At 72.2% G+C, this 54,967-nt stretch carries 58 protein-coding genes (2 of these 58 only partly in view); 31 read left to right on the top strand and 27 right to left on the bottom strand.

Annotated features, from left to right (window positions below; genetic code table 11):
- Positions 1-477: the end of an aminotransferase class I/II-fold pyridoxal phosphate-dependent enzyme gene (locus CG723_RS35395; protein ID WP_100597624.1), read on the top strand. The gene continues 855 nt to the left of window position 1, outside the view; the window shows 477 of its 1,332 coding nt (coding positions 856-1,332); its start codon lies off the left edge, out of view; it ends in the stop codon at positions 475-477.
- Here the strand turns inward: CG723_RS35395 and CG723_RS35390 are convergent.
- Complete coding sequence (locus CG723_RS35390) at positions 468-1,493, bottom strand: DMT family transporter (protein ID WP_100597623.1); 1,026 nt, start codon at positions 1,491-1,493, stop codon at positions 468-470. The genes CG723_RS35395 and CG723_RS35390 overlap by 10 nt on opposite strands.
- A 75-nt stretch (positions 1,494-1,568) precedes the next feature.
- Here CG723_RS35390 and CG723_RS35385 point away from each other — a divergent pair, with 75 nt between their 5' ends.
- Positions 1,569-2,525 carry a LysR family transcriptional regulator gene (locus CG723_RS35385; protein ID WP_100597622.1) on the top strand — a complete coding sequence of 319 codons (957 nt, stop codon included), beginning with the start codon at positions 1,569-1,571 and terminating at the stop codon, positions 2,523-2,525.
- Here CG723_RS35385 and CG723_RS35380 read toward each other — a convergent pair.
- Positions 2,522-2,989, bottom strand: coding sequence for a pyridoxamine 5'-phosphate oxidase family protein (locus CG723_RS35380; RefSeq protein WP_100597621.1), 468 nt, complete (start codon positions 2,987-2,989; stop codon positions 2,522-2,524). The two genes, CG723_RS35385 and CG723_RS35380, sit on opposite strands and share 4 nt — an antisense overlap.
- Positions 2,990-3,113: 124 nt before the next feature.
- On the opposite strand from CG723_RS35380, the gene CG723_RS35375 reads away from it, so the two are divergent.
- Entirely contained in the window at positions 3,114-3,758 is a 645-nt protein-coding gene (locus tag CG723_RS35375; protein ID WP_199842017.1) for a cysteine hydrolase, read from the top strand.
- A 9-nt stretch (positions 3,759-3,767) separates the two neighbouring features.
- On the opposite strand, the gene CG723_RS35370 is transcribed toward CG723_RS35375, so the two are convergent.
- On the bottom strand, positions 3,768-4,226 hold the full coding sequence (locus CG723_RS35370) for a Rieske (2Fe-2S) protein (protein WP_100597619.1): 459 nt from the start codon (positions 4,224-4,226) through the stop codon (positions 3,768-3,770).
- A 118-nt stretch (positions 4,227-4,344) separates the two neighbouring features.
- Here CG723_RS35370 and CG723_RS35365 point away from each other — a divergent pair, with 118 nt between their 5' ends.
- The 7 genes from CG723_RS35365 (at position 4,345) to CG723_RS35335 (ending at position 10,499) form a co-directional block, all read left to right on the top strand.
- Positions 4,345-5,172, top strand: coding sequence for a HipA family kinase (locus CG723_RS35365; protein WP_100597618.1), 828 nt, complete (start codon positions 4,345-4,347; stop codon positions 5,170-5,172).
- Positions 5,169-5,558 (top strand): DUF3037 domain-containing protein, encoded by a 390-nt coding sequence (locus CG723_RS35360; protein WP_100597617.1) that lies wholly within the window; start codon positions 5,169-5,171, stop codon positions 5,556-5,558. The genes CG723_RS35365 and CG723_RS35360 overlap by 4 nt, the downstream gene beginning before the upstream one ends.
- Positions 5,559-5,717: 159 nt before the next feature.
- Positions 5,718-6,479 carry a 3-oxoacyl-ACP reductase FabG gene (gene fabG, locus CG723_RS35355; RefSeq protein WP_100597616.1) on the top strand — a complete coding sequence of 254 codons (762 nt, stop codon included), beginning with the start codon at positions 5,718-5,720 and terminating at the stop codon, positions 6,477-6,479.
- 17 nt (positions 6,480-6,496) lie between these two features.
- Complete coding sequence (locus CG723_RS35350; protein ID WP_100597615.1) at positions 6,497-7,264, top strand: SDR family oxidoreductase; 768 nt, start codon at positions 6,497-6,499, stop codon at positions 7,262-7,264.
- Positions 7,265-7,504: 240 nt separating this feature from the next.
- Positions 7,505-9,010, top strand: coding sequence for an ABC transporter substrate-binding protein (locus CG723_RS35345; protein ID WP_100597614.1), 1,506 nt, complete (start codon positions 7,505-7,507; stop codon positions 9,008-9,010).
- Positions 9,011-9,115: 105 nt separating this feature from the next.
- The gene (gene ung / locus CG723_RS35340) at positions 9,116-9,799 is read left to right on the top strand and encodes a uracil-DNA glycosylase (protein ID WP_100597613.1); all 684 of its coding nucleotides are present in this window, start codon (positions 9,116-9,118) and stop codon (positions 9,797-9,799) included.
- A gap of 148 nt (positions 9,800-9,947) precedes the next feature.
- Positions 9,948-10,499, top strand: a complete 552-nt coding sequence (locus CG723_RS35335; protein WP_100597612.1) for a tetratricopeptide repeat protein — start codon at positions 9,948-9,950, stop codon at positions 10,497-10,499.
- 89 nt (positions 10,500-10,588) lie between these two features.
- Here the strand turns inward: CG723_RS35335 and CG723_RS35330 are convergent, their stop codons facing one another.
- Both CG723_RS35330 and CG723_RS35325 read right to left on the bottom strand, forming a co-directional pair.
- On the bottom strand, positions 10,589-10,954 hold the full coding sequence (locus CG723_RS35330) for a hypothetical protein (protein WP_324906168.1): 366 nt from the start codon (positions 10,952-10,954) through the stop codon (positions 10,589-10,591).
- Positions 10,955-11,132: 178 nt separating this feature from the next.
- Entirely contained in the window at positions 11,133-11,747 is a 615-nt protein-coding gene (locus CG723_RS35325) for a TetR/AcrR family transcriptional regulator (RefSeq protein WP_100597610.1), read from the bottom strand.
- A 155-nt stretch (positions 11,748-11,902) separates the two neighbouring features.
- Between CG723_RS35325 and CG723_RS35320 the strand changes: the two genes are divergently transcribed.
- Positions 11,903-13,165 carry an FAD-dependent monooxygenase gene (locus CG723_RS35320; RefSeq protein WP_442802618.1) on the top strand — a complete coding sequence of 421 codons (1,263 nt, stop codon included), beginning with the start codon at positions 11,903-11,905 and terminating at the stop codon, positions 13,163-13,165.
- Between the two features lie 38 nt (positions 13,166-13,203).
- Positions 13,204-14,109 (top strand): Gfo/Idh/MocA family protein, encoded by a 906-nt coding sequence (locus tag CG723_RS35315; RefSeq protein WP_100597609.1) that lies wholly within the window; start codon positions 13,204-13,206, stop codon positions 14,107-14,109.
- Here CG723_RS35315 and lnt read toward each other — a convergent pair.
- Together lnt and CG723_RS35305 are read right to left on the bottom strand one after the other, a co-directional pair.
- Positions 14,033-15,727, bottom strand: a complete 1,695-nt coding sequence (gene lnt, locus CG723_RS35310; protein WP_100597608.1) for an apolipoprotein N-acyltransferase — start codon at positions 15,725-15,727, stop codon at positions 14,033-14,035. The genes CG723_RS35315 and lnt overlap by 77 nt on opposite strands.
- Positions 15,728-15,820: 93 nt before the next feature.
- Positions 15,821-16,321: a nuclear transport factor 2 family protein gene (locus tag CG723_RS35305; protein WP_100597607.1), complete on the bottom strand. Its 501-nt coding sequence runs from the start codon at positions 16,319-16,321 to the stop codon at positions 15,821-15,823.
- 84 nt (positions 16,322-16,405) lie between these two features.
- Here CG723_RS35305 and CG723_RS35300 point away from each other — a divergent pair, with 84 nt between their 5' ends.
- A complete protein-coding gene (locus CG723_RS35300; RefSeq protein ID WP_100597606.1) occupies positions 16,406-17,044 on the top strand; it encodes a maleylpyruvate isomerase N-terminal domain-containing protein in 639 nt (212 codons plus the stop codon).
- A gap of 45 nt (positions 17,045-17,089) precedes the next feature.
- On the opposite strand, the gene CG723_RS47115 is transcribed toward CG723_RS35300, so the two are convergent.
- Entirely contained in the window at positions 17,090-17,266 is a 177-nt protein-coding gene (locus CG723_RS47115) for a hypothetical protein (RefSeq protein WP_199842015.1), read from the bottom strand.
- 487 nt (positions 17,267-17,753) lie between these two features.
- Here CG723_RS47115 and CG723_RS35295 point away from each other — a divergent pair, with 487 nt between their 5' ends.
- A complete protein-coding gene (locus CG723_RS35295; RefSeq protein WP_100597605.1) occupies positions 17,754-19,379 on the top strand; it encodes a TROVE domain-containing protein in 1,626 nt (541 codons plus the stop codon).
- Between the two features lie 44 nt (positions 19,380-19,423).
- On the opposite strand, the gene CG723_RS35290 is transcribed toward CG723_RS35295, so the two are convergent.
- Both CG723_RS35290 and CG723_RS35285 read right to left on the bottom strand, forming a co-directional pair.
- Positions 19,424-20,299: an undecaprenyl-diphosphate phosphatase gene (locus tag CG723_RS35290; protein ID WP_100597604.1), complete on the bottom strand. Its 876-nt coding sequence runs from the start codon at positions 20,297-20,299 to the stop codon at positions 19,424-19,426.
- 190 nt (positions 20,300-20,489) lie between these two features.
- Positions 20,490-20,960, bottom strand: coding sequence for a winged helix-turn-helix transcriptional regulator (locus CG723_RS35285; RefSeq protein WP_100597603.1), 471 nt, complete (start codon positions 20,958-20,960; stop codon positions 20,490-20,492).
- Between the two features lie 126 nt (positions 20,961-21,086).
- On the opposite strand from CG723_RS35285, the gene CG723_RS35280 reads away from it, so the two are divergent.
- Positions 21,087-22,256: a thiolase family protein gene (locus CG723_RS35280; protein ID WP_100597602.1), complete on the top strand. Its 1,170-nt coding sequence runs from the start codon at positions 21,087-21,089 to the stop codon at positions 22,254-22,256.
- A gap of 49 nt (positions 22,257-22,305) precedes the next feature.
- Here the strand turns inward: CG723_RS35280 and CG723_RS35275 are convergent, their stop codons facing one another.
- Complete coding sequence (locus tag CG723_RS35275) at positions 22,306-23,031, bottom strand: TVP38/TMEM64 family protein (RefSeq protein WP_100597601.1); 726 nt, start codon at positions 23,029-23,031, stop codon at positions 22,306-22,308.
- 50 nt (positions 23,032-23,081) lie between these two features.
- Between CG723_RS35275 and CG723_RS35270 the strand changes: the two genes are divergently transcribed.
- The 4 genes from CG723_RS35270 to CG723_RS35255 all read left to right on the top strand — a co-directional run bounded on the left by CG723_RS35270 (position 23,082) and on the right by CG723_RS35255 (position 27,224).
- Positions 23,082-23,786 carry a DNA alkylation repair protein gene (locus tag CG723_RS35270; RefSeq protein ID WP_100597600.1) on the top strand — a complete coding sequence of 235 codons (705 nt, stop codon included), beginning with the start codon at positions 23,082-23,084 and terminating at the stop codon, positions 23,784-23,786.
- A gap of 315 nt (positions 23,787-24,101) precedes the next feature.
- Entirely contained in the window at positions 24,102-25,280 is a 1,179-nt protein-coding gene (gene tuf / locus CG723_RS35265; RefSeq protein ID WP_100597599.1) for an elongation factor Tu, read from the top strand.
- 88 nt (positions 25,281-25,368) lie between these two features.
- Positions 25,369-26,208: a patatin-like phospholipase family protein gene (locus CG723_RS35260; protein ID WP_100597598.1), complete on the top strand. Its 840-nt coding sequence runs from the start codon at positions 25,369-25,371 to the stop codon at positions 26,206-26,208.
- A 170-nt stretch (positions 26,209-26,378) separates the two neighbouring features.
- Positions 26,379-27,224: a spermidine synthase gene (locus CG723_RS35255; protein WP_100597597.1), complete on the top strand. Its 846-nt coding sequence runs from the start codon at positions 26,379-26,381 to the stop codon at positions 27,222-27,224.
- Here the strand turns inward: CG723_RS35255 and CG723_RS35250 are convergent.
- Positions 27,186-28,493: an MFS transporter gene (locus tag CG723_RS35250; RefSeq protein ID WP_100597596.1), complete on the bottom strand. Its 1,308-nt coding sequence runs from the start codon at positions 28,491-28,493 to the stop codon at positions 27,186-27,188. The two genes, CG723_RS35255 and CG723_RS35250, sit on opposite strands and share 39 nt — an antisense overlap.
- Before the next feature lie 169 nt (positions 28,494-28,662).
- Here CG723_RS35250 and CG723_RS35245 point away from each other — a divergent pair, with 169 nt between their 5' ends.
- A complete protein-coding gene (locus CG723_RS35245) occupies positions 28,663-28,992 on the top strand; it encodes a hypothetical protein (RefSeq protein ID WP_100597595.1) in 330 nt (109 codons plus the stop codon).
- A gap of 70 nt (positions 28,993-29,062) precedes the next feature.
- Here the strand turns inward: CG723_RS35245 and CG723_RS35240 are convergent, their stop codons facing one another.
- On the bottom strand, positions 29,063-30,100 hold the full coding sequence (locus tag CG723_RS35240) for a hypothetical protein (RefSeq protein WP_100597594.1): 1,038 nt from the start codon (positions 30,098-30,100) through the stop codon (positions 29,063-29,065).
- Between the two features lie 95 nt (positions 30,101-30,195).
- The gene (locus tag CG723_RS35235) at positions 30,196-31,152 is read right to left on the bottom strand and encodes a hypothetical protein (RefSeq protein WP_100597593.1); all 957 of its coding nucleotides are present in this window, start codon (positions 31,150-31,152) and stop codon (positions 30,196-30,198) included.
- 72 nt (positions 31,153-31,224) lie between these two features.
- Between CG723_RS35235 and CG723_RS35230 the strand changes: the two genes are divergently transcribed.
- Positions 31,225-31,677 (top strand): DUF4442 domain-containing protein, encoded by a 453-nt coding sequence (locus tag CG723_RS35230; RefSeq protein WP_199842014.1) that lies wholly within the window; start codon positions 31,225-31,227, stop codon positions 31,675-31,677.
- Between the two features lie 101 nt (positions 31,678-31,778).
- Positions 31,779-32,414, top strand: a complete 636-nt coding sequence (locus CG723_RS35225; RefSeq protein ID WP_100597591.1) for a DedA family protein — start codon at positions 31,779-31,781, stop codon at positions 32,412-32,414.
- Between the two features lie 9 nt (positions 32,415-32,423).
- Here the strand turns inward: CG723_RS35225 and CG723_RS35220 are convergent, their stop codons facing one another.
- Positions 32,424-32,957 carry a gamma carbonic anhydrase family protein gene (locus CG723_RS35220; RefSeq protein WP_100597590.1) on the bottom strand — a complete coding sequence of 178 codons (534 nt, stop codon included), beginning with the start codon at positions 32,955-32,957 and terminating at the stop codon, positions 32,424-32,426.
- A gap of 144 nt (positions 32,958-33,101) precedes the next feature.
- Here CG723_RS35220 and CG723_RS35215 point away from each other — a divergent pair, with 144 nt between their 5' ends.
- On the top strand, positions 33,102-33,869 hold the full coding sequence (locus tag CG723_RS35215) for an acyltransferase (RefSeq protein WP_100597589.1): 768 nt from the start codon (positions 33,102-33,104) through the stop codon (positions 33,867-33,869).
- A 22-nt stretch (positions 33,870-33,891) separates the two neighbouring features.
- Here CG723_RS35215 and CG723_RS35210 read toward each other — a convergent pair whose 3' ends face one another.
- Complete coding sequence (locus CG723_RS35210) at positions 33,892-34,758, bottom strand: DMT family transporter (RefSeq protein WP_100597588.1); 867 nt, start codon at positions 34,756-34,758, stop codon at positions 33,892-33,894.
- Positions 34,759-34,861: 103 nt separating this feature from the next.
- On the opposite strand from CG723_RS35210, the gene CG723_RS35205 reads away from it, so the two are divergent.
- From CG723_RS35205 to CG723_RS35195, 3 genes are all read left to right on the top strand, one after another.
- Entirely contained in the window at positions 34,862-35,434 is a 573-nt protein-coding gene (locus tag CG723_RS35205) for a helix-turn-helix domain-containing protein (RefSeq protein ID WP_100597587.1), read from the top strand.
- A 43-nt stretch (positions 35,435-35,477) separates the two neighbouring features.
- Positions 35,478-36,035, top strand: coding sequence for a YbaK/EbsC family protein (locus tag CG723_RS35200; protein ID WP_100597586.1), 558 nt, complete (start codon positions 35,478-35,480; stop codon positions 36,033-36,035).
- A 97-nt stretch (positions 36,036-36,132) separates the two neighbouring features.
- On the top strand, positions 36,133-36,990 hold the full coding sequence (locus CG723_RS35195; RefSeq protein ID WP_100597585.1) for a hypothetical protein: 858 nt from the start codon (positions 36,133-36,135) through the stop codon (positions 36,988-36,990).
- A gap of 27 nt (positions 36,991-37,017) precedes the next feature.
- On the opposite strand, the gene CG723_RS35190 is transcribed toward CG723_RS35195, so the two are convergent.
- From CG723_RS35190 to CG723_RS35175, 4 genes are all read right to left on the bottom strand, one after another.
- Entirely contained in the window at positions 37,018-37,425 is a 408-nt protein-coding gene (locus CG723_RS35190; RefSeq protein WP_100597584.1) for a CoA-binding protein, read from the bottom strand.
- Between the two features lie 76 nt (positions 37,426-37,501).
- Positions 37,502-38,434, bottom strand: coding sequence for a M56 family metallopeptidase (locus CG723_RS35185; RefSeq protein ID WP_100597583.1), 933 nt, complete (start codon positions 38,432-38,434; stop codon positions 37,502-37,504).
- Positions 38,435-38,442: 8 nt separating this feature from the next.
- Entirely contained in the window at positions 38,443-38,865 is a 423-nt protein-coding gene (locus tag CG723_RS35180; RefSeq protein ID WP_100597582.1) for a BlaI/MecI/CopY family transcriptional regulator, read from the bottom strand.
- A 66-nt stretch (positions 38,866-38,931) separates the two neighbouring features.
- On the bottom strand, positions 38,932-40,908 hold the full coding sequence (locus tag CG723_RS35175) for an APC family permease (protein ID WP_199842013.1): 1,977 nt from the start codon (positions 40,906-40,908) through the stop codon (positions 38,932-38,934).
- 171 nt (positions 40,909-41,079) lie between these two features.
- Here CG723_RS35175 and CG723_RS35170 point away from each other — a divergent pair, with 171 nt between their 5' ends.
- From CG723_RS35170 to CG723_RS35160, 3 genes are all read left to right on the top strand, one after another.
- Positions 41,080-41,706 (top strand): YigZ family protein, encoded by a 627-nt coding sequence (locus CG723_RS35170; protein WP_100597581.1) that lies wholly within the window; start codon positions 41,080-41,082, stop codon positions 41,704-41,706.
- 96 nt (positions 41,707-41,802) lie between these two features.
- A complete protein-coding gene (locus CG723_RS35165) occupies positions 41,803-42,966 on the top strand; it encodes an exonuclease SbcCD subunit D (RefSeq protein ID WP_100597580.1) in 1,164 nt (387 codons plus the stop codon).
- Positions 42,963-45,959 carry an AAA family ATPase gene (locus tag CG723_RS35160; protein WP_100597579.1) on the top strand — a complete coding sequence of 999 codons (2,997 nt, stop codon included), beginning with the start codon at positions 42,963-42,965 and terminating at the stop codon, positions 45,957-45,959. Before CG723_RS35165 ends, CG723_RS35160 begins: the two co-directional genes overlap by 4 nt.
- Positions 45,960-45,977: 18 nt before the next feature.
- Here CG723_RS35160 and CG723_RS35155 read toward each other — a convergent pair whose 3' ends face one another.
- A complete protein-coding gene (locus CG723_RS35155; protein WP_100597578.1) occupies positions 45,978-46,433 on the bottom strand; it encodes an Lrp/AsnC family transcriptional regulator in 456 nt (151 codons plus the stop codon).
- Positions 46,423-46,602: a hypothetical protein gene (locus CG723_RS46540; RefSeq protein ID WP_159032615.1), complete on the bottom strand. Its 180-nt coding sequence runs from the start codon at positions 46,600-46,602 to the stop codon at positions 46,423-46,425. Before CG723_RS46540 ends, CG723_RS35155 begins: the two co-directional genes overlap by 11 nt.
- Between CG723_RS46540 and CG723_RS35150 the strand changes: the two genes are divergently transcribed.
- Positions 46,580-47,065, top strand: a complete 486-nt coding sequence (locus tag CG723_RS35150) for a rhodanese-like domain-containing protein (RefSeq protein ID WP_100597577.1) — start codon at positions 46,580-46,582, stop codon at positions 47,063-47,065. The two genes, CG723_RS46540 and CG723_RS35150, sit on opposite strands and share 23 nt — an antisense overlap.
- Before the next feature lie 62 nt (positions 47,066-47,127).
- Here CG723_RS35150 and CG723_RS35145 read toward each other — a convergent pair whose 3' ends face one another.
- Positions 47,128-48,831: a DUF885 domain-containing protein gene (locus tag CG723_RS35145; protein ID WP_100597655.1), complete on the bottom strand. Its 1,704-nt coding sequence runs from the start codon at positions 48,829-48,831 to the stop codon at positions 47,128-47,130.
- 35 nt (positions 48,832-48,866) lie between these two features.
- Entirely contained in the window at positions 48,867-49,361 is a 495-nt protein-coding gene (locus CG723_RS35140; RefSeq protein ID WP_100597576.1) for an Lrp/AsnC family transcriptional regulator, read from the bottom strand.
- Between the two features lie 60 nt (positions 49,362-49,421).
- Here CG723_RS35140 and CG723_RS35135 point away from each other — a divergent pair, with 60 nt between their 5' ends.
- Positions 49,422-50,633 carry a trans-sulfuration enzyme family protein gene (locus CG723_RS35135; protein WP_100597575.1) on the top strand — a complete coding sequence of 404 codons (1,212 nt, stop codon included), beginning with the start codon at positions 49,422-49,424 and terminating at the stop codon, positions 50,631-50,633.
- A gap of 137 nt (positions 50,634-50,770) precedes the next feature.
- Here CG723_RS35135 and CG723_RS35130 read toward each other — a convergent pair whose 3' ends face one another.
- The 3 genes from CG723_RS35130 to pdxR all read right to left on the bottom strand — a co-directional run.
- On the bottom strand, positions 50,771-52,222 hold the full coding sequence (locus CG723_RS35130) for a GNAT family N-acetyltransferase (protein WP_234374679.1): 1,452 nt from the start codon (positions 52,220-52,222) through the stop codon (positions 50,771-50,773).
- 105 nt (positions 52,223-52,327) lie between these two features.
- A complete protein-coding gene (locus tag CG723_RS35125) occupies positions 52,328-53,911 on the bottom strand; it encodes an alkaline phosphatase D family protein (RefSeq protein ID WP_100597573.1) in 1,584 nt (527 codons plus the stop codon).
- 174 nt (positions 53,912-54,085) lie between these two features.
- On the bottom strand, positions 54,086-54,967 hold the 3' portion of the coding sequence (gene pdxR / locus CG723_RS35120; protein WP_100597572.1) for a MocR-like pyridoxine biosynthesis transcription factor PdxR. The gene runs 582 nt beyond the window's last position; only the last 882 of its 1,464 coding nucleotides appear in the window; its start codon lies beyond the right edge, outside the window; its stop codon occupies positions 54,086-54,088.

The following is a 54,967-nucleotide window of genomic DNA, read 5'->3' as shown; positions in this document are numbered from 1 at the left end:
TTCGTCCGTTCCGCAGCCAAGGCATACGGGCCCGACCTGCGCATCGCCGTGCTGACGGGTGACGCCGTCACGGTTGACCGGGTCCAAGGGCGCCAGCGCCTCGGTCCCGGCTGGGTGAGCCGCATCCTGCAGCGGGCCGTCGCGCGGCTGTGGACCGAGGGGGCGGTGGACACCGGAACCGTCGCCGCGTCCTACGGGCGCCGGCGCGACGCGCTCATCGCGGCCCTCGCCGAGCGCGGGGTCGAGGCGCACGGGCGCAGCGGCCTGAACGTGTGGGTACCCGTGCCGGACGAGACGGGGGCGGTCGCGCGGCTGCTGCACGCCGGGTGGGCCGTCGCGCCCGGGGCGCGCTTCCGGATGGGGGCGGCGCCCGGGGTGCGGATCACGGTGTCGACGCTCGGCGCGGACGACATCGGCCCGGTGGCCGACGCCGTCGCGTCCGCCACCGGGCCGGCCCCCGCGCGCCGTTACGGCTGAGCGCTGCGCCGAGGGGTTCGCGCCCTGGACTGCGTGAGTGCCGCGCCCGCCAGCACGATCACCGCGCCGATCGGGGTGGACCAGGTCAGGGACTCGCCGAGCAGGGCGACCCCCGCGGCCGTCGCGATCACCGGGATGAAATACGTGACCATCTGCGCCGTGGTCGGACCGATCTCCGCCACCAGGCCGTACTGGATGAGGAACGCGAGGCCGGTGCCGAGTGCGCCCAGGGCGACGATCGCGAGCAGGGGCACGACCGGGAGGTGGGCCGGGAGCGTGGTGAACAGCGGGGTGACGACGGCCAGTTGGACCGTGGCCATCAGGAGCTGCGCTCCCGAGAGCGACAGGTTCGAGTGGCCGGTCCCGGCCAGTGTGCGGCGCAGATAGATCCAGCCGACCGGGTAGCTCAGCGAGGCGAGCAGCGCCATCGCCGTGCCGGCCAGGTCCAGGCCATGGAAGCCCTGCCACACGCCGAGGACCGTGAGCACCCCGAGGAAGCCGATGCCGAGCCCCGCGACCCGGCGGCGCGTCGGCCGGTCCTCGGAGAGCGCCACCAGAGACAGGGCCATGCCCCACAGCGGTGACGTCGCGTTGCAGATACCGGCCAGCGTCGACGGGATCGTCTGCTCGGAGAACGCGAACAGCGAGAACGGCAGGGAGTTGAGCAGCAGCGCCGCCACCGCGATGTGCCCCCACGTCCGCAGGCCCCTCGGCAGCCGCTCACGCTTCACGGCCATGGCCACGGCGAGCACCGCCGTACCGAACGCCAGCCGCCCCAGCGTCACCTGGAACGGCGCGTAGCCCTCGGTGCCGACCTTGATGAGGAGAAAGCTGAAGCCCCAGATCAGCGACAGGACACCGAAGCGGACGCGCCAGTCGAGAGCGCGGCGGGGGCGGGCGGAGGCAGGGGACCCGGTAGGGATCTCGGAAGGTGAGGAGGCAGGGTTGTCGGCAGAGATCTCGGAAGGCGCGGGGGCCGGAGTCGCAGGGGGCGACGAGGAGGCGACGGTGCTCATGGGCATAACGATGCCGCCCCACAACCTCTTAGCACAAGCGAGACTTGTTCCCTGGTATCGCTTAGCATCACTTACATGTTGAACTTGGAGCGCCTGCGCACCCTCGACGCACTCGCCCGCCACGGGTCCGTCAGCGGCGCCGCGGCAGGGCTGCACGTCACGACGTCCGCCGTCTCGCAGCAGATGGCCAAGCTGGAGCGCGAGGTCGGGCAGCAGCTCCTCGCCAAGAACGGCAGGGGAGTGCGCCTCACCGACGCCGGGCGGCTGCTCGCCGAGCACGCCGGGCGGATCCTGTCCCAGGTCGAGCTCGCGCAGTCCGACCTGGAGGCGCACCGCGGGCAGGTCGTGGGGGAGCTGCGGATCTCCGCGTTCCCGACCGCCGCCCGCGGTCTCTTCCCGCGCGCCCTCGCGGCTCTGCGCGCGGAGCACCCGGGCCTGCGGCTGCGCTCGCAGGAGCTGGAGCCCGAGCTGGGGGTCGCCGGCGTCGTGCGCGGAGACCTCGACCTGGCGGTCGTGCTCGACTGGTACAACAAGCCGATGCCGCTCCCCGACGGCCTCGTCAAGGCGGCGATCCTCGACGACCCCGCCGATGTCGCGATGCCGACGGACCACCCCCTCGCAGGCCGCCGCGAGGTGGGTCTGGAGGACTTCGCCGACGACGAGTGGATCACGTGGGGCGAGGGCGAGTTCTGCCACGAGTGGCTGCTCTTCACGCTGCGTGCCAAGGGCGTCGAGCCCCGCATCGGCCATCGCGCCGCCGAGACGCATACCCAGCTCGGCCTCGTCGCCGCCGGGCTCGGTGTGTGCGTGGCGCCGCTCCTCGGGCGCGATCCGGTGCCGGACGGGGTGGTGACCGTGCCGGTGCGTCGGCGCGTACGCCGGCACGTCTACGTCGTGTGGCGGGCCGACGCGGACCGGCGGCCGTCGATCAGGGCGGCGGTGAGGGCGCTCCGGAGCGTGGGCGCGAGTCTGGGCGGGGACGTCGCCCCAGGGGGTGGCTCCCCAAGAGACGGCTCCCCGAGTGAGAGCTAGAGCGACGCCAGCTTCCTGAAGTCCCACGACGCGATCTTGTCGGGCGTGAGCCGGGCCCAGGCGTGCCGGCCGTCGTGCACCATCTCGTCCATCGCGAAGTTCTTGCGGGCGAACAGTCGCTCGGGGACGTTCAGTTCGGGCACGGCCTCGCCGGTGCGCGGGCTCTCCCCGACGAACTCCACCATGCCCGACAGCTCGGCGCCGCGCAGCTCCCCGTACTCCTCGCCCGCGTCGATCACGACGGCGATACGTGGGTCCTTGAGCAGGTCGGCCCAGCGGCGGCTGCGCGTGATCGAGTACAGCCACAGGCGGGCGCCGTCCCAGACGAACCACAGGGTGCTGACGTGCGGGGAGCCGTCGGGTGAGACGGTGGCGACGCGGCACGTGCGCTGGGACCCCAGGAACTCGTCCAGCTCGGCCGGCGTCATCATGATCTTGCGGCCCCGACGCTGTGTGACGGCCATGCATACTCCCCTTCGAGGGCTTCTTACTGACGATGTGTCAGATCAGAAGCATGCGGTGTCTTCCCCCATGGCGCAATGGTGGCTAATCTCTCGCCGCTCAGGACGCCTGCGACAGGGGGACCCCGTGCCGTCGTACGAAGAGCTCGCCGAACTGCTCGATCCGGCCACCGCGGTACTGCTGACCGTGGAGTGCCAACAGGGGGTCGTCGGCCCTGACAGCGCCCTGCCCGAACTCGCGAAGGAGGCCAGGTCGTCCGGGGCGCTCGGCAATGTGGCGCGACTTGTCGCAGGTGCTCACGAGAGCGGCGTACAGGTGCTGCACGCCGTGGCGGAGCGGCGGCCCGACGGACGCGGCGCCAACCACAACGGACGGCTGTTCCGCGCCGCCGCGCGCCTGCCCGTACAGCAGATCTCCGGCACCGAGGCGGTCAGGATCGCGCCGCCCGTCGAGGTGGCGGACGAGGACATCGTCGTACGCCGGCTGCACGGCCTCTCGCCCATCGCGGGCACCGACGTGGACGCCCTGCTGCGCAACCTCGGCTGCCGGACGCTGATCGTCACCGGCGTCTCGGCGAACGTCGCCATACCGAACGCCGTCTTCGACGCGGTGAACCGCGGCTACACCGTCGCCGTGCCCGCCGACGCGATCGCGGGGGTGCCGTCCGACTACACCCCCGCGATGATCCGCAACACGCTCGCCCTCGTTGCCACCGTGACGTCCACACAGGACGTGCTCACCTGCTGGAAGCGCCCGCGCCGAGGCCGCTGACCCGCGTCGCTACGCGAGCGTGATCGAGTCGCCCGAGACGGTGATCTCCTTGGCGGCCAGCGGCTGCGCGGCGGGCGGGTGCTTCACGCTGCCGTCCTCGATGGAGAACTTGCTGCCGTGGCACGGGCAGTTGATGGTGCCGCCCTCGATCGCGGTGACCGGGCACTGCTTGTGGGTGCAGATGTTCGTGAAGGCCTTGAACTCGCCCTTCTTCGGCTGCGTGACCACCACGCCCGCGTCACCGAAGATCTTTCCGCCGCCGACCGGGATGTCGGCGGTCTTGGCGAGTTCCTTCCCTGCCCCGTCCTTGGCCGCGCCGTCGTCGGCCGCGTTCCCCGCCGGCTCGGAGGACGACGAATCGTCCGAGCTCCCGCACGCGGTGAGCGCGGCGGCGATACCGGCGGCTCCCACGGCCGCGACGACGGTACGGCGGGTCGGGGCGGATACGGACTCGTGCGAAGCGGTCATTACTGGTGTTTCCCTTCGGTTCGAGGGGGTGGCCCTCACTCGTACGGGCCGCGGTACCGGAATGTTCAACACCGGACGGACTTTCGTACGGCGATGACGCGTCGCCTAACCTGGGCCAATGCTCACCGAAGTCACGGCGACCCGCTATGTCACCCCCATGAGGGAAGGCGGATCACTCCCCGGGCTCGTCGAGGCCGACGATCTCGCCCCGTACGTCATGAAGTTCACCGGCGCTGGACAGGGCCGCAAAACGCTTGTCGCGGAGGTGATCTGCGGAGGTCTCGCGCGGCGGCTCGGACTCCGGGTGCCGGGGCTCGTGCGGATCGGACTCGACCCCGTGATCGGCCTCGGCGAGCCCGACCAGGAGGTGCAGGGCCTCCTCAAGTCGAGCGGTGGCGTGAACCTCGGCATGCGGTACCTGTCCGGTGCGCTCGGCTTCGACCCCCTCGCCTACGAGGTGGATCCCGTGGAGGCGGGCCGCGTCGTCTGGTTCGACGCCCTGATCAACAACGTCGACCGGTCCTGGCGCAACCCCAACATGCTGGTCTGGCACGGCGACCTGTGGCTCATCGACCACGGCGCGAGCATGATCTGGCACCACAACTGGCGCGGCGCGGAGGCCGCGGCGGCCCGCCCGTACGACGCCTCCGACCACGCCCTCGCCCCCTTCGCGCCCGATGTCGCGGCGGCCGCGGCGGAGCTCGCGCCGCGGCTCACCGAGGAACTGCTCGCCGAGGTCACCGCCGACGTCCCCGACGCCTGGCTCGCCGACGAGCCGGGCTTCGACGACCCCGACGCGGTGCGGCGCGCGTACGCAGCCGTGCTGCTGCCCCGCGCGGCCACCGTCCACGAGCGCATCGGCCTGTCCGAGCGGGATCCCGACCGCGTCCCGCGCACCTCGGGCTGGCTGACCGGCACGGCGAGTGTGAAGGGCGGCACCCGGTGACCGCGACCAGCCGAGACGTCTTCGAATACGCGCTGCTGCGCGTCGTCCCGCGCGTCGAGCGCGGCGAGCAGATCAACGCCGGCGTGGTCGTCTACTGCCGCGCCAGGTCCTACGTCCGCGCGCTCACGCACCTCGACGAGGCGAAGCTGCGCGCCCTCGACCCCGAGGCGGACGTGACCGGCGTCCGCGCGTCGCTCGCCGCCGTCGAAAGGCACTGCCGAGGCGGCGGCGACGCGGGCCAGGCGGCGGACGACGACGCGGGCCGGCGCTTCCGGTGGCTGGTCGCGCCGCGCTCCACGGTCGTGCAGCCCGGACCCGTGCACACCGGTCTCACCGAGGACCCCGAGGCGGAGGTCGACAGGCTTCTCGACCTCCTGGTGAGGTGACCTCGCGGTGGCCCCTTCGCGGTGAGTGATCAGTCGCACCCGGTGGGTACGTTGACACCGGGTGCCAGGACTTCTAGCGTCACGTCCACAGGGTACTAAGCGGTCGCTCACCGAGTTGGGACGTGAGGGCCGCACTCTAGGGCGAGGAGACCGAAGAGCATGTCCACCACTGAGCAGCGCGTCGCGATCGTCACCGGTGCCGCACGCGGCATCGGCGCCGCTACCGCCGTACGTCTGGCCGCCGAGGGTCGCGCCGTAGCCGTGATCGACCTCGACGAGGCCGCCTGCAAGGACACCGTCGAGAAGATCACCAACGCCGGTGGCAAGGCCCTCGCGGTCGGCTGCGACGTCGCCGACGAGGCCCAGGTCGAGGCCGCCGTCGCGCGCATCGCCGAGGAGCTCGGCGCGCCGACGATCCTCGTCAACAACGCGGGTGTGCTCCGCGACAACCTGCTGTTCAAGATGAGCGCCCTGGACTGGGACACCGTCATGAACGTGCACCTGCGCGGCGCGTTCCTGATGTCGAAGGCCGTCCAGAAGCACATGGTGGACGCCAAGTTCGGCCGCATCGTCAACCTGTCCTCGTCGTCGGCGCTCGGCAACCGCGGCCAGGTCAACTACTCGGCGGCCAAGGCCGGCCTCCAGGGCTTCACCAAGACCCTCGCCAAGGAGCTCGGCAAGTTCGGCGTCACCGCGAACGCCGTCGCCCCCGGCTTCATCGTCACCGAGATGACGGCCGCCACCGCCGCCCGTGTCGGCATGGGCTTCGAGGAGTTCCAGGCCGCCGCCGCCACGCAGATCCCGGTCCAGCGCGTGGGCAAGCCCGACGACATCGCCAACGCCATCGCCTTCTTCACCGGCGAGGCGGCCGGATTCGTCTCCGGCCAGGTCATGTACGTCGCCGGCGGACCGCTCAACTAGGGCCGGGGGAAAAGGACATGACTTCATCCCAGCTCCCCGAGCTCTCCGGCAAGGTCGCCCTCGTCACCGGCGGGAGCCGCGGCATCGGCTACGGCGTCGCCGAGGCGCTCGTCGCCCGCGGTGACCGCGTGTGCATCACCGGACGCGGCGAGGACGCCCTCAAGGAGGCCGTCGAGAAGCTCGGCGCCGACCGGGCCATGTACGTCGCCGGCAAGGCCCACGACGAGGCGCACCAGGCCGCCGCCGTCGAGCGCACCATGGAGGCCTTCGGCCGCGTCGACTTCCTGGTCAACAACGCCGGTACGAACCCGGTGTTCGGCCCCATCGCCGAGCTCGACCTGAACGTGGCGCGCAAGGTCTTCGAGACCAACGTCGTCTCCGCGCTCGGCTTCGCCCAGCAGACGTGGAAGGCGTGGCAGGGCGAGAACGGCGGGGCGATCGTCAACATCGCCTCCGTCGCGGGCCTCGCCCCGTCTCCGTTCATCGGCGCGTACGGCATCAGCAAGGCGGCGATGATCAACCTGACCGTCCAGCTCGCGCACGAGTTCGCGCCCAAGGTGCGGGTCAACGCGATCGCCCCGGCGGTGGTCAAGACGAAGTTCGCGCAGGCTCTCTACGAGGGGCGCGAGGAGGAGGCCGCGGCCGCCTACCCGCTGGCCCGGCTCGGCGTGCCGGAGGACATCGGCGGCGCCGCCGCGTTCCTGACCTCGCAGCAGTCCGACTGGATCACCGGCCAGACCCTCGTGGTCGACGGCGGAATCTTCCTCAATGCGGGCGTCAGCTGACAAAGCCTCCGTGAGGCCGTTTCGGACCAAGCTCGCTTAACTGAAGTTCCCCGCGTACGTCGCGTACGTACGCATCAAGTGCCCTGCCGGAGTGCCTCATTGGCCCGGCGGGGCACTGCGGTATGGTCTCCCGACCTGTGGCATGGCCGATCGAGGAGCGCGCGCGTGTTCAACCGGATCCAGGGCCCCCGTCAGCTGGCGGCGATAACGTGCATATCGCTTCTTGCCGGATGTGGACTGATGTCCTCCGGAGAGTCGGACGACACCGCCCCCATCGTCGTGGGGACCACCAGCGCGCCGAGCACCCTCGACCCGGCCGCGTCCTGGGACGGTTCCTGGGAGCTGTTCAGGAACGTCTACCAGACCCTGGTCAGCTTCCCCTCCGGCGCCTCCGAGCCCAAGCCCGACGCCGCCGAGCGCTGCGAGTTCACCGACCCCTCCAACAGCGTCTACCACTGCAAGCTGCGCGAGGGCATGCAGTTCTCGAACGGCGACAAGCTCGACGCGGCGGCCGTCAAGTACTCCTTCGACCGCATCAGAAGGATCAACGTCAAGGGCGGCCCCGAGGGGCTCCTCGGCAGCCTGAAATCGGTCGATGCCAAGGGTGACCGTGACATCACGTTCACATTGAACAAGCCCGACGCAACCTTCCCCTTCGTGCTCGCGACACCGGCGATGTCCATCGTCGACCCCGCCGAGTACCCGGCCGACGCGGTCCGTGACGACGGCAAGATCGCCGGCTCGGGGCCGTATGCGCTCGACGCGTACACCGACGGCGAGAAGGCGGAGCTCGTCAAGAACGACCACTACGACGGGTTCGCCGAGCGCAAGAACAGCGCCGTCACCATCCGCTACTTCAAGGACTCCGCCTCGATGGTCGGCGCCCTGCGCGCCAAGAAGATCGACGCCACGTACCGCGGGCTCGCCGCCTCCGACGTCGTGGGGCTCCAGGGCAAGCAGGCCAAGGACGGCATCCAGCTCGTCGAGGGCGCGGGCATGGAGATCAGCTACCTGGTGTTCAACCCCAAGGACCCCTGGGCGCGCAAGTCCGCCGTCCGCAAGGCCGTCGCCCAGGTCGTCGACCGCGGCGCGATCGCCCACAAGATCTACCAGGACACCGTCGAACCGCTCTACTCGATGGTCCCGAGGGGCCTGACCGGGCACACCACCGGCTTCTTCGACGACTTCGGCGACCCGAACGCGGCCAAGGCCAAGGACATCCTCACCCGGGCGGGCATCACGGACCGGGTCCCGCTCACCCTCTGGTACACCACCGACCGCTACGGGTCCGCGACCGGCGCCGAGTTCACCGAGCTCAAGCGGCAACTGGACGCGTCCGGACTGTTCGACGTCACCATCAAGGGACGCCCCTGGAAGACGTTCGAGGCCGGATACCGCAAGGGCGAGTACCCCGCCTTCGGTCGCGGCTGGTTCCCCGACTTCCCGGACGCGGACAACTTCATCGCGCCCTTCGTCGGCGAGCAGAACGCGCTGGGAACGCCCTACGCGTCCAAGGAGATCACCGACGATCTGCTGCCGCAGTCGCGCCGCGAGAGCGACCGCGCCGCCGTGGTGGGCCAGTTCAAGCGCGCTCAGCAGATACTCGTCGACGACGCCCGGCTGCTGCCGCTGTGGCAGGGCAAGCAGTACATCGCGGCCAGCGAGGAGATCTCGGGCGGCGAGCGGGCCCTCGACCCGTCGACGATCATGATGATGTGGGAGCTGCAGCGCAAGACCAGCTGGTAAGCAGGCCGCCGGGGCCCGTTGTCAGTGGCCGCGGGTAGGTTCTGGGGTGTGCATCGGCCGTGCCTCGTACGGCCGTGAAGTGACCGTACCCCGGAGGTTGTTGACGTGACCGACACCGCGATGCTGCCCGAGTCCTGGCGCGGCGTCCTCGGCGAGGAGCTGCAGAAGTCCTACTTCAAGGAGCTCACCGAGTTCGTCGAGGAGGAGCGCGCGAAGGGTCCCGTCTACCCGCCGCGCGAGGAGGTCTTCGCGGCGCTCGACGCGACCCCGTACGACCGGGTCAAGGTCCTTGTCCTCGGCCAGGACCCGTACCACGGGGAGGGGCAGGGGCACGGTCTGTGCTTCTCCGTGCGGCCCGGCGTGAAGACGCCGCCCTCCCTGCGGAACATCTACAAGGAGATGAAGGAGGAGCTCGGCCACCCGGTCCCGGACAACGGGTATCTGATGCCGTGGGCCGAGCAGGGCGTCCTCCTGCTGAACGCGGTGCTCACGGTGCGGGCCGGCGAGGCCAACTCGCACAAGGGCAAGGGCTGGGAGAAGTTCACCGACGCGGTGATCCGCGCGGTGGCCGACCGGCCCGACCCTGCCGTGTTCGTCCTGTGGGGGAACTACGCGCAGAAGAAACTCCCCCTCATCGACGAGGAGCGCCACGTCGTGGTGAAGGGCGCGCACCCCTCGCCGCTCTCCGCGAAGAAGTTCTTCGGCTCGCATCCCTTCACGCAGATCGACAAGGCGGTGGCCGCGCAGGGTCACACGCCGATCGACTGGCGCATTCCGGACCTGGGCTGACGTCCACGGGTGCGTGAGCCTCCTGGTGCCGTGACCGCCCGGCCCCCGGAGGGACCCCCGCCCGCGCCTGACCGGGATTGTCAGCGGCTGGCTATAGCGTCGGAATCGTTATCGGCTTGGACGATCGGCATACGAGCGTGGAGGACCTGTGGCTGAGCAGCGGGAGCAGGCGGCGGACGACGCCATGATGGCCCGGATCGGGCAGGTGATCATGCTCCATCACGCCGGTGACCGCGAGGAGGCCAGGGACCGGTACCTCGGCCTGTGGGCGGAGATCGGGGAGGACGGCGACGCCCTCCACCGCTGCACGCTCGCGCACTACATGGCGGACGCCCAGGACGACCCGGACCACGAGCTGGCGTGGGACCTGCGGGCCCTGTCCGCCGCCGAGGGCCTGACCGAGGCGCGGCTCGCCCGCCACGAGCAGTCGCTCGCGGTCCGCGCGCTCTACCCCTCGCTGCACCTCAACCTGGCGGCGGACTATGTGAAGCTCGGCCGCCCCGACGCGGCCCGCAGCCATCTGACACAGGCGCGCGCCGTGGTGGGCGCGCTCGGGGACGACGGTTACGGGGACGGTGTGCGGGCGGCCATCGCCCGCCTGGCACAGCGGGTCGCGGCGATGCCGCCCGGCGCGGACGAGGGTCCGGGCCGGGGTTCCGCGGGGGGCGAGCCGCTGGGGCCGCCCAGACGGAGCTCGTAGACGGTCACCCCCTCGCCGGTCCCCTCTACCTGATGCGCGGCCCGCCCCGACCGCCGTCGCGCCTCATCCCCGTAACACCCCCGCCCCCCTCACCTCCCATACGTCTCCCGGCAGATGCGGGCCTCGGGGCTGTCCGGGTTCCACTTGCCGTACTGATTGCCCAGGGCGCACACATCGCCCGGGACGCCAGGCGCCGCGGGGGCCGCCGTGTGCGGGTGGCGCGGCGCGGGTGCCGCGGGGCGCGCCGCGTGGTCGGGGCCCGACCGACGCGGTGCCTCCTGGCGTGGCGGCTGGGGCGGGCGCGGCGCACGAGTCGGCTCGGGGGAGGGCGAGTGGGCCGGTGGCGTACGGCCCATCCGGTCCAGCGCCTCCCGCGCCGGCGCCTGCACGACCTGGGGCTCCGCCCGGCCGTCGGGGCGGGGCGCAGCCGGAGCGGCCGGTGGGCTGGGGGACACGGCCGGAGGCTCCGGCTGCCGTACGCTCACGCAACCGGACACCGCTGCGGCCGTGGCCGCCACCGTGAGCAGAAGCGCTGCTGAGGTCGTCGATCGATGCACTTGCGCAACTCTGGGGGCTACGGACTCTCGTGGCGCGCCCGTCGGCCGATGATGCCCCGCACGGGTGACGCGCAGGTCAGGACGGGGACGCGGCGAGCATCCCGCGCAGCAGCTCCCCGAATCCCTCCCGAAGGTCCGCCAGGTCCGGGACCGACGCGTGGAAGGCCCCGGCCACGCACGAGAACATGATCCCCTCGGACCAGGCCACCAGCGACAGTGTGTGCCGCTCCGGATCCTGGGACCCCGCGGCGCGCAGCAGCGCGGTGAGCGGTTCGTGGAACTGCCGTCCCGTCGCGTCGAAGAACGCCCTCAGCTCGGGCCGTCGCGTGGCCTCAAGTGCCAACTCGTAACGGCAGATCAGCAGTTGAGGGTGGTTCGTCAGATAGCGGTGCAGCGCGAGAGCCATGCCGTCGACGAGCGAGCGGATCCCGTCGGCCGGATCCGGCAGCTCGTCCACGGCGAGCACCCGCGACTCGCGCACGGCGAGGCGCCGCACCGTCGCCTCCAGGAGGGCGAGCCGGGTCCGTGCGTAGTTCGATGTCGACCCCTGCGGCAGGCCCGCCGCCTCGTCGACCGCTCGGTGCGTCAGGCCCCGCATCCCGCGCTCGGCGAGCAGATCGAGTGCGGCGTCGGCGATGACTTCGGCGCGAGGTGCGCCGGCGGCGCTCGTGGGGCTGGTGCGTACGGACATGGTCCCAACCTACCGCCGGAACTACAGATGTAGTACGGTCGAGATCGTGCGCACTACAGGTGTAGTGAGCGTGACGGGCCGAGCCGGGCGTTGTGAGACGTAAGGAGCGCGAAGCCATGACTGCCGAATCGATGGAATCAACGGTTCCCCCCGAACTGACCGACTCGACGGGCAAGGCACCGGCGCGAGCAGAAGCGCATGGCGCCGCCGGCCGCGGGCGGCGGCCCCGCGCGGTCGTCGTGGGCGGCGGCATCGGCGGCCTCACCGCCGCCGTCGCGCTCGGCCTGCGCGGATGGCGCGTCACCGTCCTGGAGCGGGCCGCCGAACTGAAGCCCGTCGGGTCGGGGATCTCCCTCGCCCCCAACTCGCAGCGGGCCCTCGACGTCATCGGCCTCGGCGAGGAGATCCGGTGCCTGGCCGCGTGGGAGGGCGAGGGCGGCCTGCGCACCCCGAGCGGGCGCTGGCTCTCGCGCTCCGACGCGAAGGCCGCCGCCGAGCGCTTCGGCGGCTCCCTCGTGCTCCTGCACCGCGCGACCCTGATCGACAAGCTGGCGTCCCGTCTCCCCGACGGAGTCGTACGCACCGCGTCCGCCGCGGCGCTCGCCGACCCCGGCGTCGAGGGCGACCCGGCCCGCCCCGCCCGCGTGACCACTCCGGAAGGCGAATTCGAGGCCGAACTCGTCGTCGGTGCCGACGGCATCAGGTCCGTTGTGCGCAGCGCCCTGTTCCCCGCCCACCCGGGCGCGGTCTACGCCGGGTTCACCACCTGGCGCCTCCTCGTCCCGCCCCTCGGCAGGCCCTTCGCTCAGCACGAGACATGGGGACGCGGGCGGATCTGGGGCACGCACCCCTTCGCGGACGGCACGGTCTACGCCTACGGTGCAGCCATCGCCCCCGCCGGCCACCACGCCCCCGACGGCGAGAAGGCCGAGCTGCTGCGCCGCTTCGGCGACTGGCACGACCCGATCCCGGCGATCATCGACGCGGCCGTGCCCGACGAGATCCTGCGCCACGACGTCCACCACATCACCGAACCCCTGCCGGCCTTCCACCGCGGCCGGGTCGCGCTCCTCGGCGACGCGGCCCACGCCATGCCCCCGACCCTCGGCCAGGGCGGCAACCAGGCCATCGAGGACGCCGTCGTGCTCGCCCACCACGCCGACCCCGAGCACCCCGACTCCCTCGACCTCGCCACGTACACCGCCGCACGCAGGCCGCGTACGACCGCCATCGCCCGCAAGGCCGTCGGTCTGGGCCGGGTGAACATGCTCAGCAACCGGCCCGCGAGGGCGCTGCGCAACATCCTCATCGCCGCTCTCGACAAGACCGGACCCGCCGTCATGCTGCGCGGATTCGACGAGATCGCGGACTGGCGGCCCCCGCAGCGGCCGTATGCTGCCCAGACACAGAGGGCCTAGCCGGACACAGGCGGCCCGGGGCGAGGGAGAAGACGGACGTGAAGGTCGGCTGCATCGGACTCGGAGACATCGCGCAGAAGGCGTATCTGCCGGTGCTCACCACCTTGCCGGGGGTCGAGCTGCATCTGCAGACCCGCACACCCGCGACGCTCCAACTGGTCGGGGACACGCACCACATCCCCGCCGAGCGCCGGCACACCGACCTGGACGCGCTGCTCGCGCACGGGCTCGACGCGGCGTTCGTGCACGCGCCGACCGCCGTCCACCCCGAGATCGTGACGCGTCTGCTCGAAGCGGGGGTCGCCACTTATGTCGACAAGCCGCTGGCCTACGAACTCGCCGACTCGCAGCGCCTCGTGCGGCTCGCCGAGGAGCGCGGCGTCAGCCTCACCGTCGGCTTCAACCGCCGTCACGCGCCCGGTTACACGCAGTGCGCCGAGCACCCCCGCGAGCTGATCCTGATGCAGAAGAACCGGATCGGGCTGCCCGAGGACCCGCGCACGCTCGTCCTCGACGACTTCATCCACGTCGTCGACACCCTGCGCTACCTCGTGCCCGGGCCGATCGACGACGTGTCGGTGCGCGCCCGGGTCGAGGACGGCCTGCTGCACCACGTGGTGCTCCAGCTCGGCGGGGACGGGTTCACGGCGATCGGCGTCATGAACCGGCTCAGCGGCTCGACCGAGGAGATCCTCGAGGTCTCCGGGCAGGACACCAAGCGCCAGGTCGTCAACCTCGCCGAAGTCATCGACCACAAGGGCCAGCCGACCGTGCGCCGCCGCGGCGACTGGGTGCCGGTGGCCCGCCAGCGAGGCATCGAGCAGGTGGTCCTCGGCTTCCTCGACGGCGTGCGCGCGGGCAAGGTCCTCAGTGCCAAGGACGCGCTGGAGACGCATGTGCTGTGCGAGCAGGTCGTACGTGAGGTGCAGCAGTTCGCCGCCTGAACTGGCGGACGGCCTCCGACGCGCCCAGCAGGGCGAGCACGGTGACGGCCGCGTGCACCGGCCAGTCCCCGAACCGCACGTACAGCGTCGTGCCGTGCGCCGTCGGCACCTCGTAGACCCGGGCCGCGCTCGCCGACGTGCCGAGCCACGGACCGACGCGTGAACCGTCGGGGCCGTACACGGCCGACACCCCGGTCAGCGTCGCGTGCACCATCGGACGGCCCGTCTCCGCGGCCCGTACGGCCGCGAGCGACGCGTGCTGCTCGGGGGCCCAGCTGTGCTGGAACGTGGACGTGGAGGACTGCGCGAGCAGCACCTGCGCCCCGTCGCGCGTGAGCCGCCGTGTCATGTCGGGGAACGCCGACTCGAAGCACACGAGAGGGCCGATCCGCAGGTCGCTGTCCCGCGCGGACCGCGCGTCCATCACGACCTGCCGGGTCCCGCTCACCCGGTCCTCGCCCGCGGCCTTGCCGACCGACGTGGCCCAGCCGAGCAGGGCGCGCGCCGGGATGTACTCGCCGAAGGGGACGAGCCGCATCTTGTCGTAGCGCTGCCCCGTGAGGCCGTCCGGGCCCACGAGGACCGAGCTCTTGAAGATGCCGGGGGCGCCGCCGGGGGAGACGCGGCGCGCGTCCACGTTCACCAGGATGTCCGCGCCGACCTCGCGCGAGAGCGCCGCGAGCCGGCGCGCCAGGTCCGGCCGCTGCGAGAAGTCGAAGCCGACGCTGCTCTCGCCCCAGACCACCAGGTCGACGCCCTGCCCGGCCAGGCCGCGGGTCAGCTCCTCCTCCCGGTCGAAGCGCTTCTCGCCGCTGTCGGCGCCGCCTATGGGGCCCGGCTGGACGACGGCGACCCTGACCGGGCCGTCCGGCTCGGGCCGCGGGGCCCAGGCCCAGGAGACCGTCGTCACCGTGGCCGTCACCAGAAGCCCCGCCACCGCGGGCGTACGGGCGCTGCGCGCCACGAGGAGGACCGTGATCGCGGTGTTCACCGCCACGACGAGCAGGCTGACCAGCCACACCCCGCCCACCGATGCGACGCGCAGGGCGGGCTGCACCTGCCACTGGCTCGACCCGATGAGCCCCCACGGGCCGCCCAACCCCTGCCAGGACCTGACCAGTTCGACCATCAGCCACGCCGAAGGCACCGCGACCAGGGCGGCGGCCGCCTGCCCACGCGTGGGCGTGCCGCCGAGCAGCCGCCGCAGCAGCCTGCCCCAGGGTGCCCACAGCGCACCGAGCAGCGCCGCGATCACGACGGTGAACACATGCAGACTCGGCAGCAGCCAGTGGTGCACCGACAGCATGAACCCGAGTCCGCCGAGCCAGCCGTCGAGGGCCGCGCGGCGCGGCGTGGGGGCCGAGCGGGCCAGCAGCATCCACGGCACCAGCGCGACGTACGCCAGCCACCACAGCGACGGAGCCGGGAACGCGAGGGCGGGCAGCGCGCCCGCCGAAACGGCGGCGACGCCGCGCCACCAGGGGGACGCCGCGAGGCGGGGAGCGATGCCCTGCCACGACGCGGCGGGCGCCGTCCACGACGCCGGAACCGCCGACACCGGCCACGCCTGCGTCGTACTTGACGAGCGCGACCGACCGTTCCCGCCCGACCCGTCCATGCGTCGCCTCCCTCGTCGTCCGACGCCCGGTACGTGCCTTCAGTGTGCGCGCCGGGGACGATCTTTGACAGTGGGCATCGGGGGGCGGTCGCGTCAGCGCGTGGTGGCCGCCGCGGCGCCCTCCGTGCGGCGCCACTTCTCGTGCACCGTCACCCCGCCCAGCCGCCAGCCGGAGCGCGTCCGCACGAGGGCGAAGGCGTAGCGGCCGCCGCACACGAAGTCGGGCGCGCCGGAGGGAGCATCGGCGGCGGTACCTGCGCCGTCGCCGGCGAACCGCATCGGGTTGATGTAGTCGGCCTGCACGTCGGCCGTGTCGCCGGTGTCGTTGTCGAGGCGCCCGAAGCGCAGGCGCCGGTTGACGATCAGGTGCTGGCGCATGGGGAACAGCTCCATCGTCCGGGTCAGCCACTCGGTGATCTCGGCCGCGCTGCCCTCGATGCCGCCGGCCCGCCGGTAGTCGGCGCGCCCGTCCGGACTGAAGAGTCCGCGGTACGCCGTCCAGTCCCCGTCGTCCACGGACACCGCGTAGTCGGTGATCAGCTCCTCGATGGCGAGTCGGTCCATCACGGTGGCGAGTTCTACGCGCTGTGTCATTGCGTCAGTCTTGGGCACCGGAACCGCAGATCCAAGGGGCGCGACGGGGGAGTCCGCGACAGTGATCATTGGTACCTTCTCGCCATGTCCTCAGAGAGCGCCTCACAGACCGCCGCCGACGACCTCGCGCACTCCGTGCGGCTCGCGCTGGACACCTTCGGCGGGGCGCCGTCCGCCGACTGGAGCGTCAGGGCCGGCTCGCTGGAGTGGGACTGCTGGGAGACGGCCGAGCATCTGGCCGACGACCTGTTCGCGTACGCGGCCCAACTCGGTCCGTCGAAGCCGCCGTTGGACACCGAGGTGCCGTTCGTCTGGACGCGCCGCAGTCCGGGCGGCCCCGCGAACGTCATCTTCGCGAACCGCGACGCGGGCCCCGCGGGACTGCTCCAGGTGATCGACGCGAGCGGCGCCCTGCTGGTCGCGATGGTGCGGACGGCCGCGCCCGAGACCCGCGCCCACCATGTGTTCGGCCTCTCGGATCCCGTGGGCTTCGGCGCGATGGGCGTCGTGGAGACCCTCGTCCACACGCAGGACATCGCCGAGGGCCTCGGCCTCGACTGGGCCCCGCCGGCCGGCCTCTGCGCCAGGGCACTCGCCCGGCTGTTCCCCGACGCGCCGCAGGGCGACGACCCCTGGCGTACGTTGCTGTGGGCGACGGGGCGCGGTGATCTGCCCGGCGTGGAGCGGCTCACGTCCTGGCGCTGGAACGCCGAAGTCCGGTGACAGGCAGATCGACAAGGCCGAACCGGACTCAGAATTGACGGGATGTCAGGCCGCGGCCTCGACGACCTCCGTACGGACCGCGATCGCCCACTCGGTGACGAGCCGTGCGTACTGAGCGCGCTGCTCGGTGGAGAGCCGGCCACCCGCGCGCAACCACAACCCGCGGATCTGCTCGTTGACTTCCTCGGCAGACCGCGCGGAACCCGAACACTCAAGCGGCATGCGGTAAGGCTAGGGTGCGTGCCGCCCACTGGGAACCCTAAGCGACGGAACATATTCGCCAAGTGATCGGAAACATCGATCAGTTGGCTGCCAGTCCCTGGCAAGGGCCGTCGGGGAGGGACCGATCGTGCTCGGACCGGCCCGGCGAAAAACCAGGTGGCAGCGTCGCGTCCCGTCACTACAGTTGCAGCATGCCCAGGTGCGAAGGAGCGGGTTACTTCCACTGTTAATGGGGTGGTCGCGGGTTCGAGTCCCGTCGTCGGCTTCGGGCCGGCGTAGCTCAGCTGGCAGAGCACCTTGTACCTGCACCGATCTTGATCTCTGGGCAGCACACGTCACGCACCTCCCGGTGCGCGGGCCCGCGGCTACTTCTTCTCATGAACGCACGCCGCGGGCCGACTTGATCTCGGGAGGCACACAGCAGGGCCGCGCCCCGATTCGGTGTGCCCGCACGCGGTGCCTCCCCTCCACGGAGAGGGGCCGCCTCATGGCACGCTTCAACACCCGCGGCACCCGCCCGGTGGGCCGGTCGCCGATCGCCACCGTGACGGGCGAGAGGGCGCGCACGCACGAGGGCGCGACCGGATACCTGCGCGACGCGCGCAGTGAACTGTTCCTGCTCGCCGTCTCGAACCTCGTCGCCACGGGCGCCTTCTACGAGTCCGCGGACGACCGCGACGACCGGTACAGCACCCTCGTACGGCAGCTCGCCGTCGAGGACCCGGAGTGGACCGCGGGCCTGCTCGGCTGGCTGCGCGGCGAGGGGAACATGCGGACCGCCGCGCTCGTCGGCGCCGCCGAGTTCGTCAAGGCCCGCATCGACGCGGGCGAGCCCGGCCACTCCCGTCAGGTCGTCGACAGCGTCCTCCAGCGCGCCGACGAGCCGGGCGAGCTGCTCGGCTACTGGACGTCGCGGTACGGGCGGCGCCTGCCGAAGCCGGTGAAGCGCGGCATCGCCGACGCCGTCCAGCGGCTCTACAACGAGCGCTCGCTCCTCAAGTACGACACCGACTCCAAGGGTTACCGGTTCGGTGACGTCCTCAATCTCGCGCACCCGGCGCCCGCCGCCGACAAGCCGTGGCAGGGCGACCTGTTCCAGCACGCCCTCGACCGCAGGCACGGCAACGCCGAGGAGATCCCGGAGCGGCTGCGTACTCTGCGCGCCCGCGAGCGGCTGATGCGCGTACCGGTGGAGGAGCGCCACGCGCTGCTCACCACGGACGCCGGCCGGCTCGCCGCGGCGGCCATGACCTGGGAGTCCCTGGCGGGGTGGCTGCAGCGGCCGATGGACGCGGCGGCGTGGGAGGCGGTCATCCCGTCCATGGGGCTGATGGCTCTCGCGCGGAACCTGCGCAGCTTCGACGAGGCCGGTGTCTCGGACGAGGTCGCGGAGCGGGTGGCGGCGCGGTTCGCCGACCCGGAGGAGGTGCGCCGCTCGCGCATGTTCCCGTTCCGCTTCTGGGCCGCGTACAAGCACGCCCCGTCGCTGCGCTGGGGGCACGCTCTGGAGCGGGCGCTCGCGCACTCGCTGGCCGGTGTGCCCGCGCTGCCCGGCCGCTCGCTGATCCTGGTGGACCGGTCGCCGTCGATGTTTCCCGGCTGCGCATGGTCGACGCCGCACCGCTCGGACATCCCCCTCGCCGAGCAGGCGGCGGTGTTCGGCGCCGCGCTCGCGATGCGCGCGGAGCTGCCGACGCTCGTCGAGTTCGGGATGGAGAGCCGGCGTCTGAACTTCCGGAGGGGCGGCAGTGTGCTGCGGCTCGTCGAGAGGTTCGGGCAGATCTCAGGCACCGACATCCCGACCGCGGTGAAGAAGCACTTCTCCGGGCACGACCGAGTGGTCGTCGTCACTGACGAGCAGACCCGGCCCGGCTGGTTCCCGTCGAACGCCGAGGGCTTCGGCGGCATGGCCGAGACCGAGATCGACACGCTCGTGCCGAGGGACGTGCCGGTCCACATGTGGAACATGGCCGGGTACAAGGTGGGCGCGACCCCTTCGGGCGGCGCGAACCGGCACGCGTTCGGCGGCCTCACGGACCAGGCGTTCCGTCTGATCCCGCTCGTCGAGCGGGGCGGCGACGCGCGCTGGCCGTGGGAGGCGCAGCCGAGGTAGGGAAGTGGCGCGGGGGTTGGCCCGTCCGGCGGAAGCCGGGCCGGTCAGCCCGCCGACTCCCCGGCGTGCGGGCTCAGGACGCCCGCCGTCACCAGCGCGATCAGCACGATGCCGAGCAGGATCCGGTAGTAGACGAACGGCATGAAGCTCTTGGTCGAGATGAACTTCATGAACCAGGCGATGACCACGTACCCGACGCCGAAGGCGATGATCGTCGCGAAGACGGTCGGGCCCCAGGAGACGGACCCGTCGGCGCCGGCGTCCTTCAGCTCGAAGACCCCGGAGGCGAGGACCGCGGGGATCGCGAGGAGGAACGAGTAACGGGCCGCGGCCTCACGGGTGTACCCCATGAGGAGACCGCCGCTGATGGTCGCGCCGGAGCGCGAGACTCCGGGGACCAGGGCCATGGCCTGGCAGACGCCGTAGATCAGACCGTCCTTGACGCTCAGGTCCTTGAGGCCCTTGCGCTCCCGCACCGCTCGGTGCTTGCCGCCGACCTCGTCGCGCGCGGCGAGACGGTCCGCGATGCCGAGGACGATGCCCATCACGATGAGGGTCGTCGCGGTCAGCCGCAGATCGCGGAACGGGCCCTCGATCTGGTCCTTGAACGCGACACCGAGCACGCCGATCGGAATCGATCCCACGATCACGAGCCAGCCCATCTGCGCGTCGTGGTCGCTGCGCAGCGCCTTGTTCGTGAGGGAGCGGAACCACGCGGAGATGATCCGCGCGATGTCCTTGCGGAAGTAGATCACCACCGCCGTCTCCGTGCCGAGCTGGGTGATCGCCGTGAACGCGGCTCCCGGGTCGTGCCAGCCCGCGAAGGCCGCGGTCAGCCGCAGATGCGCGCTCGACGAGATGGGCAGGAACTCGGTCAGCCCCTGGACGAGTCCGAGGATGAATGATTCGAACCAAGACATGAAGTTACGCGATCCAAGTGCTGACGTGAGCTGACCGCAGACGCGCAGGCCAGAGGCGGACACGGAGAAAGGACGGACGGGCGAGGCCGTACTGGTCAAGGGGTACGGAAATGGAAGGGCGCCCGCCGTGGGGCAGCGTAGCGCCCTTGTATGAAGAGACGACGACAGGGCCTCTCCACTCGGGCGGCAGCTACGCCGCGGCCGGTCCCGCCTTGGTCCAGCCCGGGGCCTGCGGATGGGCGCTCAGGTCCTCGTGGCGGACGGCGTCGCCGCACGCGGAGCAGGTCACTACGGCGACCAGCTCGTTGCCGCAGGCGTGCTCGATCACCATCGGGCGGTCGCCGTCGTCGCGCAGATGGCGGTCGCCCCACGCCATGAGGGTCATGAGGGCCGGCTCCAGTTCGAGCCCCGCGGCGGTGGGCCGGTACTCGAAGCGCAGCGGGCGCTCCTGGTAGGCGACCTTCTTCAGGATTCCCGCGTCGACGAGACGGCGCAGACGCGTCGCGAGGACGTCGCGCGGCGCCCCGATGTTGCGCACCAGCTGGTCGAAGCGTCCGTTGCCGAGGCACACCTCGCGCAGGACCAGGAGCGAGTACTTCTCGCCGACCACGGCCAGCGTGTCGGCGATCGAGCAGGGGCGCGGGTCCTTGGCGGCTGGCATGCGCACCAGTGTAATCGAGGGTTTGCTTTTCCAACCCACGGGGTTATGGTGAGTTCAGTTTTCCTACTCACTGGTAATCGGCGCCGGGCGCCGGGCGCCGACCCGTCGGCCAAGGAGGCCCGCACCATGCGTGACGCAGTCATCGTCGAAGCCGTACGCACCCCCGTCGGCAAGGGCAAGCCGAACGGGACGCTCGCACATGTCCACCCCGTCGAACTCCTCGCCCACACCCTGCGGACCCTCGTCGGGCGCGCCGGGATCGATCCCGCGCAGATCGACGACGTCATCGGCGGCACCGTCGACCAGGTCGCCGAGCAGGCCATGAACACCACCCGGTACGCCGTCCTGTCGGCGGGATTCCCGGAGTCCGTGCCCGCCACGACCGTCGACCGTCAGTGCGGCTCGTCCCAGCAGGCCGTGCACTTCGCCGCGCAGGGCGTCATCTCCGGCGCCTACGACATGGTCATCGCCGGTGGCGTGGAGTCCATGAGCCGCGTACCGATGGGTTCGAACGTGACCGAGGGCGCCGACCCGTTCGGTCCCGGCGTCGCCGAGCGCTATCCGGAAGGTCTGGTCCCGCAGGGCATCAGCGCCGAGCTGATCGCCGCCAAGTGGTCACTGTCCCGCGAGGCGATGGACGCCTACGCCGTCGAGTCGCACCGCAAGGCCGCCCAGGCCTGGGCGAACGGGCTCTTCGAAGCCGAGGTCGCGCCCCTCGAAGGCGTCACCCGCGACGAGTCCGTGCGCCCCGGCACCACCGCCGAGATCCTCGCCGGGCTCAAGCCCGCCTACTACGACCCGCACTTCGGCGAGCGATTCCCGCAGATCGACTGGTCGGTGACCGCGGGCAACGCGAGCCCCATCAACGACGGCGCCTCCGCCGTCCTCATCACCACGAGCGAGAACGCCGCCCGGCTCGGCCTGCGCCCGCTCGCGCGTCTCCACAGCTTCGCCGTCACCGGCTCGGACCCGCTCCTGATGCTCACCGGCGTCATCCCCGCCACCGAGAAGGTGCTGCGCAAGGCGGGTCTCGAGCTGGGCGACATCGACCTGTTCGAGGTCAACGAGGCGTTCGCGGCCGTCGTCCTCGCCTGGCTCCAGGAGACCGGCGCCGACCCGGCGAAGCTGAACGTGCACGGCGGCGCCATCGCGCTCGGCCACCCGCTCGGCGCGAGCGGCACCCGTCTGATGACCACCCTGGTCCACGCGATGCGCGCCCGCGGCGCACGCTACGCACTCCAGACCATGTGCGAGGCGGGCGGGCTCGCCAACGCGACCGTCCTGGAAGCGCTCTGAATCTCCAGGGGCGCGTCAGCAGGGGAGCCGGTGGGCTTCCAGGGGTGTGTCAGCCGCGGAGGCGGTCGCGCTTGCACCACGCGACCACCGCACCCGCGAGGCCGGTCAGCGCGATGAAACCCATCGCGATCAGGAACGCGGGCGACGTCGGCGTCGAGGCCCTGGCCCCGGCGACGACGTAGGCCGCCGTGTTCGGGACCGAGCCGATCGCCGTGGCGAGAAGGAAGGGCGCCCAGCGCATGCGCGAGATCGCGGCGCAGTAGTTGGCCGCCCAGAACGGCACCCCCGGAAACGTCCGTGCCGCCAGCATCGACCGGAAGCCGTGCCGGCTGAGCTGCCCGTCGGCCGCCTTCAGCCAGCGGCCGCGAACGAGGGGCCGCAGCGCCTCCTGGCCGAGCACCCGGCCGAGCCCGAACGCCACTCCGGCGCCGAGCACCGTCCCACCGAGCGCCGCAAGAGTGCCGAGCTGCGAACCGAACAGCGCGCCCGCCGCGAGGTTGAGCAGCGGCCGGGGAACGAAGGCCACCGTGCACAGGCCGTACGCGACACCGAACAGGACAACCGCGGCGGCGCCGCTCATCCGGGGTGGCCAGCCGTCCGCGAGCAGTCTCTGCGGCTGGAGGAGCAACACCATCGTCCCGCCCGCGGCGAGCAGCACCACCAGGAGCGACAGCCGAGACCATGGAGACAGCAGAACTCTCGTGCAGCGCAGGGCAAGGCCCGCCGGCCGGGCGGCGGCGAGTCCCTCGGGACGTGTCGCGACGGTGTCGGGCATCCGGGGAGACTAACCGACCGATATGTATGTGCGCCGTAGGGTTGTGTCGCATGACCGTCACAGTCCCGCGCAGCGCGCCGGCCGACACTCTGCTGGAGAGGCTCACCTCCGTGTACCCCACGGCGGCCGACCCCGAGCGGGCCGGGCAGATGCGCGCGTACATGAAGGACGTGGCCCCCTTTCTCGGTCTCACCACCCCCGTCCGTCGGGCACTCTCGCGCACCGTCCTGGCCGGGGCCCCGCGCCCGAACGAGGCCGACTGCACCGCGCTCGCGCTGCGCTGCTGGGAGCTGCCCGAGCGCGAGTACGCGTACTTCGCGGTGGACTACCTGCGCCGGTACGTGGGCCGCTGTTCGTCCGGCTTCCTGCCCGTCGCCCGGCACCTGGTGTCAACGGTCCCGTGGTGGGACACCGTCGACCTGCTCGCCGCGCACGTCGTCGGCGCGCTCGTCGCGGCCGACCCGCGCCTTGAGAAGGACATGGACGCGTGGATCGAGGACGACGACCTGTGGATCGCCCGCACCGCGCTCCTGCACCAGCTCCGCCGCAAGGAGACGACCGACACGGAGCGCCTCTTCGGCTACTGCCTGCGCCAGGCCCCGCACCCCGACTTCTTCATCCGCAAGGCCATCGGCTGGTGCCTGCGTGAGTACGCGAAGACCGACCCCGATGCCGTACGTTCCTTCGTCGCCGCCCATCGGGACCGGCTCGCGCCTCTGTCCGTGCGCGAGGCCCTGAAGAACATCGGCCCCTGAACTCCCTTACGCCCCACGGGAGGCAGGGCCGAGCGGCCCGCCGGAAAACCATTCGACCTGCGCCGTTCGGTAGGCAATGATCGGCGTCATGTTCCGGCACGCCTTCCCCGCAGCCACGTCCGCAGTCGCGGACGCTGCGAAGGCTGCCGTCTTCCTGGCCGCCGCAGCAGACGGCGCCCGAAGCTGACCCTCTCCGGACATTCCGGCGGACCCCGCAGGGGGAGGGTCGGTAGGACTCCGGGGTCCCCGCCTCATCAAGGAGGCCATCACACCCTGTTCCGTTGAGGAACACGTTCCGGGAGGAACCACCCAGTCATGCCCAAGACGGCATACGTGCGCACCAAGCCGCACCTCAACATCGGCACCATGGGCCACGTCGACCACGGCAAGACGACCCTCACCGCCGCCATCACCAAGGTCCTCGCCGAGCGCGGCGCCGGCACGTTCGTGCCCTTCGACCGCATCGACCGCGCCCCGGAGGAGGCCGCCCGCGGCATCACCATCAACATCGCGCACGTCGAGTACGAGACCGACACCCGCCACTACGCGCACGTCGACATGCCCGGCCACGCCGACTACGTCAAGAACATGGTCACCGGGGCCGCGCAGCTCGACGGGGCGATCCTCGTCGTCTCCGCGCTCGACGGGGTCATGCCGCAGACCGCCGAGCACGTCCTGCTCGCCCGCCAGGTCGGCGTCGACCACATCGTCGTCGCGCTGAACAAGGCGGACGCGGGGGACGAGGAGCTCACCGACCTCGTCGAGCTCGAGGTCCGCGAGCTGCTCTCCGCGCACGGGTACGGCGGCGACTCGGTCCCCGTGGTGCGGGTCTCCGGGCTCAAGGCCCTTGAGGGCGACCCCCGTTGGACCGGGGCGATCGACGCGCTGCTCGACGCCGTGGACACGTATGTGCCCATGCCCGAGCGGTACGTGGACGCGCCGTTCCTGTTGCCGGTGGAGAACGTGCTCACCATCACCGGGCGCGGCACGGTCGTCACCGGGGCCGTCGAGCGCGGCAGGGTGCGCGTCGGCGACCGCGTCGAGATCTTCGGCGCGGACACCGACGCGGCGGCGACCGTGGTCACCGGCCTGGAGACCTTCGGCAAGCCCATGGAGGAGGCGCAGGCAGGGGACAACGTGGCGCTACTGCTGCGCGGCGTGCCCCGCGACGGGGTCCGCCGCGGTGACGTCGTCGCGGCCCCCGCCAGCGTCAGCCCGAGCCGCCGCTTCACGGCCCAGGTGTACGTCCTCTCGGCGGCCGAGGGCGGCCGGACGACACCGGTCGCCACCGGCTACCGCCCGCAGTTCTACTTGCGGACCGCGGACGTCGTCGGCGACATCGACCTCGGCGAGACCGCCGTCGCCCGGCCAGGGGACACCGTCACGATGACGGTCGAGCTCGGCCGCGACATGCCCCTCGAGGCGGGCCTCGGCTTCGCGATCCGCGAGGGCGGGCGCACCGTCGGCGCGGGCACCGTCAGCTCCGTCGGCTGAACCGCACCGCCCGCCTCCCGCACCCCGCGGGAGGCGGGCGGGCGCACGTCGGCCACACTGGACGCCGGCGCCGGCAAGGAGGTCTCACGTGGCGGGCAGGGCACTCGTACTCGGGGGCGGCGGCCTCTCCGGCATCGGCTGGATCTGTGGAATCCTCCACGGCCTCGCCGAGGCCGGTGCCGATCTGTGGGACGCCGACACCGTGATCGGCACCTCCGCGGGCTCCGTCGTCGGCGCCCAGCTCACCTCCGGCAGACTCACCCCCGCCGAGCTGTACGAGCGCCAACTCGCCGCGCCCGTAGGGGAGATCCCCGGACATCTGAGTCCGGCCGCCACCCTCCGCCACGCCCGCGCCGCGCTCACCTCCCGTACCCCCGAGGACTTCGGCCGCAAGGCGGGGCACATCGCGCTGGCCGCCGACACCCCGGAGGAGGCGACGCGCCGCGCGGTCATCGCGGGGCGGCTCGTCTCACACAGCTGGCCCGAGCGGCCGTTCCTGGTGACGGCGGTACGGGCGACGACCGGCGAGTTCCGTGTCCTCGACCGGGGCAGCGGCGTCGGCCTGGTCGACGCCGTCGCGGCCAGCTGCGCCGTGCCGGGCGTCTGGCCGCCGGTCACGTTCGAGGACAGCCGCTGGATCGACGGCGGTGTCCGCTCCCCGGCCAACGCGCACCTCGCCGAAGGCCACGACCGCGTCGTGATCATCGCCCCGATCGCAGCGGGCGGCGGCACCCTCGAATCGGCCCGCGTCCAGGCGGAACGCCTCACAGCGGGCGGGGCGAGAGTCACCCTCATCACCCCGAACCGCACCACCAGAAAGGCAATGGGCCACAACAGCCTCGACCCGACCCACCGTGCCCCGTCGGCCCGAGCAGGCCGGGAACAGGCGACGGCGCATGTGGCGGGCGTGGCAGAGGTGTGGGGCTGAGCAACGCCCTGGCGAGCGCCGTGCGGCAGCCGGAGGCTCCCCACCGCCCGCACACCCGGGACGCACGCCGCCCGGCAAACCCCGCCCGGTAAGCCGGCTACCCCGCGGCCCTGTCCCCCCATGAACCCCGCCCGGCCCGCGCCACCCTCACAGCCCGGCACAATGGACGCGTGGATGAGCCGATACCCGTGACCAGGACCGTCGATCACGGCACCGCCAAGCTGATGCCCGACGTGGACCGGCGTCGGGCCTGGCTGCTCACGGTCGACGGGGCGCCGCAGTCATACGTGGACCTGGACGCGCCGGAACACCTCGAATTCGAGTACGCGCGCCGGCTCGGCCATGTCCTCGACTGTGCGGACGAGCCCGGAAAGCCCCTCGACGTGCTGCATCTCGGCGGTGGCGCGCTGACCCTGCCGCGCTATACGGCGGCGACGCGGCCCGGCTCACGTCAGAACGTGGTCGAGGCGGACCGCGGGCTGCTCGCCCTGGTCGCCGAGCATCTGCCCGTCCCCGACGGCGCCGGGATCACCGTCCACGGGGCCGACGCCCGCACCTGGCTGGAGTCGGCCGACGCCGACAGCGCCGACGTACTCGTGGCGGACGTCTTCGGCGGCTCCCGCGTCCCGGCCCACCTGACCACCGTGGCGTACGCCGAGGCCGCCGAGCGGGTCCTGCGCCCCACGGGCGTCTACGCGGCGAACCTCGCCGACGGTACCCCCTTCGCCTTCCTCCGCTCCCAACTCGCCACGTTCTCAGCGGTGTTCGAGCATCTCGCGCTGATCGCGGAGCCCGCCGTGCTGCGCGGCAGGCGCTTCGGGAACACCGTCCTCGTGGCCTCCCACGAGGAACTCGACATCGCGGCGCTCGCCCGGCGTGCCGCGGCCGACGCGTTCCCGGCCCGCGTCGAGCACGGCCCTCAGCTGCGCCGCTTCACCGGCAGCGCGACGCCCGTACGGGACGAGGACGCGGTGCCCTCACCCGAGCCGCCCGGCGGCTCCTTCGGGATCGGCTGAGACGGGCTCCGGCGTCGCGGGCCGCTGGTCGGCATCGGAGCGGCGCGTCAGCTGCCGTACCTCCGGCACGAACAGGACCGCGCCTGTCGCCACGACCACGAGCGCCGCACAGCCCCACAGCGCCGGGGACAGGCCGAAGGCGGCCTCCGCCGGACCCGCGAGCGCCGTGGCGACCGGCACCATCGCGACGGAGCCGAACCAGTCGTACGCGGAGACCCGGGACAGCTTGTCCTCCGGGATCTCCTGGTGCAGCGCCGTCATCCAGGAGACGCTGAACACCTCGATCGTCACACCGCTCACGAACATCACGCAGACCAGCACGGCGAGCGGCACAGGCACCGCGAGTGCCGCCGAGGGCAGCGCCAGCGGGAACACACACAGGGTCCCGGCGAGCAGCAGCCGCCGCGGCTTCCACCGCATCATCAGGAACGCCCCGGCGACGGTTCCGACGCCGAACGCGCCGAGGGCGAGCCCCCAGGGGCCGGGTCCGCCGAGGGAGTCGCGCGCGACGAGCGGGCCGAAGACCGCGTCGGCGGCGCCGACCACCGCGACCACGACGGAGAACTGCGCGACGACGCTCCACAGCCACGGCCGGCCGATGAACTCCTGCCAGCCGTCGCGCATATCGGCGAGGAGGCCCCCGCCGGGCTCGCGCGGCGCGATATGGCTGACGTCGAGGAACGAGCGCAGCGCCCCGGCGACCGCGAACGCCACCGCGTCCACGGCGAGCACCCAGCCCGGCCCGATTGCCGCGACCATCGCGCCGCCGAGAGCCGCGCCGCCCACGGCCGCGCCGGACATCGCCATCCGGAAGAGGGCGAAGGCGCGGCTGGCCTGCTCCCGGTCGACCGACGACATCAGCATGCCTTCGGCGGCGGGGTTGAAGAAGGCCTGCCCGGTGCCGCCCAGCGCGCTGAGCAGCATCATCTGCCAGAGCTCGGGCTTTCCGGTCAGGACGAGCAGGGCGAAGGCGCCCTGGGAGAGGAAGTTGAGCGCGTTGGCCGCGACCATCACGTGGTGTCGCGGCAACCGGTCGGCGACGGCTCCGCCGACGAGCAGGAACAGGACGAGCGTCAGGGTGCGTGACGCGGCGACGAGGCCGACGTCCCCTCCGTCGCCCCCCGTCTCGAGCACCGCGAACGCGGACGCGATCAGCGCGCCGTTGCTGCCGAGGGTCGTCACGAACGCCGCCACCGCCAGCAGGCTGTAGTTGCGGCCCGCCCACGCGGGTCGGCGGGGTCTGAGCGGGGAGGGGGCGGGAGAGTTCACTGAGGGACTATCGCCGCAGCGGGTCCGACTTGCCAAACGAGATTCTTTCGGCCTCGCCGAATGTGATTGTTACTGGCGCGTCACTCCGATAGATTGATCATGAATTTCGTGGCATGTTCATGATAAATCTGCCCCCGGGAACCTGGTGGTTCTCGAGGAAAGGGATGAAATGCGGAAGTACTTCTCGTCTCTGCTGGCCGCGGCGGCGCTCGCCGGCGCCGCCGCACTCCCCGTCGTGACGGCGACGCCCGCTTCGGCGGCCGCGACCACGTGTGCGCCGGCCAGCCACGACTACACGGTGGCCGAGGAGAAGGTGCCGGTCCACTCCTCGATCTCCGCGAACGCGGCCGTGATCGGCTACGTGTACAAGAACAACTCGGTGCACGCCTACTGGGCCTGCACCAACAGCTCCGGCAACCCGTGGGTGTGTATCGGCAGTTGCAAGGTGACCGAGGACGCGATCTCCGGCCGGTGGGTCTACCGGAACTACCTGCGCTGATCGCATCGCGCCGCTGACAGCGTCCGGCCTGCCCTTCACCGGGCGGTCCGGACGCTGTGCTGTGTGCGGCTCAGTCCACGCTGGGGTCGCCCTGGAGGCGGACGGTGCTGAGGATCTTCTGCACCGTGGCGTCCGGGACCTCGTCCTTCACGCCCGTGGCGCCGTAGAACGTCCAGGAGACGAAGTCGCCCTGGGAGTTCTTGAAGGCGAACACGGTGGCCTTGCCGTCCGTGTCGCACTTCCCCGTCTTCGGCACGCCGGACGACCTGGTCGTCGCCACGCTGCCCTTGACGCCGGAGTCGGTCGTGAAGTCCTTCGGCTTACCGATCTTCAGGAGCTTCTTCGACGAGTCCTTCTGGTCGGTGTAGCCGCCGAACACCCACCACGCCGAGTCGTTGCGCGCGACGTCCTGGGTGTTCTTGGCGCCGTTCTGCCCCTTGGTGCCCGCCCCGGCGAGGGCGCTGCTGTCCTCGGTGCCGTCCTTGTCGTCGTCGGACGTGCACCACTTCTCCTTGAGGAACGCGGGTGCGGACATCGTGATGAGGGGCTTGGCGCCCTCGTCCTTCGCGTCGTCGAAGCCGGTGATCAGGCCGTCCGACTTGACGACCCAGTCGGCCGGTACGTCGAACGCGGTCCCGTACTTGGGGTTCACGACGACCTGCCAGCCCTCGATGGTGGCCTTCGGCGCGTTCGACGGGTCGCGCGGGTTCGCGGTTTCGCTCGCGTCGGCGCTGGGGTCCTTGGAGGCCGACTTCGTGGGGGACTTGGACGGCTTGGGGTCTGCCTTGTCCTCCTTGTCACCACCGAGGACGAGGAACCCGGTCACACCGGCGGCGACCACGACGGCCGCGGCCGCGACGATCGCGGTGATCTTCGTCCTGTTGCCGCCACCGTTGCCGCTCGGCGGCTGGGGAGCGCCGAGCGGGACGGTGGGAGCGCCCCACTGCCCGGGAGGCTGCTGCCCGGGCTGCTGCCGGTACGGATTGGGCTGCTGCTGGTAGCCCGGCTGCTGATAGGGGTTGGGCTGCTGCTGGTACCCCGGCTGCTGGTACGGATTCTGGTCCTGCGGGTTCTGCTCGCCCCCGGGCGGCTGCTGTCCTGGCCACATGGCGCACAACAATAGAGGTCCCGGCAGCCGCCGGCACCGTCGCCCTGTACCGGACGTGCAACGGTTCGCCGGCGGCCGCGTGTCCGTGCCGTGTCTCAGGAGTCGCTGACGTCCACGAGCCGCGCGGTGCTGAGGATCTTCCTGACCGTGGCGTCGGGTACTTCGCCCTTGACGCCCGTGGGCCCGAAGAACGACCAGGACGCGAAGTCGCCGTCGGCGTCCTTGAAGGCGAACACGGCGGCCTTGCCGTCGGAGGAGCACTTGCCGTGCTTCTTCTGCTTGACGCCCGTCGAAGAGGCGGTCACCAGGCTGCCGTTGAGGCCGGACGCGGTGGTGTACGACTCCGCCGGCTTCGTGGTGATGCTCTTCTTGTCGGGCTGCGAGTACGCGCCGTAGACCCACATAGTGGCGTCCTTGGTGGCGGCTTCCTCGGTGCTCTTGGCGCCGTTGTTGCCTCGCGACCCGGTCGCGCCGAGCGAGGACTCCTCCTCGTTGCCGTCCTTGTCGTCGTCGGAGACGCACCACTTCTCTTCGAGGAAGGCCGGGTTGCTCATGGCGATGAGCGGCTTCTCGCGCGGGTCGCCGTCCTTGGAGACCCAGTTGACCCATCCGTTCGACTTCACCAGCCAGGTGGAGGGAACGTCGAACGCCAGGCCGTGGTCGGTGTTCACCACGGTCTTCCAGCCATGCACGGTGGGCTCGACACCGCCGCCCGCGCGCGGGTTGCCGGTCGCGCTCGGCGCGGCCGCCGAGGACGTCGTGGGGCCCGGTCCCGCGTTGTCGTCCTTCTTGTCCTTGTCGCCGCCGAGGACGAGGACCCCGGTGACCACGGACGCGACGACGACCGCGGCGGCGGCCACCACGGCGATGAGAGCCGTCCGTCTGCGCTTCGGGGGTTCGGGTGACGGCTGGGGTGAACCGGCGGGCATCGTGGGCGCGTTCCAGACCTGCTGTCCGGGCGGCTGCGGAAACGGGTTCGGCTGCTGGTACGGATTCGGTTGGCGGCCCTGCGGGTTCTGCTCGCCCCCGGGACCCTGCTCTCCTGGCCACATGGCGAGCAACCATAGAGCCACCGCCGGACCGAGGATGGCCAAGGTCGCTACTCGCGGGTAACATCACGCGGCATGAGCGCAGAACAGATGTCGATCGGCGAGATGCTCGCCGCCACCGTGCCGATGGCCCGGACCCTGAACATCGAATTCCTCGAGACCACCCCGGAGAAGGCCGTAGTGGCCCTGCCGGACCAGAGCGAGTACCACAACCACGTCGGCGGCCCGCACGCCGGAGCGATGTTCACGCTCGGCGAGTCCGCGAGCGGCGCGATCGTCCTTGCCGCCTTCGGGGACCAGCTGTCGCGGGCGGTGCCGCTCGCCGTGCGCGCCGACATCGCGTACAAGAAGCTCGCCATGGGCCCCGTCACGGCGACGGCCACGCTCGGCCGCCCGGCCGCCGACGTGGTCGCCGAGCTCGACGCGGGGGAGCGCCCCGAGTTCCCGGTGGCGGTCGCGATCCAGCGCGCCGACGGTGCGATCACGGGTGAGATGACGGTCGTCTGGACCCTGCGCCCCAACAGCTGAGCCGGACATCTCCGTTTCCCTTGACCGGGTAGGCTGCCCGGCGTGCGCACGCGGGGGAGCGCGCGCCGGGCACACGCCCACCGACACGGGAGGAATCGGCGTTGCACGTCCAGGAGTGGCTCGACACGGTACCGGCGGTCGCCATCTATGCCCTGGTGGCCGGGGTCATCGGCCTCGAGAGCCTGGGCATCCCGCTGCCGGGAGAGATCGTCCTGGTCTCGGCGGCGCTGCTGTCCTCCCAGCACGGTGACGTCAACCCGATCATCCTGGGCGCCTGCGCCAGCGCGGGAGCCGTCATCGGCGACTCCATCGGCTACGCCATCGGCCGCAAGGGCGGACGCCCCCTGCTGGCCTGGCTCGGCAAGAAGTTCCCGCGGCACTTCGGCGAGGCCCATGTCGCGACCGCCGAGCGCTCCTTCGAGAAGTGGGGCATGTGGGCGGTCTTCTTCGGCCGCTTCGTCGCCCTGCTGCGCATCTTCGCGGGCCCGCTCGCGGGTGTGCTGCACATGCCGTACTGGAAGTTCCTCATCGCGAACTTCCTCGGCGGTGTGATCTGGGCCGGCGGTACGACCGCCGTCATCTACTACATCGGCGTGGTCGCCGAGGACTGGCTCAAGCGGTTCTCGTACTACGGGCTCGGCGCGGCCGTGCTGATCGGCGTGGCCTCCATGCTGATCGTCAGGCGCAAGGCGAAGAAGGCGGCGGCCGAGGCAGAGCCGGTCCCGGCCGCCGACTGACCAGGCCGGTCAGCTGTCCTCGTGCGCCGCGCGGTGGGCCTTCGCCAGCTCCACGTAGAGCGTCCCGTTCAGGGTGATGCCGGCCCGCTCCTCTTCGGTCAGCGGGCGCTTCACCTTGGCGGGGACGCCCGCTACGAGTGAGCCCGGCGGGACCTGCATTCCCTGCGGGACGAGGGCCTGGGCGGCCACCAGGGAACCGGCGCCGATCACCGCTCCGTTGAGGACCGTGGCGCCCATGCCGACGAGGCAGTCGTCCTCGACGGTGCAGCCGTGCAGGACCGCGTTGTGCCCGACGGAGACCCGCTCGCCGACCGTGACCGGGAAGCCGGGGTCGACATGCACCGTGCAGTTGTCCTGGATGTTGCTGTCGGCGCCGAGCACGATCGGGCCGCAGTCCGCGCGCAGCACCGCGCCGTACCAGACACTCGCCCCGGCGTGCAGGGTGACCTCGCCGATCACGACCGAGGTCGGCGCGGCGAACGCCTCCTCATCAAGCTCCGGATCCTTGCCGCCGATCCCGGTGATGAGTGCCTGCTGGCCCATCGCTCTGTCTCCTCTACGATCTTCCGCACAGCCTGTGTCGCGCCAGAGCGAACCGTACGGGACGGCCCCGAGCGGGTGCCGCGTGGGGCGAAGATCACAGGCCAGGGCTCTGCGCGGTGGCGTACGTCTGAGTAACGTGAGGCTGTGCCGAAGAACTGGAACGCGTTCTCATCCCGCGACTTCACCGGACGCCTCGCCCATCGCGTGGTGCAGGCGGGCTGGCGCCTGACGCAGCGCGCGGGCGCGGTGACCGCGGCGCATCCCGGGCGCTACCGATTCGGGTCCCTCGGCCACGGCACCAAGCTGGCCTTCCCGCAGGGCACGGTCTTCGGCGAGCCCTGGATCCACCTCGGCGCGCACTGCATCATCGCTGAACAGGTCACCCTCACCGCGGGCCTGATGCCCGACCTCGACCTCGGCTCCGAGCCGATCCTGCGCCTGGGCGACGGCGTCGTCCTCGGTCGCGGCAGCCATGTCATCGCCGACACGACGGTGACGATCGGCAGCGACTGCTACTTCGGCCCGTACGTCTACGTGACCTCGACCAACCACTCGTACGACGACCCGCACCAGCCCATCGGCAAGCAGTGGCCGCGCATGGAGCCGGTGGAGATCGGGCCCGGCTGCTGGATCGGCACCGGCGCGGTGATCCTGCCCGGCGCGCGGATCGGCCGGAACGTCGTGGTCGCCGCCGGTGCCGTCGTGCGCGGCGAGGTGCCGGACCATGCGGTCGTGGCCGGGGCGCCCGCCCGGGTCGTCCGGAGCTGGGACGAGAAGAACGGGTGGCAGCCGCCGCTGCGCACGCCCGCCCCCGCCCCGATCCCCGAAGGCGTCACCCCCGAACAACTCCTCGCGCTCGCCGACCTGGAAGAGCTCGAAGAGGGCGTACAACAGCCCGGCGCGAGCGCCTAGGGCCTTTCGTTCGGATCAGGCCCTAACCCGTCGCCAGCAGCACCGTGCCCACCAGTGCGAGGCCCGCCCCCGCGGCCTGTACCCCGCGCAGCCGCTCGCCGAGGAAGCCGCGCGCGGCCAGCGCCGTCACCACGGGGTAGAGCGAGGCGAGCACGGCGGCCACGGTGACCGGGCCCTGCTGCGCGGCCATCGCGTACGTGCCGTTGGCCGCCACGTCGGCGAGGCCCACGAACGCCAGCGCCGGGAGCGCCGACCGGACGACCTTCATCCCGCCGTCCTCGGGAAGCGCCCGGCCGCCGCGCCGCACCGACACGTACAGGGCCGTGCCGCCCGCCGCCACATTCGTCACCCGCTGCACGAAGAGCGCCAGGAAGAGTCCCGTCACGGTGGTCGAGGCCTCCGCGATCAGGGCCATCACCGCGCCGAAGCCGAACGCCGCGAGCAGCGTGAGCAGGACGGCCTGGCGCTGTACGGGCGCGCCCCTGAACTGCGGACCGCCGGCCAGGATCACCCCTGCGACGGCCACGCCGATGCCCGCGAACTGGAGCAGCCCGGGACGCTCGCCGAGCACCAGGCCGACGGCCACGGGGACGGTGACGCCGAGCGAGCCGAGCGGCGAGACGACGCCCATCGGGCCGAGGGCGAGGGCCTTGTAGAAGGCGAGCATGGCGACCGGGCCGACGAGACCGGCCGCGACCGCGAACCACAGCTGCGGACCCGCTTCGCTCCAGGCGCCGGTCGCGGCCACGATCGCGCCGAGCACCGCGACGGCGATGCCCTGCGAGACCACCACGACCGTGAGCGCCGGCGTTCGCCGGGTGAGGAGCCCTCCGCCGAAGTCGGCCAGGCCCCACATGAGGCTGGTGGCCAGGGCGAAGAGTGCTGTCATGGTCTGCCTCGCAGTACAGTGTGGTGAACATCGGTGAATGCTTTGTTGCACCACAGGTTAGTTCAATGAATTGAACTCTGTCATCCAGAATATTGGACGGAATGTGTCGGACCTCGATCTGCTGACCCAGTCCCTCGGCCGCAACGTCAAGCGCTGGCGTACCGAGCGGGGCTTCACCCTCGACGGTCTCGCCACCCGCGCCGGAGTCAGCCGCGGCATGCTCATCCAGATCGAGCAGGCCCGCACCAACCCCAGCATCGGCACCGTCGTCAAGATCGGTGACGCGCTCGGCATCAGCATCACCACCCTGCTCGACTACGAGCAGGGCCCGAAGGTCCGCATCGTCCCGCCCGAGCAGGCCGTCCGCCTGTGGAGCACGGAAGGCGGCAGCTACAACCGCCTGCTCGCCGGGACCGAGGCCCCCGGCCCCCTGGAGATGTGGGACTGGCGCCTGGAGCCGGGCGACGGCAGCGGCTCCGACCCCCACCCCGCGGGCACCGTCGAGCTCCTCCATGTGACGGCCGGGGAGCTGACCCTGGTCGTGGACGGCGCCGAGTACCGCGTGCCCGCCGGGTCCAGCGTCTCGTTCGAGGCCGACTCCTCGCACACGTACCGCAACGACGGCACCGAGGCGATGGAGATGACCATGGCCGTATCGGTGCCGCCCGTACGCTGAGACGCCCGACTCACCCGCCCCGGACGGCTGTTAGCGTGCCGACATGCGCGCACCCATCGGAGATTTCGACCGCGTCCGCCCCGCTCCCGAAGCGTTCGACCTGCTCACGGACCCGGTGGCCGACGCCGTACGCAACTGGCACGGCACGGTCCCGGCGGAGCAGCTGATCCACGTCGACACCGAGCCCGAGTGGGCGGACACGGCCACGTTCGTCGAGCACTACGGCCCCGAGCTGCTCCAGGACTCCGCGAACTGCGTCGTCGTCGCGGGCAAGCGCGGCGGTGAGACGACGCTCGCCGCCTGCCTGGTCCTCTCCGGCACCCGGGTCGACGTCAATGGCGCCGTACGGCGTCAACTGGGCGCCCGTAAGGCATCGTTCGCCCCGATGGAGACGGCCACCGGGGCCACCGGCATGGAGTACGGCGGCATCACCCCGATCGGGCTGCCCGCCGACTGGCCGCTCCTCGTGGACGCGGCGGTCGTCGACCGGCCGCACGTCCTGATCGGCAGCGGGACGCGCCGCGGCAAGCTCATCGTGCCCGGCAAGGCGTTCCTCGATCTGCCCGGCGCGGTCGTCCTCGAAGGGCTCGGTATGAACTGATCCGCCCGCCGGTGAACGAACCCGGAGGCTGCCGCGTCTGAGGAGCGGCTCCGCGCAGCGGCGCGGGGCGGGGGCGGGGAAGCGGGTGGGGCGAGGAATGAGAATCCGGACGGCGGCCGTGCTGGTGGCGGCGTTGGTGTCGCTGGTGTCCGTGGCGGCCTGCGACACGGGCACGCCGGTCCCCGAGGACCTGGTGGTGACCGGATCCTCGCCGGCCGCCCCCTACCACGGTCCGCTCAAGGCGAAGGCGCCCGACATCGACGGTGACGAGGACAATGTCCAGGGCGGGGGCGCCTCCGTCCTCGCCCTCGAATGCGCGGGCAAGCCGTACCAGGGCGGCAGCGGGGACGACGGCTGGGGCACGTCGGACGGCGCGGACTCGCCGGACCAGGCCCTGAGCTCGCTCGTGGCCGACGAGTTCTCCCGGTCCCTGCCGCGCCGCGGCTACCGCGTCGAGCGGGAGGCGGGCCGCCGCGTCCTCTACTCGTACGACGTCGGGAGCCGCACCCGCGTGGCCGTGATCGTCGCCAAGGACCTGCCGCGCAGGCCGGGTTGGGGTCTGGAGACGTATGCCCAGTGCGATCCGTCCGAGTTCGCCCGCCGGGACCGCGCGCACCTCGACATCCGGGTGTGGGTGGACCGCAAGGGGCGACCGGCCCCCGCGTCCGAGATCTTCAGCACGGCCGGCCCCGAGCACTGCGACTGGCAGTCGGCGGAGTTCCTCCACCTCGGAGACCGCCAGTACCTGCGGGACCCCGAACACTCGCTGCCCCGCGAACTCCTGCACTCCTCGTACGGGCCGAAGACGCGGCTGCCCCAGGAAGCCATGGACACCGGATACCGCGACGGCCGGCGCCAACTGTGGCTCTCCGCCGACAAGTTGGACGCGTATGTGCGCACCGGGAGCGTTGTGGAGCGGTGGCCGGGGGCGATCGAGCCGATCGCGTGCAGGTGAGGACGGGGACGCTCAGGCTGGAGCGCCTCAGCCCAGGCGCGGGATCTCGATCGCCGGGCACGTGTCCATGACCATCGCGAGGCCCGCCTCGCGCGTGCGGTCGTACGCCGCCTCGTCGATCACCCCGAGCTGGAACCAGACCGCTTCCGCGCCGATCGCGCGGGCCTCGTCGGCCACCTGGCCCGCGAGGTGGGAGTTGACGAAGACGTCGACCACGTCGACCTTGAACGGGATCTCGTCGAGGGACGCGTAGCCCTGCTCGCCGTGGACCGTCCCGGCCTTCGGGTGGACCGGGACGACGCGCTTGCCGAAGCGCTGGAGGACCTCGGCGACGCCGTACGCGGCGCGCGCCCTGTTCGAGGAGAGGCCCACGACCGCCCAGGTGTCACCGAGCTCCGTGAGGATCCTGCGGACCGTCTCCTGATCGCCGTACATGCGCTGCCTCCTGGGGTCGACGGGCGTTCTCCGGAGTCAACAGGGCGGTGCCCTGCGGGATTCCCCCCGGACGAGGTCAGAGGAACGTGGCCGCGTGCAGGATGCGGATCATGGTCACCGCCGAATTCGCCGACGACATCGCCGATGCGGCTGTGCCTGCGGCCGCCGCCCAGGCCGCGAGACCGATCCCCGTGCCGACCGGTGGCCAGCTGTGCGCCGTAGGGGCCGGGCGCAGGAGGGCCGCGACCCGGCGGGGAACCGGGCCAGGCGCCGCGAGGCCCGCAAGGGTGGCGGCCGGCGCGGCGCGCGGGACGAGGGCGGCCTTGCCGATCGCGCGGGCCACTACGCGGCGGTCGTGCACGGAGCGCGCCGCGTCCTCGTCGGCCCACCGCTCCGTCGAGTACGCCACCGCCGTGCGCAGCGGCAGCAGGAAGGGATTGGCCCGCGCCGCCAGCTGCGCCACCAGCAGATGGCGATGGTGCCGGGCCGCCAGATGCGCCCGCTCGTGAGCGAACAGCGCCCTGCGCTCAGGTCCGGTGAGGACGGCAAGCAGCCCGGTCGTGACGACCACCCGATCGCGGTCGCCACCGGGCAGCGCGTACGCGTACGGCTCCGTGTCCGGCACGACCGCGACGCCCGGCGCGCGAAGGCCGGCGAGCGCCCGCCTGGCCCGGCGCCGCACCAAGTGGTGCCGGACGACGACCCGCGTACAGACCACGAGCACGGCGGCGAGGGCGGGGATCGCGGCTCTGCCCGCCACCTCGTCGTACGGCACGGCCGCCCGCACCTCGGGGTCCGACCAGCCGTCGGGGAGTGGATTCCCGGGCAGTTGGGCCGTGCCGACGACCATGAGGAGCGCCAGGCACAGCGTGCTGCACGAGGCCATGACTCCCGTGACGGCCGTCAGGAGACGGGTCGCGGTGCGCGGGTGGAGATGCTGCTCGGCCAGGCGCGCCACGGGCCACGCCGTCAGCGGCAGCACCAGCGGCAGGAAGACGAAGACGCCCATCGCCCGGCTCAGCCTTCGCCTTCGCCGGGGCCGGGGGCTGCGTCCGGCCGTTCCGCCTGTTCGAGCAGGTCCCGCAGGAGTTGTTCGTCGCCCGGTGGCAGCGCGGTGACGAAGCGTGCGAGGACCGCCTCGCGGTTCGTCTCGCCGTCGAGCACCTTGCGCATCCGCAGGGCGGCGAGTCCCGCCCCGTCGGCGGCCGGTGTCCACAGGAAGGAGCGGCCGTCGCGGGCGCGGGTCACCGCGCTCTTCGCGAGGAGGCGCGTCAGGATCGTCACCACGGTCGTGTAGGCGAGGCCGCCGCCGATCCGCTCCTGGACCCACGCCGCCGGCACGGGGCCCGGAGCTTCGCACAGCGCCGTGAGGACCTGGGTCTCCAGCTCGCCCTGGCCCCGGCGCCGCGGCCGCCGGCCGTCGTGTCCGTCCCGCGTCATGTCCCCTCGCCCTCCGTCCCCCACACGTGGGCGCCACATCCTATTCCGGAGTGCGGCGCGCGCAGGTCAGCCCACGTGGACGCGGGGCCGCAGGGCGGGGTCGGGCTCGGCGCGGCGCAGCACCTCGCGGGTGACCGGCGCGACCTCGCCGTCGCCGAACACCAGGAAGCGCAGCAGATGGCTGACGGGGTGGCCCTCGGTCCAGTTGAAGTACGCGTGCGGCATCTCGCCCGTGCGGGTCCTCAGGCTCATCAGGACGGCCGCGATGGTGTTCGGCACGCCCGCGCCCTGGACGCGCAGGCGGCGTACGCCGTGCTTCTCGTCCCCATGGACCTCCACCGGCGCGGTGAAGTCCGACGAGTCGTGGACGAAGACCTCAAGGAACAGGACGGGCCGCCCGTCCGGGATGTGGGTCTGCTCGCGCTGGCTGTACTCCTTGGCGCGGTACTCGGCCTTTGAGTGCTCGTCGGGCTCGTTCGCGATGATCCGCAGCGGGCCGTGGCCCGCGGCCTCGTCGATGATCCGCGCCGCCGTCGCGTCGAACGTGACGTCGCCCGCCCGCAGTTCGAACGCGCGGTGCACGCGCGACGCGAACGAGGTGAGGAGGATGCCGACGATGAAGAGGAGGGCGATCTTGATGCCGTCGGGCCGCTCGATGACGTTCGTGACGAGTGTGTACCCGAATACGGCGGTGATCGCCCCGAAGCCGATGGTCGCGGCCCGGCGCCCGCGCGAGCGCACCGCGACCGTCGAGGCGAACGACGCAGACAGCATCAGGACCAGGACACCGGTCGCGTACGCACCGCTCTGGTCGTCGACGTTCGCGTTGAACCAGAGCGTGATGAAGACCGCGATCGCCATGAAGAGGAGCACCAGCGGGCGGACGGCGCGCGTCCACTCCGGGGCCATGCCGTAGCGCGGCAGATAGCGCGGCACGAGGTTGAGGAGCCCCGCGAGTGCGGAGGCGCCGGCGAACCACAGGATGGCGATGGTGGAGACGTCGTACACCGTGCCGAAGCCCTCGCCCAGGTACTGGTGCGCGAGGAACGCGAGGGCGCGGCCGTTGGCCGGGCCGCCGCTCTCGAACGCGGACTGGGGGATGAGGATCGTCGTCGCGAGGCTGGAGAGCAGCAGGAAACCGCTCATGATCAGCGCGGCCGTGGTGAGCAGCTTGCGGGTGTCCCGCACCCGTCCCGCGGGCCGCTCGTACGTGTCCGTGGCGTCGCCGCGTACCTGGGGCATCACGGCGACGCCCGTCTCGAAGCCGGACATGCCGAGCGCCAGCTTCGGGAAGACGAGGAGCGCCACGCCGATCATCGCGACGGGCGAGGAGTGCGCGGCGGTCATGGCGTCCCACCAGTTGCCGATCTTCACCGGCTCGGTCAGGACGTGCCAGGCGGCGGTCATGAGTACGACCACGTTCAGCATGAGATAGAGGGCGACGAGCACGACCGCCACCCGTATCGCCTCACGGAATCCCTTGAGGAACACCGCGCCGAGGCCCGCCACCAGGAACAGCGTGATCCAGGTGTTCGCGCCGTCGAGCGAGGCGGGCGCGAAGGGGTTCTCGACGACGTGCGCCGCGGCGTCCGCCGCCGACAGCGTGATCGTGATCATGAAGTCCGTGGCGGCGAACCCGAGCAGCACCAGGACGAACAGCTTCCCCGCCCACCACGGAAGGAGCCGTTCCAGCATCGCGATGGAACCCTCGCCGTGCGGGGACTCCTTGGCGACGCGGCGGTAGACCGGCAGCGCGCCGCCGAGCGTGAGCGCGATCAGGACCAGGGTGGCCAGCGGGGAGAGCAGTCCCGCGGCGAGGGCGGCGATGCCCGGCTGGTAGCCGAGGGTCGAGAAGTAGTCCACGCCCGTCAGGCACATCACCCGCCACCAGGTGTGGCCCTTGTGCTCGGCCGGCGGCGTGCCGTGCGGTCCCGGATGCCGGGCCGTCGTCTCGCTCAGACCCTCGAGGAGCCAGGACCGCCATCGTGGGGACGGCGGCCGGACGGCCGTGCTTTCGGCGCGTTCGGTCTGCGTGCCGGTCATGGGCGGAACTGCTTTCTGTCGTGCCGGTACGGACCCTGGGCGTGCATCCCGCAGGAAGTCGCAGGACAGAACGTCCCGCGACCGCTGCGACGACGAGCGAGTATCCACCACCGCGTGACCCGGGCGACGGGCGGGGCGAGCGAACGCCGGCACGCGGCATACGCTGGCCGGATGCAGGACGAGTACCGCACCGTGGCCCGTGAGGGCGTGCACGAGACCGAGATCAACCGCTCCCGGTTCCTGTGCGCGCTCGCGCCCGCGGCCACCGAGCGCGAGGCCCAGGACTTCGTGGCGCGCATCCGCAAGGAGCACCCCACCGCGTCCCACAACTGCTACGCGTACGTCATCGGCGCCGACGCCTCCGTGCAGAAGGCGAGCGACGACGGCGAACCGGGCGGCACGGCGGGCGTCCCCATGCTCCAGATGCTCACGCGCCGCGAGATGCGGTACGTCGTCGCCGTCGTGACCCGCTACTACGGAGGCGTGAAGCTCGGCGCGGGCGGCCTCATCCGCGCCTACGGAGGAGCGGTCGGCGAGGCGCTCGACGCGCTGGGCACCCTCACCCGCCGCCGCTTCCGGCTCGCCACCGTCACCGTCGACCACCAGCGCGCCGGCAAGGTGCAGAACGATCTGCGGTCCACGGGACGTGAGGTGCGTGACGTCCGTTACGGGGAGGCGGTCACGATCGAGATCGGTCTGCCGGACGCCGACGTGGACACGTTCCGTGCGTGGCTGGCCGATGTCACCGCCGGCACCGCGGAGTTCGAGCTGGGGGGAGAGGCGTACGGGGACGCGTGACCGGCACCGGCGGGCGGGACGCGTGCGCGGCGGAGCAGGTGCCGATACGCGAGTAGCCGCCCGTGATGTCCGACCCGCCCGTTAGTCTCGGGGATCATGAGGCTGCTGCACACTTCCGACTGGCATCTCGGCCGGGCGTTCCACCGGGTGAACATGCTCGGCGCCCAGGCCGAGTTCATCGGTCACCTCGTCGCGACCGTCCGTGAGCGGGACGTCGACGCGGTGGTCGTGTCGGGCGACGTGTACGACCGCGCGGTGCCGCCTCTCGCCGCGGTCGAGCTGTTCGACGACGCCCTGCACCGCCTCGCCGAGCAGGGCATCCCCACGGTGATGATCTCCGGGAACCATGACTCGGCGCGCCGCCTCGGCGTCGGCGCCGGGCTCATCGGCCGCGCCGGCATCCACCTGCGCACCGACCCCGGCGCCTGCGCGACCCCCGTCCTGATCCCGGACGCCACGGGTGACGTGGCCTTCTACGGACTGCCCTATCTCGAACCGGCGCTGGTGAAGGACGAGTTCGCGGTGTCGAAGCCGGGCCACGAGGCCGTCCTGGCCGCCGCCATGGGCCGGGTGCGGGCCGATCTCGCCGAGCGCCCGGCAGGCACCCGGTCCGTCGTCCTCGCGCACGCCTTCGTCACCGGCGGCGAGGCCAGCGACAGCGAGCGCGACATCACTGTCGGCGGAGTCGCCGCCGTCCCCTCCGGCGTCTTCGACGGCGTCGACTATGTGGCGCTCGGCCATCTGCACGGCAGCCAGGTCATCTCCGAGCGCGTGCGCTACTCCGGCTCGCCGCTCCCGTACTCCTTCTCCGAGGCCGACCACCGCAAGAGCATGTGGCTCGTCGACCTGGACGCGGACGGCTTCGCGGCCGCCGAGCGCGTCGACTGCCCGGTCCCCAGGCCGCTCGCCCGGATCCGCGGGGACCTCGCGGACCTGCTCGCGCGCCCGGACCTCGCCACGCACGAGGAGGCGTGGGTCGAGGCCACCCTCACCGACCCGGTCAGGCCCGACGACCCCATGGCCCGCCTCACCGAGCGGTTCCCGCACACGCTCAGCCTCGCCTTCGACCCGCAGCGCGCCCCCGAGGACCCCGACGTCTCGTACGCGCAGCGGCTCAAGGGGCGCGACGACCAGCAGATCGCGGAGGACTTCGTTTCCCACGTGCGCGGCGCCGGACCCGACGAGCGCGAGCGCGCCGTCCTGCGTGAGGCGCTCGACGCCGTACGCGTCGACGACACCCGGCGCGAGGTCGCCCGATGAGGCTCCACCGGCTGCGGATCACCGCCTTCGGACCCTTCGGCGCAAGCCAGGAAGTCGACTTCGACGACCTGTCGTCGGCGGGCCTCTTCCTGCTCCACGGCCCGACGGGCGCCGGGAAGACCTCCGTCCTCGACGCCGTCTGCTACGCCCTGTACGGCTCGGTGCCCGGCGCCCGGCAGGGCGGCGGCCAGGGCACGTCCCTGCGCAGCGACCACGCCGCGCCCGGTACGCGGACCGAGGTCGCCCTCGACCTCACCGTCGCGGGCCGCCGCCTGGAGCTGACCCGGCAGCCCCCGTGGGAGCGTCCCAAGAAGCGCGGCACGGGCACCACCACGGACAAGGCCCAGAGCTGGCTGCGCGAGTACGACGCCACGGCGGGCACCTGGAAGGACCTCAGCCGCTCCCACCAGGAGATCGGCGAGGAGATCAGCCAGCTCCTCGGCATGAGCAAGGAACAGTTCTGCCAGGTCGTCCTGCTGCCGCAGGGGGACTTCGCGCGGTTCCTGCGGGCCGACGCCGAAGCCCGCGGCAAGCTCCTCGGCCGGCTCTTCGACACCCGGCGCTTCGCCGCGGCCGAGCAGCGGCTCGCCGAGCGCCGCCGCGCCGCCGAGAGCGAAGTGCGCGCGGCGGACGCCGAGTTGCTCGCCGACGCCCACCGCATGCAGCAGGCCGCAGGGAACATCGTCGAACTGCCCGCCACCGACGCCGCGCCCGGCGACCCCGGGCTCGCCGACTCCGTCCTCACCTGGGCCGCCGTCGCCCGCTCCACCATCCGCGAGCGGCTCACCGTCGCGCACCTCGCGCTGACCGCCGCCGACGCGGCCCGCACCGAGGCGCAGCGCGACCTGGCCGGCGTACAGGAAGTGCAGCGGCTGCAGCGGCGGTTCGAGGAGGCGCGGGAGCGGGCCGCCCGGCTCGACGAGCGTGCCGACGAACACCGGCGGGTCCAGGAGCGCATGGCGTGGGGCCGCAAGGCCGAGGCCGTCGCCCCCGCACTCGCGCTGCGCGAGGCCGCGGAAACCGAACACCGCAGGGCCACGAGCGAGGACACACGCGCGCGTGCCACGCTGCCCGACTCGTACGACGGCGCCGGCGCGGCGGGCCTCGCCGCCGCCGCGCGGAAGACGGCCGAGGAGCTGGGCGGCCTGGAGTCCGCCCGGCGCGCCGAGCTGCGCCTGACGGAACTCGCCGGGCAGCGCCACGGACTCGACCGCCAGGAGCGCGCCGACGACGAACTGCTCCAGGACTCGGCGAGCTGGCTCGACGGCTGGGACAGCGCCCGGGCCGCGCTCCAGGCAGCCGTCGAGTCCGCGCAGGACGCCGCGACGCGCGCCGAACACCTGGTGGGTCAACTGGAGCCCGCGCAGCAGAAGCTGGCGTCCGCCCGGCGCCGCGACCGGCTCACCGGCGAGGCCGCCGACGCCCAGACCCGCACCCTGCGCGCCCGCGAGGAAGCCGCGGCCGCCCATGAGCGCTGGCTCGGCCTCAAGGAACAGCGGCTGAACGGGATCGCGGCCGAGCTGGCCGCGCAGCTCGTCCCCGGCGAGAGCTGCGCGGTGTGCGGGTCCACCGACCACCCCGACCCCATGCGCAAGACCGCGGAGCACGTGGGCCGCGACGCCGAGGAGTCCGCCCTCGCCGCGTACCGCCGCGCGGACGACGCGCGCACCGCGCAGGAGAGCCGGCTCGCCGCAGTGCGCGAGTCACTTTCCGCCGCGACGGCCGCCGCCGGAGAGGCATCCGCCGTGGAACTCGCCGAAGCGGCCGACGAGTTGCGCGCGCGACACGCCGAGGCGCGAGGCCTCGCCTCCGGGCTGCACGCCGCGCGTGAGGCCCTCGGCCAGGCCGAGGGCGAGCACGACCGCAGACTCGCCGCGCAGCAGGAAGCCGCACGTCGCGCCGTCGCCCGCGCCACCCTGCGCGAGGGTGTCGACCGTGAACAGGGCGTCCTGGAGCGTGAGTTGGCCCAGGCGCGCGGGTCGGAGGCCAGTGTGGGTGCGCGCGCCGTGCAGCTGGAACGCCTCGCCGCGCAGCTCACAGCCGCCGCGGACGCCGCCCGGGGCGCCGACGAGGCCGCCAAGCGGCTCAAGGACGCGGACGCGCGACTCGCCGACGCGGCCTTCCGCGCCGGGTTCGACACGCCGGAGGCCGCCGGCGCCGCCCTCCTGGACGACGCCCAGCATCGGGAGCTGCAACACCGGCTCGACGCCCGCCAGTTCGAGGAGGCCGCGGTGCGCGCCGTACTCGCCGAGGACGACACCGCGGCAGCGGCCCGGCAGGCGCCCGCCGATGTGGCCGCGGCGCTGTTTGCCGCCGAGGCGGCCGACCGACGGGTGCGTGAGGCGGCCTCCGCGCGCGACGACGCGGCCCGCCGCTGCACCGAGATCGACCGGCTCTCGGCCCGCTGCGCCACGGCCGTGCGACGGCTCGCACCGCTGCGCGCCGCGTACGACCGCGTGGCGCGCATGGCAGGCCTCGCCGCCGGGACGTCCGCGGACAACGAGCGCAAGATGCGCCTGGAGTCCTATGTGCTCGCGGCCCGGCTCGAACAGGTCGCGGCCGCCGCGACCGCGCGGCTGGCCCGCATGTCGTCGGGCCGCTACACGCTCGTGCACTCCGACGGCCGTTCGGGGCGCGGCCGTTCGGGCCTCGGCCTGCATGTCGTCGACGCATGGACGGGGCGCGAACGGGACACCGCGACACTCTCCGGCGGTGAGACGTTCTTCGCGTCGCTCGCCCTCGCCCTCGGCCTCGCGGACGTCGTCACGGACGAGGCGGGCGGTGTCCGCCTCGACACACTCTTCATCGACGAGGGCTTCGGCAGCCTCGACGACCAGACCCTGGACGAGGTGCTCGACGTCCTGGACTCCCTGCGCGAGCGGGACCGCAGCGTCGGCATCGTCAGCCACGTCGCCGACCTGCGGCGCCGGGTGCACGCGCAGCTGGAGATCGTGAAGGGGCGGTCGGGTTCGGTCGTACGGCAGCGGACCTGAGCCACTTTTGGCGGCGGGTCAGTGGCCGAGCGGCCGCCGGGGCAGTGGGGACGAGTAGACCACGCTGGTCGTCACCGAGCCGAGCGCGCCGATCCTGCCGGAGACCTCCTCCAGGTGCTTCATCGAGCGGGCCGCGACCTTGATGACGAAGCAGTCGTCGCCGGTGACGTGGTGCGCCTCCAGGATCTCCGGCGTCACCTCGACGAGGTCGTGGAACGGCTTGTAGTGCCCGTTCGGATAGCGCAGCCGTACGAACGCCAGGATGGGCAGGCCGATCCGCTCGGGGACGACCACCGCCGCGTACCCCGCGATCACCCCGGCCTCCTCGAGGCGCTTCACCCGCTCGGTGACGGCGCTCGCGGACATGGAGACGGCCCGGGCGAGCTCGGCGTAGCTCGCCCGGCCCTCGCGCTGGAGGACGTCGAGGATGCGCCAGTCGGTGGCGTCGGTGGTGTACGGGGATTCACCGGTCATGCGGCAGGAATAGCAGGGACATCCCCGGCAGATCAAGGGTGATGCCGGGGATCGTCACTTCAGGAAGATCGTCAGGGACCATAGATTTCTGGTCGAGGGCGGCACGGCCGTGCGGCCCGCAGCGATTCGCCCGGGAGGCCGACATCATGACCGCGACCACCACCGTCACCCCCAACTCCGTGCTCCGTGTGCCCCCGGCGTCCCCCGCCGCAGCCGCTGCGTACTTCGGCGCGAGCCTTGCCTTCCACGCCGATGTGTCCGACGTCGCCTCGGCGCTCGCCGCGGACGGGGACCCGGGCTTCGTCGTCATCGACACCCGCTCCACCGCCTCGTGGGACCAGGGGCACGTACCCGGCGCGGTCCACCTGCCCGCCGCGCTCATCGCCGAGCAGGCCGAACAGCTCCTCGACAGGTCCGTGCCCGTCGTCACGTACTGCTGGGGTCCGGGCTGCAACGGCGCCACGCGCGCCGCTCTCGCCCTCGCCGAACTCGGCTTCCAGGTCAAGGAGATGCTCGGCGGCTTCGAGTACTGGGCGCGGGAGGGCTTCGCGTACGAGACGTGGGAGGGGCCCGCGCAGCGCGACGCCGACCCGCTGACGGCGCCGGTGGACTCGGACGACTGCGGCTGCTGAGCGAGCACCGGGAACGTGGATGTGCGGGCGGCAGCCGCCAAGTGCCGCCGCCCGCAATCGAGTCACAGCTGGGACAGCTCGTCCACCAGGTCGTCCAGGCCGAGCGATCCCTGCGAGAGAGCCGCCATGTGCCAGGCCTTCGCGTCGAACGCGTCCCCGTGCCTCGCCTGCGCGCCCGCGCGGCCGAGCAGCCACGCGCGCTCGCCCAGCTTGTAGCCGATCGCCTGCCCGGGGATGGACAGATAGCGGGTCAGCTCGCTCTCCACGAAGTCCGCGGGCCGGCTGCTGTGCGCGCCGAAGAACTCCTGCGCGAGGGCGGGCGTCCACCGCTCGCCCGGGTGGAACGGCGAGTCCGCCGGGATCTCCAGCTCCAGGTGCATGCCGATGTCGACGATGACGCGGGTCGCGCGCATCATCTGCGCGTCCAGATATCCGAGCCGCCGCTCGGCGTCCGTGAGGAAGCCCAGCTCGTCCATCAGACGCTCCGCGTACAGCGCCCACCCCTCGGCGTTGGCGCTCACCATGCCGACGCTCGCCTGGTAGCGGGAGAGGCTGTCCGCGACGTGCGTCCACTGCGCGATCTGGAGATGGTGACCGGGTACGCCCTCGTGGTACCAGGTGGAGACCAGGTCGTAGACGGGGAACCGGGTCTGGCCCATCGTCGGCAGCCAGGTGCGCCCCGGCCGCGAGAAGTCCTCCGACGGCGCCGTGTAGTAGGGCGCCGCGGCGCTGCCCGCCGGGGCGATCATGGACTCCACCTTGCGTACCCGCTCCGCGAGTTCGAAGTGCGTGCCGTCGAGAGCCTCGATCGCCTCGTCCATCACGCCCTGGAGCCAGCGCTGCACCTCCTCCACGCCCTCGATGTGCGTGCCGTGCTCGTCGAGGTGCGCGAGCGCCACCCACGGCGTCGCGGCACCGGGCAGGATCTTCTCCGCCTCGGTCCTCATCTCGCCGAGCAGGCGGTGGTACTCCGCCCAGCCGTACGCGTACGCCTCGTCGAGGTCGAGGTCCGTGCCGTTGTAGTAGCGCGACCAGCGGGCGTACCGCTCGCGGCCCACCGTGTCGGGCGAGCCCTCGATCGCGGGCGCGTACACGTCGCGCATCCAGTCGCGCAGCTCGACCACCGCGGCCGTCGCGGCGCTGCCGGCCTCGTCGAGCTCGGCACGCAGCGCGTCGGGCCCGTCCGCGGTGAAGTCCTCGAACCAGCCGCGCCCTTCGCCCGCCCACTCGGTGAGCTGCCCGATGAACGTGGCGGTCGGCCGCGGTCCGCCGTGGAGCTTCTTCTCCAGGCCCAGCGACAGCGTCTCGCGGTACCCGGCGAGCGCCCCGGGCACGGCGCGCAGCCGCTCCGCGACGGCCGCCCAGTCCGCGTCCGTCGCGGTCGGCGTGAGGGTGAACACCTCCCGCATGTTGTGGACGGGCCCGCCCAGATTGGTGACGGCCCGCAGGTTCTCCTCGGCGTCGTGCACGGCGATTTCGGCCGTGAGCCGCTCCCGCAGGAGCCGGCCGCAGCGGCGCTCGGCCGCGCTGTCGGCCCCGGGCCTGCGCTCGGCCTCGTCGAGCCGCGCGAGGGTCGCCCGCGCGAGATCGGCGAGGGCCTCCTGACCGGCGGGTGACAGGTCGGGCAGCTTGCTGTGGCTCTCGGGCACGCCGAGGTAGGTGCCGGTGACGGGGTCGAGGGCGATGAGCTCGTCGACGTAGGTGTCGGCGACTTCGCGCGGGAGCGGTCCGGTGACGGCTGCTGCTGTGGCTGACGAATCTGACATGCCGCCATCGTCGTACGGGGTGGGGGGCCGCGTCATCAAGATTCACCGACGGCGTCGGCGGAGGGGGGAAGCAGCGGGCCGCACTCCCACTGCTGGAAGATCAGCCGCGTCTCGACGCGCGCCACCTCGCGGTGCGCCGTGAACTCGTCGAGTACCAGCCGCTGGAGGTCGGCGGTGTCGCGCACGGCGACATGCACCAAGTAGTCGTCGGGGCCCGTCAGATGGAAGACCGACCGCGCTTCCGGCAGCGCCCGGATCCGCTCCACGAACGGGCCGACCAGCTCGCGCCGGTGCGGTCGCACCTGCACCGAGAGCAGCGCCTGGAGCCCGCGGCCCAGCTTCGCCGGGTCGAGGCGCAGCTGATGCCCGAGGATCACGCCGGACCGGCGCAGCCGCGTCACGCGGTCGAGGCAGGTGGACGGCGCGACGCCGACCTGCTCGGCGAGGTCCCGGTAGGTGACGCGGGCATCGTTCTGGAGGAGACGCAGTATGTGCAGATCGACCGGATCGAGTACGACAGAATCAGCCATCGGCCGAACGTAGCACGGGGTTTGTCCGACGAACCCCGGCCGTTGTTCAGGCTGTCGCCCATGGACAACGACCTGTATGCAGGGATGCGCCCGGGCCCCGCCCACGGGCGGGCCCTGGCCACCGAAGCCGTACACGCCGGCCGTGACGACCTCGCGGGACTCGGTCTGCACGCCCCGCCCATCGACCTGTCCACCACCTACCCGTCGTACGACAGCCGCGGCGAGGCCGCCCGCATCGACGCGTTCGCGGCGGACGGCGTCGTCGACGAGGGCCCGCCGGTGTACGCACGGCTCGGCAATCCGACCGTCGGCCGCTTCGAGACCGCGCTCGCCCGGCTCGAAGGCACCGAGAGCGCGGTCGCCTTCGCGAGCGGCATGGCGGCCCTGACCGCGGTGCTGCTCGTACGCAGCGGCGGCGGGCTGCGCCATGTCGTCGCCGTCCGGCCGCTGTACGGATGCAGCGACCACCTGCTCACCGCGGGGGCGCTCGGCACCGAGGTGACCTGGGTGGACCCGGCGGGCATCGCGGACGCGATCCGGCCCGACACCGGGCTCGTGATGGTGGAGTCACCCGCCAATCCGACGCTCGCCGAGCTCGATCTGCGGGCCGTGGCCCACTCGTGCGGAACGGTGCCGCTCCTCGCCGACAACACCTTCGCCACGCCGGTCCTCCAGCGGCCCGTCGAGCACGGCGCGCGGCTGGTGCTGCACAGTGCGACCAAGTTCCTCGGCGGGCACGGGGACGTCATGGGCGGGGTCGTGGCCTGCGACGAGGCGTTCGCCCGGCAGCTGCGCCAGGTGCGGTTCGCGACGGGCGGCGTGCTGCATCCGCTCGCCGGATATCTGCTCCTGCGCGGCCTCGCGACGCTGCCGGTGCGCGTCCGGGCGGCGTCGGCGACAGCGGCCGAACTGGCGGCGCGCCTGTCCGGTGACCCGCGGATCGCGCGTGTGCACTATCCGCGGATCGGCGGCGCGATGGTCGCCTTCGAGACCGTGGGCGACCCGCACGAGGTGATCCGCACGGTCCGCCTGGTCACGCCCGCCGTCAGCCTCGGCAGCGTCGACTCGCTCATCCAGCACCCGGCGTCGATCAGCCACCGCATCGTCGACGCAGGCGACCGCAGGTCGGCGGGCGTGAGCGACCGGCTGCTGCGGCTTTCGGTGGGTCTTGAGGACGTCGAGGACCTGTGGGCGGACCTGGATCAGGCACTGGGGGAGCCGGGTGCTGTCACGGGGCGTGCGGCCGAGGCGCGCCTGCGGGTGCCGGAGTGACGTAGAGGAGCTTGCCCGGACCGGAGAAAAGCAGGAGGGGACCGGTCCGGGCCGGACAGACGCAGGAGCGGACCGGTCTGGGCCGGCTCGCGCGGAGCCGGCCCAGACCGGTCTGCTCCTCAGTGCCGGTCCGGACCTCAGTGCCGGTCGGCCGGCTCGTACGCCGCGCGGGGCCCCTCGTACGGCAGCCGCGACCTGACCGCAGTCGTCTCCAAGCGCGCCGTGATCACCAGCGTGCCCTCCTCGATCTGGTAGTCGAGGGGCAGTCCGAGGCCGCGCATCGCCGCGACCATCCCGGTGTTGGACGCCTGCGTGACCGCGTACACGCTCTCGCAGCCCGCCTCGACCGCCATCGCCACGAGGCGGCCGAGCAGTTCGGTGCCGATGCCGCGGCGCTGCCAGTCGTCCTCGACGAGCAGCGCGATCTCCGTCTCGTCGCCGTCCCACAGCAGATGCCCGAGGGCGACGATGCGGCCCGACGCGGTCTGCGCGGCGAGCGTGCGGCCGAAGCGGGGGCTGAGCAGGTGGTTGAGGTAGCGGTCCGCGTCGCCGACGGGCCCGTGGTAGCGCTTGCTCAGCGTCGCGCGGGAGCACCGCTCCTGCATCTCCTTGGCCGCCTCCACGTCGTTCGAGTCGGCCCGGCGCACGGTGATCGCCTTGCCCTCGGGGAGCGTCAGGACGTCCTGGCTGCGCGGGATGCGCGGGCCGAGCCGCGCGTCGAGCTCGACCAGGGCGCGGGCGCGCGCGAACTCGGTGGGCGTGAACGGCAGATACGGCCGCTCCACGGTGATCACGCCGCCTTCGGGGGCCCGGAGCCGGATCATGGTCCCTTCGAGCGCCCCCTCCACGGGCGCGCTCTCGGTCCTACGGCCGCCCATCGTCGTGGCCGGGAGCGACCTGATGGTGCACCGGCCGAGCAACTGGCGTAGGGCGAGCGGGAGTTCAGCTGCGTCCAGGGCCGTGCGCGTGGCGAGACCGAGGATGCGGGTGGGCGCGTCCACGAGGTCGTGGGCGTCGGCCCGCTCGATCCAGGTGCCGGAGCCGCCGGCCAGGGACACGTTCCGGGTGAGTTCGGCGGCGGGCAGGTCCTGCGGCGCGCGCAGCAGGAACTCGTCCACGGTGCCCTCACCCAGGGGGTGCGTCTGGAGGCTCAGGATGTCGACCCGCAGCGGGGCGAGCGCCGTGCACAGCGCCGCGAGCGACCCGGGCTCGTCACGGACCGTCGTCCGCATGCGCCACAGTGCGGTGGCCGTGGCCTCGTTCGTCGCCTGCGGGCCGGCGCCCGCGGGGACCTCTGTGTCGGGCTGTCCCGACCGCCCGGCGTGCTCCGTGGGGAGCCGCCGGGCGTCGGTATCGCCTGTCGGGGGTGCGTGGTTGTGGCGGCGTGCCCACCATGTGTGGAATCCGGCCGTGGCGAGGAGCGCGACCGCCGAGATGGCGAGCAGCGCGGGGCCGTCGGGGCCGTGACCGACGAGGTTCGCCACCGCGTCCGCGACGGCCACGGCCGTGAACAGGGCGGCGAGCTCGACGACGTCGCGCCGCCAGTGGTGGACAGGGCGGCCGTTTTTGGCCCGCCTCACATCAGACATGTCTGGACTCATGCAGCCACTGTGAAGGAACCGTGTTGCGTGATCACGAACGCTTTGTGACCGATGGGTAAAGACTGCTTATGTCGCCTTTGGTCGCCTTGGTCCCTACTGGCCGACCCGCCCCGGCTGGAGCACCTTGGAGAACAGCACGTCGCCGCCCTGCTGCCGCAGCCGTACCGTCAGCTCGCCGCTGCCGCCGTCGATGTCGATTTCGCCGAAGTACTGAGGGGTCTCCATCGGGGAAGTGTTGGCCCGGTCCGGCGCCTTGACGAAGCTCTGCTCGGGGCCGAAGGTGCCGTCCAGCTTCACCGCCTGGAAACCGCCCGCCGCCAGCGGGCCGGAGACGAACTCCCAGAACGGCTCGAAGTCCTGGAACGCGGCGCGCGACGGGTCGTAGTGCTGCGCCGACGTGTAGTGCACGTCCGCCGTGAGCCACAGCGTGCCCGTGATCCGGTCGTGCTTGATGTGGCGCAGCAGCTCCGCGATCTGCAGCTCGCGGCCGAGCGGCGCCCCCGGATCACCCTGCGCGACGGCCTCGAAGTTCACCTTGCCGTCGGCCACGACCAGGCCGAGCGGCATGTCGGAGGCGATCACCTTCCAGACGGCCCGCGACCGGGACAGCTCACGCTTCAGCCAGGCCAGCTGCCGTGCGCCGAGGATCCCGGTCGCGTCGTCGGGCTGCCGGCCCGGGGAGTTGGCGTTGCGGTACGAGCGCATGTCGAGCACGAACACATCGAGCAGGGGCCCCTGCCGCAGGACCCGGTACACGCGCCCCTCGTCGTCGCCCGGCGCCAGGGTGGAGACAGGGAAGTACTCGCTGAACGCCCGCAGGGACCGCGCGGCGAGGACGTTCGTGTCCTTCTCCGTGTAGCGGGCGTCGTCCAGGATCTGGCCCGGGTACCAGTTGTTGTGGACCTCGTGGTCGTCCCACTGGACGATCGACGGCACCTGCGCGTTGAAGCGTCGCACGTTCTCGTCGAGGAGGTTGTAGCGGAACGCGCCGCGGAACTCGGCCAGCGTCTCGGCGACCTTGGACTTCTCCTCCGTCGTGACGTTCCGCCACACCCGGCCGTCGGGCAGCGTGACGCTGGGCAGGATCGGGCCGTCGGCGTAGATGTTGTCGCCGCTGCACAGGAAGAAGTCCGGGTTGAGGGCGCGCATGTCCTCGTACACGCGGTAGCCGCCGATGTCCGGGTTGATGCCCCAGCCCTGGCCCGCGATGTCGCCCGACCACAGGAAGCGCACCCCGTCGCGGCGGCCCACGGGGGTGGTGCGGAAGGTGCCGGTGACGGGTTCGCCCGTGCGGCGGGGGTCGTCGGGGTCGGCGAGCACCACGCGGTAGTGGATCTGCTCGCCCGGCGGCAGGCCGCGCAGGCGGGTGGTGCCCGTGAAGTCCGTGCCCGTGCCGATCAGCGGCCCGTGCCACCTGGTGGACCGGCGGAACGACTCCGTCGCGGAGGTCTCCACGATCATGCGGGCGGGCCGGTCGGAGCGCGTCCAGATCAGCCCCGAGTGCGCGCCGACGTCCCCTGCCTGAACACCCCACGCCGCCTTCGGGCGACCCGACAGCGCGAAGGCCGGGGCTGCGGCCGAGCCCACGGCGGGCAGCGCCAGGGCGGCCGAAGCGGCGAGCGAGCCGCGCAGCACCCCGCGGCGGCCGGGCAGAGAACTCGGCGGACGGTGTGACATGAATACGCCTCCAGAAACGGGTTCCGACAGTGCGGTGCCACCACTGCGGGGGCGCCGCGGCGAAGCCACACCTACGGGCTCACCACGGCGCACACGCGAACCCCAAGTGAACAACTGCCCCTGGGGATCGGGGAACCCGGCGCGCTGCGTCGCCTCACCTGCCCACGCCGCTGCTCACGCGCGCGCGGCCCTCTCGTGAGCCGCGCGCGCCAGGAGACGTACGCCTTCCGCGATCCGGGCCGGCGGCAGATGCGCGTACCCAAGGACCAGCCGCACTCCGCCGTCGCCGCTGTCCGAGGTGCCGTAGTGGCTCAGCGCGCGGACGGTGACCCCGGCCGCCGAGGCCCGTTCGAGGAGCGCCTCCTGCGACCCGTAGCGCTCGGGGAGACAGGCGATGACGTGCAGCCCGGCGGCGATCCCCGTCACCTGGGTGCCCGGCAGATGTTCGTGGAGCGCGGCCACAAGGGTGTCGCGCCGCTCTCGATAGGCGCGCTGGCAGCGCCGCAACTGGCGGTCGTAGTCGCCGCGCTCGATGAAACGGGCCAGGAGAGCCTGGTCGAGGGCGGGGTTACCGAGGTCCATGTAGCGCTTGCGCTCGACGACCTCGTCGGTCAGACCCGCGGGCACGACCATCCAGCCGAGCCGCAGCCCGGGGGCGAGCGACTTGCTCACCGAGCCCGTGTACGCGACATGCTCCGGGTCGAGCCCCTGGAGCGCTCCTACGGGTGCGCGGTCGTAACGGAAGTCGCCGTCGTAGTCGTCTTCGATGACGAGTCCGTCCACCGACCGCGCCCAGTCGAGGAGTTGGGTGCGGCGCGCCGGTGAGTAGGCGATGCCGGAGGGGAACTGGTGGGACGGCGTGGTCACCACGGAGCGCACCCCCGCGTCCCGCAGCGGCCCGATGGCCGGCCCCTCGCCGTCCAGGGGCAGCGGGGTCGTGCCGACGCCGGCCGAGGCGAACAGTGAACCGAGATCGGGGCTCCCCGGGTCCTCGACGCCCACCGAGCGCTCCCCGCGCGCGTGCAGCACGAATCCGAGCAGCGTCACCGCCTGGGC

This window comes from Streptomyces sp. CB01635, from assembly GCF_002803065.1.
In the GTDB taxonomy this organism is placed as follows: Bacteria; Actinomycetota; Actinomycetes; order Streptomycetales; family Streptomycetaceae; genus Streptomyces.
Note: the sequence above shows the minus strand (reverse complement) of the source record. Positions and strands in the feature narration are given on the sequence as shown.

Bases quoted from the DNA above. Each gene is read 5' to 3' on its own strand.
- CG723_RS35230 (WP_199842014.1), top strand. From the start codon at position 31,225: ATGAGCGCAGAACAGATGTCGATCGGCGAGATGCTCGCCGCCACCGTG.
- CG723_RS35155 (WP_100597578.1), bottom strand. From the start codon at position 46,433: ATGACCGGTGAATCCCCGTACACCACCGACGCCACCGACTGGCGCATC.
- CG723_RS35170 (WP_100597581.1), top strand. From the start codon at position 41,080: ATGCAGGACGAGTACCGCACCGTGGCCCGTGAGGGCGTGCACGAGACC.
- CG723_RS35390 (WP_100597623.1), bottom strand. From the start codon at position 1,493: ATGAGCACCGTCGCCTCCTCGTCGCCCCCTGCGACTCCGGCCCCCGCG.
- CG723_RS35135 (WP_100597575.1), top strand. From the start codon at position 49,422: ATGGACAACGACCTGTATGCAGGGATGCGCCCGGGCCCCGCCCACGGG.
- CG723_RS35175 (WP_199842013.1), bottom strand. From the start codon at position 40,908: ATGACCGGCACGCAGACCGAACGCGCCGAAAGCACGGCCGTCCGGCCG.
- CG723_RS35280 (WP_100597602.1), top strand. From the start codon at position 21,087: ATGCGTGACGCAGTCATCGTCGAAGCCGTACGCACCCCCGTCGGCAAG.
- CG723_RS35235 (WP_100597593.1), bottom strand. From the start codon at position 31,152: ATGTGGCCAGGAGAGCAGGGTCCCGGGGGCGAGCAGAACCCGCAGGGC.
- CG723_RS35295 (WP_100597605.1), top strand. From the start codon at position 17,754: ATGGCACGCTTCAACACCCGCGGCACCCGCCCGGTGGGCCGGTCGCCG.
- CG723_RS35185 (WP_100597583.1), bottom strand. From the start codon at position 38,434: ATGGGCGTCTTCGTCTTCCTGCCGCTGGTGCTGCCGCTGACGGCGTGG.
- CG723_RS35210 (WP_100597588.1), bottom strand. From the start codon at position 34,758: ATGACAGCACTCTTCGCCCTGGCCACCAGCCTCATGTGGGGCCTGGCC.
- fabG (WP_100597616.1), top strand. From the start codon at position 5,718: ATGTCCACCACTGAGCAGCGCGTCGCGATCGTCACCGGTGCCGCACGC.
- CG723_RS35245 (WP_100597595.1), top strand. From the start codon at position 28,663: ATGCGGAAGTACTTCTCGTCTCTGCTGGCCGCGGCGGCGCTCGCCGGC.
- CG723_RS35345 (WP_100597614.1), top strand. From the start codon at position 7,505: ATGTCCTCCGGAGAGTCGGACGACACCGCCCCCATCGTCGTGGGGACC.
- CG723_RS35370 (WP_100597619.1), bottom strand. From the start codon at position 4,226: ATGACCGCTTCGCACGAGTCCGTATCCGCCCCGACCCGCCGTACCGTC.
- CG723_RS35145 (WP_100597655.1), bottom strand. From the start codon at position 48,831: ATGTCAGATTCGTCAGCCACAGCAGCAGCCGTCACCGGACCGCTCCCG.
- CG723_RS35200 (WP_100597586.1), top strand. From the start codon at position 35,478: ATGCGCGCACCCATCGGAGATTTCGACCGCGTCCGCCCCGCTCCCGAA.
- CG723_RS35165 (WP_100597580.1), top strand. From the start codon at position 41,803: ATGAGGCTGCTGCACACTTCCGACTGGCATCTCGGCCGGGCGTTCCAC.
- CG723_RS35305 (WP_100597607.1), bottom strand. From the start codon at position 16,321: ATGACACAGCGCGTAGAACTCGCCACCGTGATGGACCGACTCGCCATC.
- CG723_RS35290 (WP_100597604.1), bottom strand. From the start codon at position 20,299: ATGTCTTGGTTCGAATCATTCATCCTCGGACTCGTCCAGGGGCTGACC.
- CG723_RS35130 (WP_234374679.1), bottom strand. From the start codon at position 52,222: ATGTCTGATGTGAGGCGGGCCAAAAACGGCCGCCCTGTCCACCACTGG.
- CG723_RS35195 (WP_100597585.1), top strand. From the start codon at position 36,133: ATGAGAATCCGGACGGCGGCCGTGCTGGTGGCGGCGTTGGTGTCGCTG.
- CG723_RS35220 (WP_100597590.1), bottom strand. From the start codon at position 32,957: ATGGGCCAGCAGGCACTCATCACCGGGATCGGCGGCAAGGATCCGGAG.
- CG723_RS35300 (WP_100597606.1), top strand. From the start codon at position 16,406: ATGTCCTCAGAGAGCGCCTCACAGACCGCCGCCGACGACCTCGCGCAC.
- CG723_RS35325 (WP_100597610.1), bottom strand. From the start codon at position 11,747: ATGTCCGTACGCACCAGCCCCACGAGCGCCGCCGGCGCACCTCGCGCC.
- CG723_RS35385 (WP_100597622.1), top strand. From the start codon at position 1,569: ATGTTGAACTTGGAGCGCCTGCGCACCCTCGACGCACTCGCCCGCCAC.
- CG723_RS35125 (WP_100597573.1), bottom strand. From the start codon at position 53,911: ATGTCACACCGTCCGCCGAGTTCTCTGCCCGGCCGCCGCGGGGTGCTG.
- CG723_RS35350 (WP_100597615.1), top strand. From the start codon at position 6,497: ATGACTTCATCCCAGCTCCCCGAGCTCTCCGGCAAGGTCGCCCTCGTC.
- lnt (WP_100597608.1), bottom strand. From the start codon at position 15,727: ATGGACGGGTCGGGCGGGAACGGTCGGTCGCGCTCGTCAAGTACGACG.
- CG723_RS35270 (WP_100597600.1), top strand. From the start codon at position 23,082: ATGACCGTCACAGTCCCGCGCAGCGCGCCGGCCGACACTCTGCTGGAG.
- CG723_RS35285 (WP_100597603.1), bottom strand. From the start codon at position 20,960: ATGCCAGCCGCCAAGGACCCGCGCCCCTGCTCGATCGCCGACACGCTG.
- CG723_RS47115 (WP_199842015.1), bottom strand. From the start codon at position 17,266: ATGCCGCTTGAGTGTTCGGGTTCCGCGCGGTCTGCCGAGGAAGTCAAC.
- CG723_RS35365 (WP_100597618.1), top strand. From the start codon at position 4,345: ATGCTCACCGAAGTCACGGCGACCCGCTATGTCACCCCCATGAGGGAA.
- CG723_RS35190 (WP_100597584.1), bottom strand. From the start codon at position 37,425: ATGTACGGCGATCAGGAGACGGTCCGCAGGATCCTCACGGAGCTCGGT.
- CG723_RS35380 (WP_100597621.1), bottom strand. From the start codon at position 2,989: ATGGCCGTCACACAGCGTCGGGGCCGCAAGATCATGATGACGCCGGCC.
- CG723_RS35140 (WP_100597576.1), bottom strand. From the start codon at position 49,361: ATGGCTGATTCTGTCGTACTCGATCCGGTCGATCTGCACATACTGCGT.
- CG723_RS35150 (WP_100597577.1), top strand. From the start codon at position 46,580: ATGACCGCGACCACCACCGTCACCCCCAACTCCGTGCTCCGTGTGCCC.
- tuf (WP_100597599.1), top strand. From the start codon at position 24,102: ATGCCCAAGACGGCATACGTGCGCACCAAGCCGCACCTCAACATCGGC.
- CG723_RS35240 (WP_100597594.1), bottom strand. From the start codon at position 30,100: ATGTGGCCAGGACAGCAGCCGCCCGGGGGCGAGCAGAACCCGCAGGAC.
- CG723_RS35275 (WP_100597601.1), bottom strand. From the start codon at position 23,031: ATGCCCGACACCGTCGCGACACGTCCCGAGGGACTCGCCGCCGCCCGG.
- CG723_RS35160 (WP_100597579.1), top strand. From the start codon at position 42,963: ATGAGGCTCCACCGGCTGCGGATCACCGCCTTCGGACCCTTCGGCGCA.
- CG723_RS35180 (WP_100597582.1), bottom strand. From the start codon at position 38,865: ATGACGCGGGACGGACACGACGGCCGGCGGCCGCGGCGCCGGGGCCAG.